The 56,558-nt window shown below is 64.0% G+C and carries 53 protein-coding genes (1 of these 53 running past the window's edge); 27 read left to right on the top strand and 26 right to left on the bottom strand.

Going from position 1 to position 56,558, the window contains the following annotated elements:
- On the bottom strand, window positions 1–158 hold the 5' portion of the coding sequence (locus ACH2DW_RS05930) for an ABC transporter ATP-binding protein (RefSeq protein ID WP_394928799.1). The gene continues 592 nt to the left of window position 1, outside the view; only the first 158 of its 750 coding nucleotides appear in the window; its start codon is at window positions 156–158; its stop codon lies beyond the left edge, outside the window.
- Window positions 155–916: an ABC transporter ATP-binding protein gene (locus ACH2DW_RS05925; RefSeq protein WP_394928798.1), complete on the bottom strand. Its 762-nt coding sequence runs from the start codon at window positions 914–916 to the stop codon at window positions 155–157. The genes ACH2DW_RS05930 and ACH2DW_RS05925 overlap by 4 nt, the downstream gene beginning before the upstream one ends.
- 240 nt (window positions 917–1,156) lie before the next feature.
- On the opposite strand from ACH2DW_RS05925, the gene ACH2DW_RS05920 reads away from it, so the two are divergent.
- Window positions 1,157–2,701 carry a neutral zinc metallopeptidase gene (locus tag ACH2DW_RS05920; RefSeq protein ID WP_394928797.1) on the top strand — a complete coding sequence of 515 codons (1,545 nt, stop codon included), beginning with the start codon at window positions 1,157–1,159 and terminating at the stop codon, window positions 2,699–2,701.
- A 21-nt stretch (window positions 2,702–2,722) separates the two neighbouring features.
- Here the strand turns inward: ACH2DW_RS05920 and ACH2DW_RS05915 are convergent, their stop codons facing one another.
- The 3 genes from ACH2DW_RS05915 to ACH2DW_RS05905 form a co-directional block, all read right to left on the bottom strand.
- Window positions 2,723–3,679, bottom strand: a complete 957-nt coding sequence (locus ACH2DW_RS05915) for an alpha/beta fold hydrolase (RefSeq protein WP_394928796.1) — start codon at window positions 3,677–3,679, stop codon at window positions 2,723–2,725.
- A gap of 56 nt (window positions 3,680–3,735) precedes the next feature.
- Window positions 3,736–4,977 (bottom strand): peptidoglycan-binding protein, encoded by a 1,242-nt coding sequence (locus ACH2DW_RS05910; RefSeq protein WP_394928795.1) that lies wholly within the window; start codon window positions 4,975–4,977, stop codon window positions 3,736–3,738.
- A gap of 142 nt (window positions 4,978–5,119) precedes the next feature.
- Window positions 5,120–5,878 carry a glycosyltransferase family 2 protein gene (locus ACH2DW_RS05905; RefSeq protein WP_394928794.1) on the bottom strand — a complete coding sequence of 253 codons (759 nt, stop codon included), beginning with the start codon at window positions 5,876–5,878 and terminating at the stop codon, window positions 5,120–5,122.
- A 57-nt stretch (window positions 5,879–5,935) separates the two neighbouring features.
- Between ACH2DW_RS05905 and ACH2DW_RS05900 the strand changes: the two genes are divergently transcribed.
- Window positions 5,936–6,490: a hypothetical protein gene (locus ACH2DW_RS05900; protein WP_394928793.1), complete on the top strand. Its 555-nt coding sequence runs from the start codon at window positions 5,936–5,938 to the stop codon at window positions 6,488–6,490.
- 77 nt (window positions 6,491–6,567) lie between these two features.
- Window positions 6,568–7,929 carry an argininosuccinate synthase gene (gene argG, locus ACH2DW_RS05895; RefSeq protein ID WP_394928792.1) on the top strand — a complete coding sequence of 454 codons (1,362 nt, stop codon included), beginning with the start codon at window positions 6,568–6,570 and terminating at the stop codon, window positions 7,927–7,929.
- 46 nt (window positions 7,930–7,975) lie between these two features.
- On the opposite strand, the gene ACH2DW_RS05890 is transcribed toward argG, so the two are convergent.
- On the bottom strand, window positions 7,976–9,073 hold the full coding sequence (locus ACH2DW_RS05890) for a M20 family metallopeptidase (protein ID WP_394928791.1): 1,098 nt from the start codon (window positions 9,071–9,073) through the stop codon (window positions 7,976–7,978).
- A gap of 47 nt (window positions 9,074–9,120) precedes the next feature.
- Window positions 9,121–10,548, bottom strand: coding sequence for an NAD-dependent succinate-semialdehyde dehydrogenase (locus ACH2DW_RS05885; RefSeq protein WP_394928790.1), 1,428 nt, complete (start codon window positions 10,546–10,548; stop codon window positions 9,121–9,123).
- A 106-nt stretch (window positions 10,549–10,654) separates the two neighbouring features.
- On the opposite strand from ACH2DW_RS05885, the gene ACH2DW_RS05880 reads away from it, so the two are divergent.
- Together ACH2DW_RS05880 and ACH2DW_RS05875 are read left to right on the top strand one after the other, a co-directional pair.
- Window positions 10,655–12,982, top strand: coding sequence for a CocE/NonD family hydrolase (locus ACH2DW_RS05880; RefSeq protein WP_394928789.1), 2,328 nt, complete (start codon window positions 10,655–10,657; stop codon window positions 12,980–12,982).
- 57 nt (window positions 12,983–13,039) lie between these two features.
- Complete coding sequence (locus ACH2DW_RS05875) at window positions 13,040–13,867, top strand: helix-turn-helix domain-containing protein (RefSeq protein ID WP_394928788.1); 828 nt, start codon at window positions 13,040–13,042, stop codon at window positions 13,865–13,867.
- A 44-nt stretch (window positions 13,868–13,911) separates the two neighbouring features.
- Here ACH2DW_RS05875 and ACH2DW_RS05870 read toward each other — a convergent pair whose 3' ends face one another.
- Entirely contained in the window at window positions 13,912–14,847 is a 936-nt protein-coding gene (locus tag ACH2DW_RS05870; protein ID WP_394928787.1) for a PfkB family carbohydrate kinase, read from the bottom strand.
- A 138-nt stretch (window positions 14,848–14,985) separates the two neighbouring features.
- On the opposite strand from ACH2DW_RS05870, the gene ACH2DW_RS05865 reads away from it, so the two are divergent.
- The 3 genes from ACH2DW_RS05865 to ACH2DW_RS05855 are packed head-to-tail and all read left to right on the top strand — an operon-like array spanning window position 14,986 to window position 20,550.
- On the top strand, window positions 14,986–18,432 hold the full coding sequence (locus tag ACH2DW_RS05865; RefSeq protein ID WP_394928786.1) for an indolepyruvate ferredoxin oxidoreductase family protein: 3,447 nt from the start codon (window positions 14,986–14,988) through the stop codon (window positions 18,430–18,432).
- Window positions 18,420–19,406: a YihY/virulence factor BrkB family protein gene (locus ACH2DW_RS05860; protein WP_394928785.1), complete on the top strand. Its 987-nt coding sequence runs from the start codon at window positions 18,420–18,422 to the stop codon at window positions 19,404–19,406. The genes ACH2DW_RS05865 and ACH2DW_RS05860 overlap by 13 nt, the downstream gene beginning before the upstream one ends.
- 28 nt (window positions 19,407–19,434) lie before the next feature.
- Window positions 19,435–20,550 carry a calcium/sodium antiporter gene (locus tag ACH2DW_RS05855; protein ID WP_394928784.1) on the top strand — a complete coding sequence of 372 codons (1,116 nt, stop codon included), beginning with the start codon at window positions 19,435–19,437 and terminating at the stop codon, window positions 20,548–20,550.
- 2 nt (window positions 20,551–20,552) lie between these two features.
- Here the strand turns inward: ACH2DW_RS05855 and ppgK are convergent, their stop codons facing one another.
- The 3 genes from ppgK to ACH2DW_RS05840 form a co-directional block, all read right to left on the bottom strand.
- A complete protein-coding gene (gene ppgK, locus ACH2DW_RS05850; protein ID WP_394928783.1) occupies window positions 20,553–21,347 on the bottom strand; it encodes a polyphosphate--glucose phosphotransferase in 795 nt (264 codons plus the stop codon).
- A gap of 73 nt (window positions 21,348–21,420) precedes the next feature.
- Entirely contained in the window at window positions 21,421–22,653 is a 1,233-nt protein-coding gene (locus ACH2DW_RS05845) for an acyl-CoA dehydrogenase family protein (protein ID WP_394928782.1), read from the bottom strand.
- 46 nt (window positions 22,654–22,699) lie between these two features.
- Window positions 22,700–23,944, bottom strand: coding sequence for an FAD-binding domain-containing protein (locus tag ACH2DW_RS05840; RefSeq protein ID WP_394928781.1), 1,245 nt, complete (start codon window positions 23,942–23,944; stop codon window positions 22,700–22,702).
- 65 nt (window positions 23,945–24,009) lie between these two features.
- Here ACH2DW_RS05840 and ACH2DW_RS05835 point away from each other — a divergent pair, with 65 nt between their 5' ends.
- Window positions 24,010–25,233: a DUF4032 domain-containing protein gene (locus ACH2DW_RS05835; RefSeq protein WP_394928780.1), complete on the top strand. Its 1,224-nt coding sequence runs from the start codon at window positions 24,010–24,012 to the stop codon at window positions 25,231–25,233.
- Between the two features lie 22 nt (window positions 25,234–25,255).
- On the opposite strand, the gene ACH2DW_RS05830 is transcribed toward ACH2DW_RS05835, so the two are convergent.
- Genes ACH2DW_RS05830 through ACH2DW_RS05820 form a run of 3 tightly spaced genes read right to left on the bottom strand, consistent with a single transcriptional unit; the run spans window position 25,256 to window position 29,845 of the window.
- Entirely contained in the window at window positions 25,256–26,098 is an 843-nt protein-coding gene (locus tag ACH2DW_RS05830; RefSeq protein ID WP_394928779.1) for a 2Fe-2S iron-sulfur cluster-binding protein, read from the bottom strand.
- Window positions 26,095–27,858 (bottom strand): NAD(P)H-dependent oxidoreductase subunit E, encoded by a 1,764-nt coding sequence (locus ACH2DW_RS05825; RefSeq protein WP_394928778.1) that lies wholly within the window; start codon window positions 27,856–27,858, stop codon window positions 26,095–26,097. Before ACH2DW_RS05825 ends, ACH2DW_RS05830 begins: the two co-directional genes overlap by 4 nt.
- A 13-nt stretch (window positions 27,859–27,871) precedes the next feature.
- Complete coding sequence (locus tag ACH2DW_RS05820; protein ID WP_394928817.1) at window positions 27,872–29,845, bottom strand: molybdopterin oxidoreductase family protein; 1,974 nt, start codon at window positions 29,843–29,845, stop codon at window positions 27,872–27,874.
- A gap of 240 nt (window positions 29,846–30,085) precedes the next feature.
- On the opposite strand from ACH2DW_RS05820, the gene ACH2DW_RS05815 reads away from it, so the two are divergent.
- A complete protein-coding gene (locus ACH2DW_RS05815; protein WP_394928777.1) occupies window positions 30,086–31,111 on the top strand; it encodes a L,D-transpeptidase family protein in 1,026 nt (341 codons plus the stop codon).
- Between the two features lie 45 nt (window positions 31,112–31,156).
- On the opposite strand, the gene ACH2DW_RS05810 is transcribed toward ACH2DW_RS05815, so the two are convergent.
- On the bottom strand, window positions 31,157–31,672 hold the full coding sequence (locus ACH2DW_RS05810; protein ID WP_394928776.1) for a DUF2231 domain-containing protein: 516 nt from the start codon (window positions 31,670–31,672) through the stop codon (window positions 31,157–31,159).
- A 117-nt stretch (window positions 31,673–31,789) separates the two neighbouring features.
- A complete protein-coding gene (locus ACH2DW_RS05805) occupies window positions 31,790–32,581 on the bottom strand; it encodes an LLM class flavin-dependent oxidoreductase (RefSeq protein WP_394928775.1) in 792 nt (263 codons plus the stop codon).
- 25 nt (window positions 32,582–32,606) lie between these two features.
- Here ACH2DW_RS05805 and ACH2DW_RS05800 point away from each other — a divergent pair, with 25 nt between their 5' ends.
- Both ACH2DW_RS05800 and ACH2DW_RS05795 read left to right on the top strand, forming a co-directional pair.
- A complete protein-coding gene (locus tag ACH2DW_RS05800; RefSeq protein WP_394928774.1) occupies window positions 32,607–33,437 on the top strand; it encodes an arylamine N-acetyltransferase in 831 nt (276 codons plus the stop codon).
- A 100-nt stretch (window positions 33,438–33,537) separates the two neighbouring features.
- A complete protein-coding gene (locus ACH2DW_RS05795) occupies window positions 33,538–33,993 on the top strand; it encodes a DUF4234 domain-containing protein (protein WP_394928773.1) in 456 nt (151 codons plus the stop codon).
- A 129-nt stretch (window positions 33,994–34,122) separates the two neighbouring features.
- Here ACH2DW_RS05795 and ACH2DW_RS05790 read toward each other — a convergent pair whose 3' ends face one another.
- Together ACH2DW_RS05790 and ACH2DW_RS05785 are read right to left on the bottom strand one after the other, a co-directional pair.
- Entirely contained in the window at window positions 34,123–36,969 is a 2,847-nt protein-coding gene (locus ACH2DW_RS05790; RefSeq protein WP_394928772.1) for a molybdopterin-dependent oxidoreductase, read from the bottom strand.
- Between the two features lie 47 nt (window positions 36,970–37,016).
- Window positions 37,017–38,558 (bottom strand): 4Fe-4S dicluster domain-containing protein, encoded by a 1,542-nt coding sequence (locus ACH2DW_RS05785; RefSeq protein ID WP_394928771.1) that lies wholly within the window; start codon window positions 38,556–38,558, stop codon window positions 37,017–37,019.
- Window positions 38,559–38,710: 152 nt separating this feature from the next.
- On the opposite strand from ACH2DW_RS05785, the gene ACH2DW_RS05780 reads away from it, so the two are divergent.
- On the top strand, window positions 38,711–39,634 hold the full coding sequence (locus ACH2DW_RS05780; RefSeq protein ID WP_394928770.1) for a LysR family transcriptional regulator: 924 nt from the start codon (window positions 38,711–38,713) through the stop codon (window positions 39,632–39,634).
- Between the two features lie 80 nt (window positions 39,635–39,714).
- Here ACH2DW_RS05780 and ACH2DW_RS05775 read toward each other — a convergent pair whose 3' ends face one another.
- The 4 genes from ACH2DW_RS05775 to ACH2DW_RS05760 are packed head-to-tail and all read right to left on the bottom strand — an operon-like array spanning window position 39,715 to window position 43,897.
- Complete coding sequence (locus ACH2DW_RS05775) at window positions 39,715–41,088, bottom strand: pyridoxal phosphate-dependent decarboxylase family protein (RefSeq protein WP_394928769.1); 1,374 nt, start codon at window positions 41,086–41,088, stop codon at window positions 39,715–39,717.
- Between the two features lie 43 nt (window positions 41,089–41,131).
- Entirely contained in the window at window positions 41,132–41,965 is an 834-nt protein-coding gene (locus tag ACH2DW_RS05770) for a 2-oxo-hepta-3-ene-1,7-dioic acid hydratase (protein WP_394928768.1), read from the bottom strand.
- The gene (gene hpaE / locus ACH2DW_RS05765) at window positions 41,962–43,494 is read right to left on the bottom strand and encodes a 5-carboxymethyl-2-hydroxymuconate semialdehyde dehydrogenase (protein WP_394928767.1); all 1,533 of its coding nucleotides are present in this window, start codon (window positions 43,492–43,494) and stop codon (window positions 41,962–41,964) included. The genes ACH2DW_RS05770 and hpaE overlap by 4 nt, the downstream gene beginning before the upstream one ends.
- Window positions 43,484–43,897: a 5-carboxymethyl-2-hydroxymuconate isomerase gene (locus ACH2DW_RS05760; RefSeq protein ID WP_394928766.1), complete on the bottom strand. Its 414-nt coding sequence runs from the start codon at window positions 43,895–43,897 to the stop codon at window positions 43,484–43,486. The genes hpaE and ACH2DW_RS05760 overlap by 11 nt, the downstream gene beginning before the upstream one ends.
- A 68-nt stretch (window positions 43,898–43,965) precedes the next feature.
- Between ACH2DW_RS05760 and ACH2DW_RS05755 the strand changes: the two genes are divergently transcribed.
- The 7 genes from ACH2DW_RS05755 (at window position 43,966) to ACH2DW_RS05725 (ending at window position 48,886) form a co-directional block, all read left to right on the top strand.
- Window positions 43,966–44,838: a fumarylacetoacetate hydrolase family protein gene (locus ACH2DW_RS05755; protein WP_394928816.1), complete on the top strand. Its 873-nt coding sequence runs from the start codon at window positions 43,966–43,968 to the stop codon at window positions 44,836–44,838.
- Window positions 44,835–45,308, top strand: a complete 474-nt coding sequence (hpaR, locus tag ACH2DW_RS05750; RefSeq protein ID WP_394928765.1) for a homoprotocatechuate degradation operon regulator HpaR — start codon at window positions 44,835–44,837, stop codon at window positions 45,306–45,308. The genes ACH2DW_RS05755 and hpaR overlap by 4 nt, the downstream gene beginning before the upstream one ends.
- 85 nt (window positions 45,309–45,393) lie before the next feature.
- A complete protein-coding gene (locus ACH2DW_RS05745) occupies window positions 45,394–46,707 on the top strand; it encodes a cytochrome P450 (protein WP_394928764.1) in 1,314 nt (437 codons plus the stop codon).
- Window positions 46,704–47,060 carry an aromatic ring-opening dioxygenase subunit LigA gene (locus tag ACH2DW_RS05740; RefSeq protein WP_394928763.1) on the top strand — a complete coding sequence of 119 codons (357 nt, stop codon included), beginning with the start codon at window positions 46,704–46,706 and terminating at the stop codon, window positions 47,058–47,060. The genes ACH2DW_RS05745 and ACH2DW_RS05740 overlap by 4 nt, the downstream gene beginning before the upstream one ends.
- Before the next feature lies 1 nt (window position 47,061).
- Window positions 47,062–47,895, top strand: coding sequence for an extradiol ring-cleavage dioxygenase (locus ACH2DW_RS05735; protein WP_394928762.1), 834 nt, complete (start codon window positions 47,062–47,064; stop codon window positions 47,893–47,895).
- Between the two features lie 37 nt (window positions 47,896–47,932).
- Window positions 47,933–48,541, top strand: a complete 609-nt coding sequence (locus ACH2DW_RS05730; protein ID WP_394928761.1) for a hypothetical protein — start codon at window positions 47,933–47,935, stop codon at window positions 48,539–48,541.
- 18 nt (window positions 48,542–48,559) lie between these two features.
- Window positions 48,560–48,886: a hypothetical protein gene (locus ACH2DW_RS05725; protein WP_394928760.1), complete on the top strand. Its 327-nt coding sequence runs from the start codon at window positions 48,560–48,562 to the stop codon at window positions 48,884–48,886.
- 1 nt (window position 48,887) lies between these two features.
- On the opposite strand, the gene ACH2DW_RS05720 is transcribed toward ACH2DW_RS05725, so the two are convergent.
- Window positions 48,888–49,424 carry a 1-acyl-sn-glycerol-3-phosphate acyltransferase gene (locus ACH2DW_RS05720; RefSeq protein ID WP_394928759.1) on the bottom strand — a complete coding sequence of 179 codons (537 nt, stop codon included), beginning with the start codon at window positions 49,422–49,424 and terminating at the stop codon, window positions 48,888–48,890.
- Between the two features lie 139 nt (window positions 49,425–49,563).
- Here ACH2DW_RS05720 and ACH2DW_RS05715 point away from each other — a divergent pair, with 139 nt between their 5' ends.
- The 4 genes from ACH2DW_RS05715 (at window position 49,564) to ACH2DW_RS05700 (ending at window position 51,670) form a co-directional block, all read left to right on the top strand.
- Window positions 49,564–50,076: a hypothetical protein gene (locus tag ACH2DW_RS05715; RefSeq protein WP_394928758.1), complete on the top strand. Its 513-nt coding sequence runs from the start codon at window positions 49,564–49,566 to the stop codon at window positions 50,074–50,076.
- Between the two features lie 63 nt (window positions 50,077–50,139).
- Window positions 50,140–50,439, top strand: coding sequence for a hypothetical protein (locus ACH2DW_RS05710; protein WP_394928757.1), 300 nt, complete (start codon window positions 50,140–50,142; stop codon window positions 50,437–50,439).
- The gene (locus ACH2DW_RS05705; protein ID WP_394928756.1) at window positions 50,436–51,173 is read left to right on the top strand and encodes a glucose 1-dehydrogenase; all 738 of its coding nucleotides are present in this window, start codon (window positions 50,436–50,438) and stop codon (window positions 51,171–51,173) included. The genes ACH2DW_RS05710 and ACH2DW_RS05705 overlap by 4 nt, the downstream gene beginning before the upstream one ends.
- On the top strand, window positions 51,170–51,670 hold the full coding sequence (locus ACH2DW_RS05700; RefSeq protein ID WP_394928755.1) for a CinA family protein: 501 nt from the start codon (window positions 51,170–51,172) through the stop codon (window positions 51,668–51,670). The genes ACH2DW_RS05705 and ACH2DW_RS05700 overlap by 4 nt, the downstream gene beginning before the upstream one ends.
- Before the next feature lie 3 nt (window positions 51,671–51,673).
- Here ACH2DW_RS05700 and ACH2DW_RS05695 read toward each other — a convergent pair whose 3' ends face one another.
- From ACH2DW_RS05695 to ACH2DW_RS05685, 3 genes are read right to left on the bottom strand one after another with little or no spacing between them, the layout of a single operon-like run.
- Window positions 51,674–52,867 carry a RimK family alpha-L-glutamate ligase gene (locus tag ACH2DW_RS05695; RefSeq protein WP_394928754.1) on the bottom strand — a complete coding sequence of 398 codons (1,194 nt, stop codon included), beginning with the start codon at window positions 52,865–52,867 and terminating at the stop codon, window positions 51,674–51,676.
- A complete protein-coding gene (locus ACH2DW_RS05690) occupies window positions 52,864–53,910 on the bottom strand; it encodes a succinylglutamate desuccinylase/aspartoacylase family protein (RefSeq protein ID WP_394928753.1) in 1,047 nt (348 codons plus the stop codon). Before ACH2DW_RS05690 ends, ACH2DW_RS05695 begins: the two co-directional genes overlap by 4 nt.
- Window positions 53,907–54,380, bottom strand: coding sequence for an ATP-dependent zinc protease (locus tag ACH2DW_RS05685; protein WP_394928752.1), 474 nt, complete (start codon window positions 54,378–54,380; stop codon window positions 53,907–53,909). Before ACH2DW_RS05685 ends, ACH2DW_RS05690 begins: the two co-directional genes overlap by 4 nt.
- Before the next feature lie 56 nt (window positions 54,381–54,436).
- Here ACH2DW_RS05685 and ACH2DW_RS05680 point away from each other — a divergent pair, with 56 nt between their 5' ends.
- Genes ACH2DW_RS05680 through ACH2DW_RS05670 form a run of 3 tightly spaced genes read left to right on the top strand, consistent with a single transcriptional unit; the run spans window position 54,437 to window position 56,341 of the window.
- Entirely contained in the window at window positions 54,437–54,853 is a 417-nt protein-coding gene (locus ACH2DW_RS05680; RefSeq protein ID WP_394928751.1) for a rhodanese-like domain-containing protein, read from the top strand.
- Entirely contained in the window at window positions 54,835–55,923 is a 1,089-nt protein-coding gene (locus tag ACH2DW_RS05675; protein ID WP_394928750.1) for an acyl-CoA dehydrogenase family protein, read from the top strand. Before ACH2DW_RS05680 ends, ACH2DW_RS05675 begins: the two co-directional genes overlap by 19 nt.
- A gap of 49 nt (window positions 55,924–55,972) precedes the next feature.
- Window positions 55,973–56,341 (top strand): hypothetical protein, encoded by a 369-nt coding sequence (locus ACH2DW_RS05670; RefSeq protein ID WP_394928749.1) that lies wholly within the window; start codon window positions 55,973–55,975, stop codon window positions 56,339–56,341.
- Window positions 56,342–56,558 lie beyond the last annotated feature (217 nt).

The following is a 56,558-nucleotide window of genomic DNA, read 5'->3' as shown; positions in this document are numbered from 1 at the left end:
CCGTTCGCACCGAGGATGACCACGATCTCGCCGTCAGCGACGTGAAAGTCCAGGCCGTGCAGCACCTGGATCTGGCCGTAGCCGCCTTCCAGACCCTTGACGTCGAGAACGAGGTCAGTTGGCGTATTGGTGTCGCTCGGTGTATTGGTGTCGCTCATGCGGGTGCCCCCAGGTAGGCCTCGATCACCGCGGGGTCTTCTTGCACTGCGGCAGGAAGCCCTTCAGCGATCTTGCGGCCAAAGTCGAGAACGACAACGTTCTCGGAGATGCTCATCACGAGTCCCATGTGGTGCTCGACGAGGAGGATGGTCAGGTTGTAGTCGGTGCGTATCTTCTGGATCACGATGGACAGTTCGTCGACTTCGCTGTGCGTGAGACCGGTTGCCGGCTCGTCGAGCATGAGCAGTTTGGGGTGGCCGATCAGGCAGCGGGCGAGTTCGATGCGCTTGAGCGTGCCATAGGGCAGGCCAGCACATTGCTGGAATGCCACATTCGCAAGTCCGAGGTCAGTCAGAATCGTGAAGGCCTCGGAGGCCAACTGTTTCTCTTCCTTCTTCCGGCCAATGTTGAGCATCGCCGACCCGAAGGTCTGCTTGCTGCGCACATGAGCACCGGCCATCACGTTCTCGATCACGCTCATGCGCGGCCAGAGCGCAAGGTTCTGAAACGTCCGGAAGATGCCGGTCTCGGCAATCAGGTGCGGCGGCGTATTCAGCAGGTCGACGTCGTTGAAACGCAACGTCCCCGCAGTCGGGTCATAGATGCGACTGATGACGTTGAACATCGTCGTCTTCCCCGCACCGTTGGGCCCAATCAGCCCACAGATCTGACCTTCTTCAATGTCGAAGGTCATGCCGCTGAGGGCGACAATGCCCCCAAACCTGACTTCGACGTCGTTCACTTCTAGCAATGCCATCGACGTAAACCCCCTGTAGTTCGTCGGTGTGATTTGGCAACGTAGCACCTCGCCTCGCACTGGTTCGCAGTCGAAGCGAATTGATTGCGTCGAGCCCCGATCTGCTAGGGCAACGCCACTGACGCATGGCGTCGCGTTGGGCCGCGAATCTGACAAGGACGCACACGGAACAGGTGAGAAACGTCGAAAACAACGGTGCCTGATGTGAGTCGCCGAGCGGCCGTGCCTAGAGTCGTTGACGTGGCTCATCGTCCGCTGTTTGCACTGCTGCTCGCCGGCTCGATCACCGCGGCCGCGTGCGGCGCCGACGTCGCGGTCACCGCAACGCGTTCTGAACAATCCGGCACGGCGACGACGTCTCCGCCGTTCGAGCCGGTCCCCGATGACAGCGATCCCTCGCCATCCACTGTCCCGTCGTCGAACGAAGAACCTGACATCCCGATCACCGCACCCATCGTCGTCGACGCAGAAGCCATCAACTTCGGACCGAACAAGCCGACACGCGAGTACGACGACTTCCTGCTGGCGACGCTCAGCGACCTCAACACATGGTGGGAGCAGACGTACCCCGCGGTCTACGGCGAAGCATGGCAGCCGCTCGAAGGCGACGTGTACGCCGCGTATCCCGAACGCCCTGACGACTTGCCGGGCTGCGGCGAGCCACGCACCTCATACGACGACGTCCAAGAGTTCGTTGCGTTCTACTGCGGTCTCGGTGACTTCATTGTGTACGACGACGGCGAGGACGGACTGCTCGCCGAACTCGCCGACAAATTTGGCGCCGGCACGATCGGCATCGTGCTCGCACACGAATACGGCCACGCCATTCAGCAACGCAGCGGCGTGCTCGACCTGAACCTGCCCACTGTCACCTCCGAACAGCAAGCTGACTGCTTCGCCGGCGCATGGGCCGGCCGCGCCGCCCGTGACGAAGGGGCAATCTCGTTCACAGACGCCGATGTGCGCGCCGGTCTCATTGCCATGCTCGAAGTCCGCGACCCAGTCGGGCTCGACCAGTTCAGTCCCGGCGGTCATGGGTCGGGCTTCGATCGAGTCGGAGCGTTCCAGGCCGGCTTCGTCGAAGGCCCAGTCCGCTGCGGCAGTTTGATCGACGACCCGTTGCCGCTCGTCCCCAATCAGTTCAACGACTTCGAGGATCAGCAGAACGAGGGCAACGCACCGTTCGGATATGACGTTGGCGAGCCCGGCGTGCGCAGCGCCGAACTCTTCGGATTCCTTGTGCCGGATCTCAATCTGTACTGGGGTAGCGATGCCGCGATTCCGGGTTGGACCGACCTGACGCTGGTCCCGGTCCAGCGAATTGACGATGCGACCTGTGCCGACCTGCTGCCAGGATTCGACAACGGTGCAGCCCTGTGCCCGTCCGCCAACGTCGTCTACCTCAACGAGCCCGTCGCACTGGACCTGTACCGGCAGCAGACATTCGGCGACTTCTCACTCGGCTATCTCATCGGATTGACCTGGGCCGAAGCAGCGCAGATCGCGCTCGGCTCAACACGTTCTGGCGAGGATCGCCAACTGGTCAACGACTGCCTCGCCGGCGCCTGGGTCCAGTCCGTGATCCCCGTCAACCGCGTGCTCCCGCAGCCACGCGACGAGCGCCGAACCTCAGTCGTGTCCCCCGGCGACCTCGACGAGGCGATCCGCACTGCCATCATCATCGGAGACAGTGCTGCCGATGACAATGTCCTCGGCAGCCCGTTCGAGAAGATCGACGCCTTCAGCGACGGCGTCATCGACGGCCTCAACGCCTGCGGAACCTGACGCTGGAGAAGCTGCAGCGGCTCAGTCGAGCAGACCGGTGAGCAGCGCAGCGAGCTCGGCTGGGCGGTCGCCTTGCACACTGTGGCCTGCTCCGTCGACCAGGTGAACGACGATGGCGGGTTGCAGCCGACGTGCCTCGGCGACGTCATCGTCGTCGACGACCGGTGACAGCGATCCCCGAATCAACGTGAGTGGGCAGGCGATGGCTGCGAAGTCATCCCACAGCGGATTGCGGTCTCCTGCGGCCGGGACCACGTCCGCCTCCGGCATGGAACCGTTGCCCTGTGCCGATTGGTCTCCGTGCCGGTTGGTGCGGTCGTAGTTCCACTGCCACGACCCGTCGGCGAGCTGATGTGCGTTGTGCAGGATCCCACGCCGCAGGGAGGACTCCGATCGAGTCGGATTGAACTCGATGGTGCGAGTCAGCAGATCGTCGAAACTGGTGAACGACTGCGGTCCGTTGACGAAGTCGATGATTGCCTTCGCCTTCTCACCGTTCACGCCTGGCGTGATGTCGACCATCGCCAACTGGCGAACGATTTGAGGGTGGCGCGTCGCGAGCATCATGGAAGTGAGCCCACCCAGCGACATGCCGACGACAACTTGCGCGCCCGGCGCGTGCGCCTCAACGGCGCGGGCCACGTCGTCAGCCAAGTTGGACGGCGAGTACGCACCATCGTCGCGCCAGGACGAGTGGCCGTGCCCGGGAAGGTCGACAGCGATCGCGGGCCGGCCCAACGCAAGCGCCACCGTGTCCCACGTGTGCGCGTTCTGCGCCCCACCGTGGACGAAGACGATCTCGGCGGGCTGATCCCCCCACACCAGCAGGCTGAGCGACCGTCCGTCGTCGAGATCAACCGAGCGGCGTTCTACCGTCGGCAGCTCAGGTACGTCGAGATCGAATTCAGCGATGTTCTCTGCGAACAGTCCGAACTCGTCGTACGGAACCACAGCGGCAGTGTCTGGGGAGTCGCTCACGACGTCGAAGGTACTGGTCAACCGTGTTGGGAGGCGCAGCGGACGCGCCCGATCGATCAGCCGCCCGAAGCAGCGTCGGCCCCACCGTCGTCCGTTGCCTCGCCTTCACTTCCGCCTGCAGCGACCGTCGTGATGGTGGTGGTGGTACTGGTGGTATCCGGAACGGCCGTGGTGGTCGTTGTCGCAGCGACAGTGGTTGCGGGCGAGGTACTGGCCACGGTGGTGTCGACTGCGGGTTCAGTCGTGGTGGTCGTCTCGGCGACGGTGGTGGTGGTGGTGGTCGTCGACGTCGATTCGTAGTCAGGATCGAGCCAGTTGAATGTTGGAGGCGGCGATCCGACTGCCTCGGGCTCGTTCTCGCCGTCCCACACGAAGACCTGATCGCCGTTGCCCATCAGTTCCTGCATGGTCTCGGAGATGTTCAACGGGATGCGGATACAGCCGTGCGAGGCTCCCTGCAGCGGCACGTTGAGCGCACCGTGGATCGCGATGCCGTAGTTGAAGTAGACCGGATTCCACATTCCGCCGAGCGCGCTCTCGCGGATGCCTTCAACTTCGCGGTAGACGGTGAAGACACCGCCCGGAGTGTTTGAGATCCCACATTCACCACGCACCAATGGCTCGGTGCCCTCACGGTTGCCGTACTCGCCAGGGCTGATCGTGACTTCCTCGCACCACTGCTCGTTGCTCCCGCTTGACATGTGCGTGATCATCGCTGGCTTGTCGTCGTGGAAAATCGCCAGCACCTGCTCGGGCAAGTAGACCTCGGTGTGATTCGGTGTGGCGTTGGGTCGTCGAGGTTGGATGACGAACGGTTCCTGCATCGCGTCCCACATCTCGGGCGTGACTCGTCCAGTCGGATCGTTGCTCGGACGCTTCAGCACCAACTTCTCGTAGGCCCACACGGCCTTGACCGTTTGATCGCCGTAGATGCCGTCGGCAGGGCCAGGCACGAAGCCGAGATCGGTCAAACGCAGTTGCACCTGCTTGACGTCGTCGCCGGCGAGACCTTTGCTCAGGTTTCGCTGCAGCACGGTCTTGTCGACAGGGAGTGATGTCTCGACTGTCCCAATCACGTCGGGAACCGAATCGGGCACCGTGAGCGCAGTGACGCCCGTGTCGACGACGAACGCCGAATCGGCGAGGTCGGTCTGCTGCACGCTGCTGTCACCGCCTCCGCCAAGAGCAACGCCTGCGACAATGACGGTGCCAAGTAGCCCGGCTGCGGCGACAGCTGGAAGCCATTTCGCGACGTGATTCGGAGGGCGCCAGGAAGGCGTGGAGGAAGTTTCGTTCATGGCGACGGGATGACAGATCAGAGAGCGAGTTGCCAGTCAGCGGCACCAGCTGTCGGAAGCGAATGTACCAACCAACACGGTTCCCGGATCGTCGCCCCCGCCATGTTCGCCGGGAGTTTCTTTCTTCACGTCCGCGTCGGGTTCAGCTGCGATCGACGATCGGCGTAATGCCATCGAGATCACCACGCAGCTGGCGCATCTCCCTGAGGATCGTGAGGATGATCCCCGGAGAACTGAGCGTTGATTCGCCGCGCGTGCGCGGGAAGTAGTCGACGCCAAACTGCAGCATCTCGTACCCCAGCCGAGTGGCCCGGATAACGAGCTCGGCGTCAATGAACGAACCCTCGCTCTTGAGCTCGACGTGCTCGAACACGCGGGCTCGACACAACTTGAACGCGAAGTTGATGTCGCGGGCCTTGACGCCAAACAGACGACGAATCAGAAGGTTGTACCAGAAGGTGTAGATGGTGCGGAGATATCCCTCGCCGGTGCGATCAAATCGATACGCGCTAATGATGTCGGCGTCGTAATCGATCATGAGGCGCACCGCTCGCGGCAACTCCGCCATGTCAAACGGGAGGTCTGCATCGGTGTACAGAATGAGATCACCGGTTGCGGCGGCAAATCCGGTCTTGATCGCTCCTCCGAGCTTGCGGTTCTTGGCGTGGTGCACGACCCGGACGTGTGGATCTTCCGCTGCGATGCGATCAGCGATTTCGGCAGTGCCGTCGGTTGAAGCGTCGTCGACGATGATCAGTTCGTAGTCAGCGATGTCACCCGCCTCGATGAGGATCGCACAGGCGCGGCGTCCCGCCCGGAGCGCCCGCTCCACGTACTCCTCTTCGTTCCACATCGGGTAGAAGATCGAGAGCTTGTCGAATGGTGCACTCGTGTTCGTCATCGGTGCCGCAGGGTAGCTGCCTGGGAAGTCGGCCCCGCAGCGCCTACCCTTCTGCACGTGTCGGACGCCTCCCACGAGCCGAATCCCGGAGGCATGTTGCCGCCTCCCGACTCCGCACCACCGTTTCCTGCGCCACCGCTGCCGGAGCCCTCTGTCGCCCCAGCTGTGGACGCGCCGCCACCGCGACCGACTGCGGCGTTGACACAATCGCTGCAGCCCGGTCAACTCACCGTCGCCTGGCAGATCATGTTGGCGCTGTGCTGGGGAGCAGCGTTCTTCGCGTTCGCTGCGGTGTGGAAGACCAGCGAAGAGATTGGCATCGGCACCTGGTGGCTCGGACCCCGCGCCCAGCCCCAACCCATGCTGGTCCGCGTCCTGCCGTTTGCCATCACCGTGTTGTTGGGGCTCCTCGCCATTTCCAACACACGCCGTGTCGCGCTGGCAAGCATCGCCGGGTCGTTCGCCATCGCCGGTATTGCCGTCTTCGACATGTCGCGGTCGGGCGGCCTCGCAGCCATCGAGTTCGCCATCGCCGGCTCGATGCTCCTTGTCTCGATTGGCGCACTCGCTGCATCGGCACGACAGGCACCGGCTCCCGCAACGCTGGACTGATCGACGCACGCCACCACGGGCGATTCACGATGGCGTTCGCTGAGAGCGCTGCCGCAGAACGGTATCGTCGTGCAACTATGGCCGACGCTCACACTCCCCCGCTCGACGGCGCATCCAACGCCAAAGTCTTGATGTCACTGCCCCAGGGCGAGCGAGTCGGCATTGCCTTCTCCGGTGGCCTGGACACCTCGGCTGCCGTGGCGTGGATGCGCGAACGCGGCGCCATTCCGTACACGTACACCGCCGACCTCGGCCAGCCTGATGAGCCTGACCTCGAGGGTGTCCCGGTCCGCGCCAAGCAGTACGGCGCCGAGGAGGCACGCATTGTCGACTGCCGCGATGAGCTGGTGCGCGAAGGACTCATTGCGATTCAATGCGGCGCCTTTCACATCAGCTCCGGCGGCAAGACCTACTTCAACACGACTCCTCTCGGGCGCGCCGTGACCGGCACATTGCTCGTACGAGCGATGGCCGACGACGGCGTCGACATCTGGGGCGACGGCTCCACGTACAAGGGCAATGACATCGAACGCTTCTATCGCTATGGCCTCCTGGTCAACGAGAAGCTGCGGATCTACAAGCCCTGGCTCGACCCCACCTTTGTCGACGAACTGGGCGGCCGTCAGGGCATGAGCGAGTTTTTGCAAGCGCGCGACCTGCCGTACCGCGACTCCGTCGAGAAGGCGTACTCGACCGACGCCAATATCTGGGGCGCCACTCACGAAGCAAAAGCGCTTGAAGAACTCGACACGTCGATGGAAATCGTCACGCCGATCATGGGCGTGCCCTTCTGGGACGAGAGCGTTGTCATCGAGACCGAGGATGTGACGGTGCGCTTCGAGGAAGGCTGGCCCGTGTCCATCAACGGCGAGCGCTTCGCGTCGCAGGTCGATCTGGTCGACGAGGCAAATCGTATTGGCGGTCGCCACGGACTCGGGATGAGCGACCAGATCGAGAACCGCATCATCGAGGCGAAGTCGCGAGGCATCTACGAAGCCCCCGCTTTGGCGCTCCTCCACGCCTGCTACGAGCGGTTGGTCAACGGCATCCACAACGAGAACACGATCGAGAACTACCGAACGATGGGCCGCCGCCTCGGCCGCCTGTTGTACGAGGGACGCTGGTTCGACCCGCAGAGCTTGATGTTGCGCGAGCCCCTCATGCGCTGGATCGGCTCGGCGGTCACAGGCGAAGTCACCCTGCGCCTGCGCCGAGGGGATGACTACTCGATTCTCGACACGGTCTCGGACAACCTGACCTACGAGCCAGACCGCCTCTCCATGGAGCGAGTCGAGGATCAGCCATTTGGTCCACTGGACCGCATTGGCCAGTTGACGATGCGCAACCTCGACATCACCGACACTCGCAACAAGCTCGACCTGTACCAAGGCATCGGCACTCTGGAGTCCGGCGACATCACCAAAGCGCTGGATTCGTAGCTCATCCGGACACCGCTGAGTTACGGCGGGGTCGGCCAAACGTCACTCAGTTGGGACCAAGGGCTGCGACGATGCCGGCGACGAGGCGGGCTCGTTCGGGCATGGTGGCCACAATGACGTGCTCGGTGTCAGCGTGGGCACCGCCGCCGACGGCGCCGAGACCGTCGAGCGTGGGGACACCGATTGCCGCCGTGAAGTTGCCGTCGCTGCCGCCACCGACGGAGTACCCCTCGATGCCGGGCGACACCTGCTGCGCGATGGGGAACAGCGTTGCCGAGGCCGACTCAGGCATCGGCGGACGACCGATCTGACCATTCACGTCAACCGCCGCCCCGTCGACGTGCGCCGTGAGCGCAGCCATCGCCGCTTCGACTCTGGCCTTCTCGTCTGCGGACTCGACGCGAGCGTCGACCTTGATGCGGCCCTCGGCGGGCACCACGTTGTCGGTCGTCCCGACGTTGGCGACCGTCGGGGTCACCGTGGTACCCAGTGCGGCATCGCCGATCTGATCGATGGCCAGCACTTGGTGTGATGCCTCAACGAGCGCGTTGATACCGGCTTCGGGCTCGAGTCCGGCGTGGCTGGCTCGACCGGTGATGACCACTTCGAACGTTCCGCATCCTTTGCGGCCGGTCTTGAGTGCACCCTCGGCCGCGGATGGTTCGAGCACCAGGACGTTGCCGCATGCTTGCGCGCGTTCTTCGATCAGTGCACGCGATTGGTGCGACCCGACTTCTTCGTCCGCGCTGAACAGCAACTCAACGTGGGAGATGTCGTTGAGCGTGGCAAGTCCATGCAAGGCCTGCACGATGCCGGCCAACATGTCGAAGCAGCCCGGCCCCGTCATCACACCGTCCGTCACGGCAAACGGAAGACGGTCGAGTGTGCCCATCGGGAACACCGTGTCGTGGTGACCGAGGAGTAGCACCCGTTTCCCGTCGGGTACCGCCTCACTGCCCTTCCAATGCACATGGGGCCCGGCCGACGACTCGACGAGGTCACACCGTCCGCCCAGGTGGCGCTCGATCATCGCGGCGAGGATCTCTGCTGACTTTTGCAATTGCGGCAGGTCGTACGACGGTGATTCGATCTCGATCAAGGTCTTGACGTCAGCGATCATTGCGTCCAGGTCGTACTCAGCCATGTCCGGATCGTATGCGATCACCTGTGGGGTCTGACCCCTCGTTGTGATCAGATCGCGAAACCGCCGAGCTTGACCTCCAGGTACTCAGCGATGCCTTCGTGGCCACCTTCACGGCCAAGGCCCGAGTCACCCATGCCACCGAATGGCGCCGCCGCGGAGGTCGGATTGACGTCATTGATGCCGATGATGCCGAATCGCAGGCCCTCGAACGTGCGCATCGCTGTCGACAGGTTCTGGGTGTAGACGTAGGCGGCAAGGCCATAGTTCGTGTCGTTCGCCATGGCGACCACTTGGTCGACATCGCTGTAGGTGATCACCGGGGCGACGGGTCCAAAGGTCTCCTCGCGCCGGATGAGCATCTCGTCGGTCACCCCGGTGACGAGCGTCGGCGCGTAGAAGTGCCCGCCATCGAAGCCTTCTCCGGTCAACCGCTCGCCGCCGACCGGCACATCGGCACCCTTCGATCGTGCGTCGTCGACCTGATTCGCAACCTTGGCAACGGCTGCTTCGTTGACGAGCGGGCCAACGCCGATGCCGTCGTTCATCCCGTTGCCGGCCTTCACCCGACCGATCCGTTGCACGAGCGTGTCGACGAAAGCTTCGGCACCCGACTCATGCACATACAGACGATTTGGGCTGATGCACGCCTGCCCCGAGTTGAGGAATTTCAAGGCCGCAGCGCCTTTGGCCGCATGCACCGGGTCAGCGTCGGGGTACACGATGAACGGAGCGTGGCCGCCGAGTTCGACAGACACCCTTTTCAGATTGCCTGCGGCTTTGCCGGCAAGCATCTTGCCCACAGCGGTCGACCCGGTGAAGGTCACCTTGCGAACTCGTTCGTCAGTGCAGAAGACCTCACCGATCGGCTTCGGATCGAGTGCCGTGACGAGGTTGACGACACCGGCGGGAGCGCCTGCATCGGCAAAGATCTGGAAGATCGCGCGGGCGCAGAGTGGTGTTGCTTCAGCTGCCTTGAGCACGAGGGTGCAACCGGCAGCGAGCGCTGGGCCCATCTTTCTCGTCAGCATCGAGATCGGGTAGTTCCACGGCGTGATGGCGGCGACCACACCAACGGGCTGCTTGAGCACCAGGAATCGTTGATCGGCACGGGCTGATGGCAGCCACTCCCCTGCGACCCGCTTGGCTTCTTCGGCGTACCACCGAAGGAAATCCGCGCCGTACTTCACCTCGGCCGAACTCGCCTTGAGCGGCTTGCCCTGCTCGCGCGTCATCAACTCAGCGAGCTGGGTGCTGCGCTCGGTCATCAGCTCCCAGGCGCGGTAGAGCAGGTCGGCGCGTTCGTACGCGGTGGTCTGCGACCACGGCCCGAACGCTTCGTCGGCAGCGGCGACAGCGGCTGTCGCGTCATCGGCGCCACCATCAGGCACCGACCCGATCACTTCGCCGGTCGCCGGATTGGTCACGTCGAACGTCGCGCCGGATGCGGCGTCCGCCCATTCCCCATTGATGAACATACGCGCAGCGTAGATCCATCGCCCGCGTTCCCAAATTCGTGCCGAAGCAACCACTTTTGTCCACCTCGCCAACGCATCTCGGAGAAGGCGATGCGATGATCCCAGGATGCAACGACGAGCCGGTTTGGCAGTGCTTCTCACCCTGGGGCTGCTGGCGACTGCCTGCTCGGCCGACGACGACGACAGCTCGGACGCACCGCCAGTCGCGCCAACGACAGTGAGCCCGGCAGGGGCGGCACCCCCGACGACCGATCTCGCAACCCCGGCGACCGTCGCACCGACCGAGACCGGCGAACCCGGGTTCGAGACCGCTGGAGTCGTGACCCCGGGAGTCGAACAACTGACGATCGTCAATCACACCCCCGGCACCGAACTCACGCTGTTTCGTGCAGGAGCGCCGACTGCGGTTGGCATCGTCGACGCGTACGGGTCACTGCTGTTCCGCAACGTCGAGCCGGGACCTGGGTACTCCGTCGCGGCGGCCGACGAGAACGTCAGCATCACCCACACCGTGCTCGACCGCACCACGCACCCAACCCAAGCCTTCTACGCCGAGCAGCGGCTGGTGCCTGGCCTGAACTACATCGAGATGCGCGATGGCACCACCCTGTCCGCGAACGTCGTGCTGCCCGGCGCGATCGAGGACGGTCCATACCCCACGGTGGTCGAGTATTCCGGCTACACCCCCGCCGACCCGGAGAGTGTCGGATTCAAAGACCTGTTCACTCAACTGGGGTACGCCTACGTCGGTGTCAACATGCGCGGTACAGGCTGCTCCGGGGGCTCGTTCCGCTACTTCGAATACGCACAGAGTCTCGACGGCTATGACGTCATCGAGGCCATCGCCGCCCAACCGTGGGTGTTCGAGAACCGTCCCGGCATGGTCGGCGTCAGCTACCCCGGCATTAGCCAACTCTTCGTTGCGCAAACCCAACCGCCATCGTTGGCAGCCATCACACCGTTCTCTGTGATCGACGACAGTTACAACTCGACCCTGTATCCGGGCGGACTCCTCAACACTGGTTTTGCCGTCGACTGGACCCAGGATCGGGTCGACAACGGCAGGCCGGCAATCGATCCCGAAGGCAACATCGTCGACGAAGGCGGCCAGGCGTGGGCGAAGGATCAGATCCGCGCCGGCGACACGGCCTGTGCCGAGAACCAGTCACTGCGAAACCAGAACCCCGACCTGATCACGGAGATCTTCGAATCACCCTTTTACGATTCAGCGCAGAGCAACGAACTGTCGCCCCGACTTTTCGTCGACAAGATCACCGTGCCGACGTTCGTGGCAGGCGCATGGCAGGACGAGCAGACGGGTGGGCGGTTCCCCACCATGCTTGACCGGTTCACCGGCACAGACCATCTCTACGCATCGTTGATGAACGGACTCCACACGGACTCAATCGGACCGGCCAACTTCCCGCGCTGGATCGAATTCCTCGACCTCTTTGTCGCCGAACGCGTGCCAACACTCGACACGGCCCGCTTGCTCGCGCCCTTGCTCGCCGGCGGCATCTTCGGAACCACCGACTTCGAAATACCCGACGACCGGTTCGCCGACATGACGTACGACGAGGCACTTGCAGCGTTTGAGGCGGAGCCTCCAATCCGCGTGCTGTTCGAACAAGGCGCTGGCAACGACACCGCTCGCGCCCCGGTTCCACGGTTTGTCGAAGCGTTCGACGCCTGGCCGATTCCGACAACGGAACCCACCGACTGGTGGCTGGGACAAGACGGGCGCCTCGTCGATGCACCCGAGAGCGACAATGGCCAGGCCGCATACCTCGCCCTTCCAGATGGCGTGCCTGCCACGTTCTACGAGGGGAACAGCAGCGACATTTGGAGGACCGATGTGACCTGGGACTGGCAGGAGCCGGCGCCAGGCACCGCAGCAACGTTCCTGTCTGACCCACTGAATGACACGGTGACGATGATCGGGTCGGGCTCGGCTGACCTGTGGGTCAACTCCAACCTCGGCGACACCGACCTTGAGGTGACGATCTCCGAGGTCCGCCCGGACGGCCAGGAGATGTACATCCAGTCCGGCTGGCTTCGCGCCAGCCACCGGGCACTTGACGACGAACTTTCCACGGCGCTGCGTCCAGCACACACGCACCTCGAATCTGATGCCGAGGCGCTCACCGGCGGTGAGGGCGAGCAGGATTTTGACCTCGCCCGTGTCGAGATCTTCCCATTTGCCCACGTCTTTCGCGCCGGATCACAGGTCCGGATCTCGATCGACGCGCCTGGCGGCAACCGTCCGGTCTGGGTGTTCGAAACCATCAGCAATGGCGAGCAGGTCACCATTGGATTCGGCGGCGACTACCCCTCCAAGATCGTGCTCCCTGTTGTGCCCGATATCGAGGCACCCGTCGACTTCCCCGAGTGCGGCGCACTGCGCGGCCAACCCTGCCGCCCGTACACCGGATAGCTCAGCTCGGTTGTGCCGGGCCAACGTGACCGGCGGCGAACCTGATTGACTCTGGGTGTGGGGGAAGCTGACCATCGACGCGAGCTCGCCGACTTCTTGCGCGCCCGCCGCGAAGCGACCCGCCCTGAACAGGTCGGCCTACCTGCAGGACGAGGCCGACGAACTCCGGGCTTACGCCGTGAAGAGGTCGCGTTGCTCGCTGGCGTGTCGTTCACCTGGTACACCTGGCTCGAGCAGGGCCGGCGGATCAATGCCTCGCATGACGTGCTGCTCGCGATCGGTCGGGCGCTTCAACTCGACGAGGCCGGACAAGAACACTTGATCGCACTCACCGACCCGGGCACCGCCTCGGTCGAGGCACCGGCCGAAGCACCCAGCGCACTGATACGGCTCCTCGACTCACTGATGCCTGCTCCCGCGTACGTGTTGGGACCACACTGGGAATTCGTCGCTTGGAATACAGCTCAGGCGCGGCTGTATCCGCGGATCGAAGAACTCGACCCACCGCGCCGCAACCTGCTCTGGGTACTTTTTGCCGATCTGTCGACGCGCGACCTGATCGTCGACTGGGATATTCACGCACGCCAGGCACTGGCCGAGTTCCGATCGGCAACGTCCGCTGTTCGCCACGACCCGGCGATGACCGAACTCGTTGCACTGCTGACTTCGGAAAGCGCCGAGTTTGCTGCCTGGTGGCCTGAGCACGACGTGTCGGGGTTCGAGACCCGCCTCCGCCGATTCTCACACTCAGCAGCGGGTGTCTTGACGTTCGAGTATCAGCAGCTGACGCCTGCCGAGTGGCCGGCACTACGCGTTGTTGCCCAGTTGCCTGTTCCAGGTGACGACTCGGCCGAACGACTTGCCATCCGCCGTTACCTCGTCTGAGTGCCAGCGCGCCAATGACACCGCTGTCGCTGGTCGGTCGTCGATCACACCCAGTCGTCGGGCAACTCGGCGCGGCGCGGCGGGTCCGCGCCTCGCCGGGTCACGACCACCGCCGCTGCCTCATGAGCCGCAAGCACGGCCTGCTGCAAGCCCTTAGCGTCGACGTCGGGGCGGCCTCGACCCGAGGCCATCCACCACGCCACCAGTGCGCCGCCAAAAGTGTCGCCGGCGCCAATCGAGTCGACCACGGGCGAATCGAGCGGCGCGACCGGCACCTCGGTCACCCTGCCTCCCGTGACAATGGAGGTCGTCGACGCTCCGGCGGTGACAAGCACGGCAGCGCCGCCGACAGCTCGCAGTTGGTGAGCGGCATCAAGCACGCCCATTCCAGGCGACAGGTAGGCAAGGTCATCGTCGCTCACCTTCACGATGTCGGCCCGCTTCAGCAACTGATTGACCCGGTCCAGGTAGGTGGCTCGATCACCAACAACCTTCGGGCGACAATTGATGTCGAAGACCACGGTGGTCGAATCGTCGACCGCCTTGGCCATCGCCAGCACCGTGTCGGCCATCGGCTGCAAGACCAGCCCGAGCCCGCCGGTAAAGAAGATGCCGGAACCTATCGATGCGGTATCACCTGGTTCGAGCGCAGGTGCCGAGGTGCCGTCGATGTAGAACCGGTACGACGCCGCGCCGGCGTCATCGAGTTCAGCGGCAGCCAGCGTGGTCGGAAGATCGGTGCGAGCCGACGCGATGTGCACGCCGTCCGCTTCGAGCTGTGCGGCAAGCAGTGATCCGAAACGATCAGTTGACAACGCGCCGACGAACGTGACCGGCGCGCCGAGGCGGGCCGCTGCCCGCGCCGTGTTGAATGGCGCTCCACCGAGTGTTGCCGTGACGTCACCGTCCGGTTGGATCACCAGGTCGACCAGAGCCTCGCCGGCCACCGCGATGCGGGACTCAGTTGGTGTCGCTGCCATGGCCTTCATGCTGGCACGCCTGCGCCGCTGTGCACACCCAGCGTGCGCTGCACTCTCTCGAAATGAGCTCGCCCACTCGACCGGTGCACCAACTCGCGATACAACAGGAGGATGGCGAATGATCGAGATTCCAGCGCGATGACGCAGCAGATGGCCGACTACCAGCTCGCCGACAAGTTCCGACTCGAGACAGGCCGCGTCTTCTTGTCCGGCGTGCAAGCAATTGCACGCCTTCCCATCGACCAGCTCCGCATCGACCGGCGGCTCGGTTTGACCACCGCGGCCTTCGCATCCGGTTATCAAGGTTCGCCAGTCGGCACGTTCACCGAAGAACTGCGCCGCGCCCACGCCACGGTGCCTGACCTTCCGATCGTCGTCCAGCCTGGGGTCAACGAAGAACTCGCAGCCACCTCCGTGATGGGCAGCCAACTCGCCATGACGCTCGACGACGCGAAGTACGACGGCGTCGTCGGGATCTGGTACGGCAAGGGGCCCGGTTTCGATCGAAGCAGCGATGCCATTCGCCACGCCGTGTTCGCTGGAACGTCACAGCACGGCGGCGTCGTGGCAGTGGTGGGCGACGATCCCGCTGCCAAGTCGTCGACCGTGCCGTCGTCGAGCGACGCCACGATGGTCGATCTGCACATGCCAATCCTCTTTCCCGGCGACGTTCAGGAGGCTCTCGACTTGAGCCGTCACGCCGTTACACTGTCACGTTCATGCGGCCTGTGGGCCGGGCTCAAACTGGTGACGGCAGTTGCCGACGGCACGGGCACCATCGACGTGGCCCCCGACCGGGTACGCCCGACCGCTCCGGTGGTCAACGTCAACGGCGTGCCATTTGTCCCGACTCCGAACGGCCGGCTGCTCACGCCGTACACCCTCGACATGGAGATCGAGTTCCAGCAGGTGCGAACACAACTTGCACGCCAGTACGGCGTGGACAACCACCTCAACACGGTCAGCGTGCGCAGCAGTGATGACTGGGTTGGTATCGCTGCCTGTGGGAGCACGTACCACGAGGTTCGCGAGGCGCTGGCCGTCCTTGGATTCGGCACCGACGAGGCACTACGCGCCGCTGGTGTCCGGCTGTTCCAACTCCTCATGCCGGTTCCCCTCGATCCGGACCAGGTCCGTGACTTTGCTGATGGTCTCGAGGAAGTGCTCGTCGTCGAGGAAAAGAACCCGACTCTGGAGGGATTGATCAAGAGCTCGCTGTACGACGGTTCACTGCGCTCCGGCCGCGTCGGTCCACGCGTCATCGGCCGCCACGATGAGCACGGCGCCGTGTTGTTCAACGGCTTCGGCACACTCGACGTCGACAAGCTGCTCGCGCCGCTGCATCAGCGTCTGTCCGCCCGCCTCGGGGACCGAATGCGTCCGCTCGACGAGATCATTCCACCGAAGCGGGAACTGATTCCACTCGCCGTTAATCGCACACCGTTCTACTGCTCGGGTTGTCCCCACAACGCGAGCACACGGGCTGAGCCGGGCACGCTGGTCGGGGGCGGAATCGGTTGCCACGCGATGGTTGCCTTTATGGACCCCGAGCGCGTGGGCGACATCGTTGGCTTGACACAGATGGGCGGCGAGGGCGCGCAGTGGATCGGCATCTCGCCATTCATCGAACGCGACCATCTCATCCAGAACCTCGGCGACGGCACCTTCTTCCACTCGGGCTCACTCGCTGTCCGCGCGGCAATCGCGGCTGACGTCGACATCACCTACAAGCTCCTCTACAACGGCACGGTCGCCATGACCGGCGGGCAGGACCCTGAGGGTCAGATGTCGGTTCCTGACGTCGCTCAGCTGCTGGCGGTAGAAGGCGTGAAGCAGATCATCGTCACCAGCGACGACCCGGATCGCCATCACCAGTCGGACTTCCCAGCGGGAGTCAAACTGTGGGACCGCAGCCGGCTCGGCGAGGCCCAGGAAGTACTCGCAGCCGTCAGCGGTGTCACCGTGCTCATCCATGATCAAGCATGCGCCGCAGAGCAGCGTCGAGGCCGGTCACGTGGCACCGTGACAAAGCCGGGATTCCGCGTGGTGATCAACGAGCGCGTGTGTGAAGGCTGCGGCGATTGTGGCGACGTGAGCAACTGCCTGTCCGTCCAACCAGCGGACACGCCATACGGCCGCAAGACCCGGATTCACCAGACCAGCTGCAACTTCGATCTGTCCTGCATGCAAGGTGACTGCCCGTCGTTTGCGACGGTGACGGTGGACGACGCCGGATCGAAGACCGGAGCCCGAGCTCTGCCGGCACCGCCCGCTGACCTCGCTGAACCAGCGCCGCCTCTCGTCGATCCCGATCACTTCACCGTCCGCCTCACCGGCATCGGCGGGACCGGCGTCATTACCGTCAGCCAGATACTTGGAACTGCGGCGATGCTCGCCGACCGCAACGTGCGCGGTCTCGATCAAACCGGCCTCTCACAGAAGGCCGGACCCGTGGTGAGCGACGTCTGCATCACCACCGATGGCGCCACACCCTCGAACCACGCCAACGCCTCGGGGGTCGATACGATTCTGGCGTTCGATCTGCTCGTCGGGGCCCGCGATGCAAACCTCAACGGGGCGCGAGCTGATCGAACGGTGATGATCGCGTCGACCGATGCCGTGCCGACCGGTTCGATGGTCACCGATCCGACATTGCAGTTGCCCACGGGGGCTGAACTCACCGATCGGGTCGGCGCCGTGACACGGGGCAAAGAGAATCGATTCCTCGACGCCGCCGCATTGGCCGACGGGTTGCTCGGCTCGACGACCACTGCAAACATTTTGGTGCTCGGCGCCGCGGTGCAATCAGGTGCCGTGCCAATCCCCGTGGCCGCCATGGAGCAGGCGATCGGCCTGAACGGCGTCGCTGTCGAGACCAACCTCGCAGCGTTCCGATGGGGCCGTGCGTGGATTGCCGATCCCACAGGCGTCGAGCGGGCCGCGGATCTGCCCATTCGAGTGGCTCCGGAGACGACCGACGAGTTAGTCGAACGACTCGCGAGCGACCTGATCGACTTCGATTCGGCTGCTCTTGCTGACCACTACCGCAACATCGTGGGTGCAGCCGCCGATGCAGAGCGTGCCATCGACGGTGACCAGTTCACCCGGGCGGTGGCGATCCACCTCCACAAGCTGATGGCCTACAAGGACGAATACGAAGTCGCCCGACTTTTGCTCGCCGACGAAGCCAACGCCAACTACCGGGCGGTGGGCGGTCCGAAGACCACGGTCACCTATCACCTTCATCCGCCGATGCTCCGTGCGCTTGGCATGGACCGCAAGCTCAAGCTGCAGCGCAGTGCAGCGCCCGCCCTCCGGGCACTGCGTGCCGGCAAACGACTCCGCGGCACCGTGGCAGATCCGTTCAGGTGGGCCGAGGTCCGCAAGGTCGAGCGCGCGATGATTCCCGAGTACATCGCAGCCGTCACACGGCTCGCCCAGCAGCTCGATGCCACCAACGTGGAGGCCGCAACAGAAATTGCAGCACTTCCCGACCAGGTGCGCGGCTACGAAGACCTCAAGCTGCGACGCGCTGCCGCCTATCGCTCCAACCTCGCCGACCGCATGCAACAGTGGCCGACCTGAGTACCGATTCGCCATCCCCCACCGAGACTGACGGGAACCACATCGGCGCGCCGCCGCAACCCGGCGCCGCGCCGACATCGCGTCGAGCCGAGTTGCTGGGCGTCGTCAAACGGATGTGGCAAGAACTTCACGACGACGACTTGTTCGACGCTGCGGCGGGTGTGGCTTTCTGGCTCATCCTCAGCGTGCCTGCGGCCCTGCTCGCCGTGTTGTCATCGGTCTCCCTGCTCGGTGACGGCCTCACCGCCGACCTCCAGGCCTCGATCAATGAATTCATCGACCGCACCTTCACCACCGAGTCAGAAACCATCCGGGCGGCTGTCGACGGACTGTTCGATCAGACCCGACCGGCCGTCTTGAGCCTCTCTGTCGCCATCGCCGTCTTCACGTTGTCGCGCGGGTTCGCTGGCCTGATCCGAGCCCTTGACATTGCGTACGACATCGAGGAGGGGCGTCGCTTCATCCGGCTGCGGGCCACGGCGATTGCGATGGCAATCGGCACCATTGCCACGATTGCGCTCACGACATTGTTGTGGGTCTCGCTCCGCGATGCTGGCGTGCCTGGCGTGGTTCGAGCAGGCATCGCGCTCGTCATTTTGATCGCGTGGGCGGCAACACTGTTCCATGTCGGGCCACATCACCACACGCCGTGGCGGTACGACCTGCCCGGCGCTGTCCTCACGGCGGTCGGATGGCTGGTCGTCTCGCTCGGCTTCGGCTTCTACGTGCGCGTCGCCGGGTCCGGCAACGAAATCGTCGGCGCCGCCGGCACGGCCCTGCTCGCTCTGACCTGGTTGTGGATCGCCTGCCTGGTCTTCCTGGTCGGCGCTGAACTGAATGAGATTGTTGCCGAACGCGCCGGTGTCGTGAACGCTCCGAAGGACTTCGGCATCGACGTGCGGGGCCGAGTGCAAGACCAAGTTCGTACGTGGCGCCGGCAATCGGGAGGCGACCCGCCGGGACCCGCCAATTGACGATTCCGGCTCCTATCCTCAAAACGCCATGACCGTCACGTCCCTCGTCTTCCTCGTCGTCGGTATCGCCGGCCTGGTCGTCGGAGCCGAAGGGCTCGTCCGTGGTGCGGCTCGGCTCGCCGCCCGTACCGGCATGTCGAGCGTGGTCATCGGCCTCACCGTTGTCGCGTTCGGCACGAGCGCACCTGAGCTTGCGGTCAGCGTTGGCGATGTGGCTCGCGGTAGTGAAGATGCGGGCGCCCTTGCGCTGGGCAATGTCGTCGGGTCGAACATCGCCAACATTCTCTTGGCGCTTGGTGTCTCTGCCGCAATTGGCGGCTCGCTCGTCGTCGCTGCGCGCATTGTTCGCATCGACGTGCCGATCATGATCGGCGGTTCAATACTCGTGTTGCTGATGGGGCTCGACGAGCAAATCGGTCGAACCGAAGGATTTGTCCTCGTCGGAGCGCTGGTCGTGTACTTGACGTGGACCGTGATTGCCGCTCGACGCCAACCGGAATCAATCTCGAGCGAGATCGATGACGTCGTCAACCCCGAGGCACTGCAACAAGCCTCGCCGTGGATCGACGTCGGGTTCCTCCTTGGGGGCCTTGTACTGCTCGTCGCCGGGTCGCAGGCGCTCGTCGGCGGCGCCACGGATATCGCGACTGATCTGGGCGTGAGTGATCTCGTCATCGGCCTCACCGTCGTGGCGATCGGAACGTCGCTGCCAGAGGTCGCAACGTCGGTTCTCGCAGCACTGCGTGGCGAGCGCGACCTGGCCGTCGGCAACGCCATCGGCTCGAACCTGTTCAACTTGCTCGCCGTACTCGGCATCACGGCCTCGATTGCACCGAACCCGATCCCTGTTGCGTTGAGCGCTCTCCAAGTCGACATTCCCGTCATGATCGTTGTCGCGGTCGCCTGTCTGCCGATCTTTGTCAACGGCCACGTGCTCAGGCGGTGGGAAGGCGCAATGTTCTTTGCGTTTTACGTCGGGTACATCACCTGGCTGATCCTCGATGCGAGCGAGCACGCCATCCGCGACGACTACAGCAATGTGATGCTGTTCTTCGTTGTGCCGTTGACGGCCATCACGCTGACAGTCATCGGCTTGCAAGGCCGCAACGCCTCGAAGTCGCCGGATTCAGTCACGACGAAGTGAGCTCAGGGGCGATCATGCGCTGCCAGCGCGGCGCCCACGATGCCACTGTTGTTGGCCATTTCGGCTGGTAGCACCGGCGTCGCGATGTCGATGTACGGCAGCCATTTGTCGGGCTTCTTGCTTGCGCCACCGCCGACGATGAACAGGTCGGGAGAGAAGAGCGCTTCGACATGGCTGAGGTAGTGCTCCACGCGAGACGCCCAGTCTTTCCAGCTGAGTTCCTCACGTTCACGAGCCTTTGCTGACGCCTTCGATTCGGCGTCATAGCCATCGAGTTCGAGGTGGCCGAGTTCGGTGTTCGGCACAAGAACGCCGTCGACGAACAGACCTGATCCAATACCGGTGCCGAACGTCAGCATCATCACGACGCCGGGACGCGGCGAGCCGTCAGCGAGTGCTCCGACCCCGAACTGCATCTCGGCAATTCCTGCAGCATCGGCATCGTTGAGCATGTGCACATCGCACCCGCTCGCTGCGCTGAACAGCGCGTCAGCGTCGACGTCGATCCAGCTCTTGTCGATGTTGGCAGCCGAGCCGACGACTCCCTGACGGACAACGGCGGGGAACGCAACCCCGAGCGGGCCGCTCCACTCATGGTGCGCAATCAACTCACAGAGCACCTCTGCCATTGCATCAGGTGTTGCGGGCTGCGGCGTGTCGATCCGGAACCGGTCGGAGACGAGTTCGCCAGTCGTGAGGTCGACAATCGCGGCTTTCATGCCACTGCCGCCGATGTCGATACCGAATCCGAGTTGTGTGTCGTTCACGTTCGCCGAACCTAGCGACGTCCGCGCCATCGCGCCCGCGTTTTCCTGTCGGTATCGACGATTCCTGCCTGGGCGGCGGGCTACAACACGCCTGGGCGGCGGGCTACAACACGCCTGGGCGGCGGGCCTCGGACCACGTCAGGCCTTGCTCGGCGTTGATCTCACGTGGCAGACCGAGAACGTGCTCGGCAACGATGTTCCGCTGCACTGCGAACGTGCCGCCGCCGAGGGTCAGCGCCGGGTGGAACAAGTAGCCGTAGTGCCAGATCGGATCGACACCGTCGAAACCGTTCAAACCACCGAGGTTGTTCTCGGTCGGGCCCCCACTCATCGAGGTCGGCAATCGACCGGCCGGGCCGGACCCGGCGAGCATGCCATCGGTTCCCGCCAAGGCTTTCGCCAAAGACATCACCTTCTGGCCGTGCTCGTCGGCCATGATCTTCAGAATCGATGCTTCAGGGCCCGGTGTCTTGCCGTTGAGTGTGGCACTGAGGCTGCGCAGGCGATTGAGGCGAAGGAGCTCGGCATCGATGTGCAACTTGGCTGCCTCGTCGCGGAGACTCGGATCATCGATGCCGCCGTTCTCACGGACTTGATCGAGGAGCTGTTCTGCCGACGGACCGACACCCCACAGCGATCCTGACGACGACAACGACACTCGTTCGTTCGACAGCGTGACCTTCGCGAGCCGCCAACCGTCGCCTTCCTCACCGACGCGCAGCGACACCGGCAAACGCATATCGTCGAAGAACACCTGATTGAACGAGTGAGCCGTGGTCATGTCGACGATCGGGCTCATCGAAAGACCCGGCGTGTCCATTGGGCAGATGAAATACGAGATGCCCTTGTGTTTCGGCTGGTCAGGATCCGTGCGAGCAATGAGGATGCCGAACTGAGAGTGATGTGCCCCGCTCGACCAGATCTTCGAGCCGTTGATCACGTACTCATCGCCGTCGCGTACAGCCGTCGTCGCGAGGTTTGCCAGGTCGCTCCCTGCCTCGGTCTCGGAGAACAGCTGGCTCCAGAACTCCTCGCCACTGAAGATCTTTGGCAAATACCGGTCCTGCTGTTCCTGGGTGCCGGCAAGCAAGATCGTTGGCGCTGCCCAGCCGATCCCGATGGCGTTGCCCGGTCGGCGGATGCCCGCCCGGTCAAGCTCGTCGTCGATGACAATCTGCTCAATCGGGCTCGCCTCAAGACCGTAGGGCGCTGGCCAGTGCGGCACCACATAGCCGGCCTCAGCCATCTCTTTGCCGGTTGGGTTGGGGTTGGCCGCAATCCATGCCCGGACGGCGAGACGTGCCGGATGATCGTCGGCGGGAAGATCAAAATCCATCGCAGCAGTCTGGCCGATGCGGCCCGCCGAGCCGAAGGCGCGTGCGTCAGCGGTGCAGTCTGACGGATTTTCGCCAGGCGCTGAAGCTGCTGATCGGGCCGTTGCGCGGCGCGGCCAACCAGGGCCACGGATGCGTCTCGGCCGGCACGATCGCCTCGGCGCGCGACCTGAATCCCGGGACCGGTGCAAAGGTCACTGCCACCGCACGATCCTGCAGAACAGCGACCGGATCGCCAAGGTGGAGTTCCACCGTGGTGGTGCTGGACAGCTCTGCGAGCGTCTCGACAAGGAAGATGAGTCGCTTCGAGCTCAGCCGCAAGCCGGCAAGCAGTCGTTCGTCGAAGACGAACACCGCGGGGAGACCTGGCCGAGCAGCCAGTGCCGGATCGCCGACGCCCAACGATTCCGCAGTCAGCCAGACCGTGTCAGCGAGTCGCGACTCGACGACATGCTTGGGTCCAGATGTTCGAATGCCATGGGGGTCGCGACGCAGCTCAACCGGTTCCGAGATCGGTTCAAGGGCTGGGTTCGGCGGCCAGTCTTCGATCGGACACCACCGATTCAGCTCGCAGAGATTGCACAGCGCGCCGGCACGCTTTTCGACCTGATAGCGACTGAAGCCATAGTGCTTCGACGCACCGACACCGGTCGTCCATTGCCAACCGAGCCGGTTCGCGGCCCTCGAACCGTCAAGGAGGTGCCGGAAGAAATGATCCTCACCTTCCTGCCAGGACAATCCCTCCCGGACGGCCCAGTGGCTCGCCAACCACATCCGTGCCTGGTTCACCATCCACCCGTCGTTCAACAACTCCCCGACGGTGTTGTCCATGCACGCCATCCGACGATCCCAGCCCGTGTCGAAATCAGCGGTCGCCGTCGGCGGGAGTGCGTTGCAGACGCCCCGACGAGTCTTCGTTCCGAGACGCGAGTACCAATGCCGCGCAAACTCCTGCCAGAACAGTTCGTCGCGGAATTTCGAGACATCGCGCTCGGGCCCGCCCGCCACGTGATCCCAGAGCTGACGCAGGGTGAGCAGACCATGTCGGACGTACGGCGAGAGCCCTGACGCCCCGCGACGCGACACCGGGAGGACCTCGTTGCGGTGCCGGGCGTATCCCTCGACGTCGAATGCCGCAAGCGCCCTGTCTGCCGCGCGCTGCCCACCCGAAAACTCGTCTGACCCGCGCACGTCGTCACAGATCAGGTGCGCCAAATGCTCGGTCACGAAGGCAGCGGCTGCATCGCGGCCCAGCTCGGGCGTGGGTAACCCGGTGGTCAACTCCGACGTCATAGTGATGGTCTACCCCTCGACAGCGGGTACCGCCAGAGCGGACGGCTGTGTCATAGGTTGCAGACGTGAGGATTCGGCTCTTCGACCCCGCCGCTCACCCGCGATTTGACGATCTGCCCTGGGCCACGCCACTCGAGCAGTGGGTCCATCCGCGGATCACCGACCTGCCCGTCGGGCTGCATCGCCACGTCGTCCGCTTCGTTCAATATGACCACCAGTTCTATGCACTCAAGGAACTGCCAAACCGGCTGGCAGAGCGCGAGTACCGCCTACTGCGGACCATGAATGACCGGGGCCTCCCGGTCGTCGCTGCGGTTGCCCTCGTCAACGAGCGTGGCGGTCCTGACCCCGTGCTGATTACTCGCTACCTGCATTACGCACTGCCGTTTCGGCTGTTGTTCCGTGAACGGCCCGACATCGACGTCGCTGCCACGCTGGTCGAATCGATCGCCACCCTGCTGGCACGGCTCCACACCGCCGGCTTCTACTGGGGCGACTGCTCATTGTCGAACGCCCTGTTCCGGCGTGATGAGCTCCATCTCTCGGCGTACGCCCTCGACACAGAGACCGGCGAACTCCACGATCAGATGACCGCCGGCCAACGCCAGACTGATATCGACGTGGCGATCGTGAATGTTGCCGGCGGACTGGCCGATCTCGCTGCTGCTGGGGAACTCCCCGACTCGGTCGACCCATTCGAGGTTGCACCACAGATCGGCACGGCATACGCCGACATTTGGGAAGAGCTGCACGGTTCGTCCACCTACGACCCGGTCGACCCCGCGGCGCTCGAGAATCGCCTTGACCGACTCCACGATCTCGGAGTCGGCGTGAGTGAAGCCGTGATTACGGACGCAAGCGGATCCGGCGCGTTCGTCTTTCGACCGTCGGCCATCGTCGGCGGGTATCACCGCCGCGAGCTCGTCGAGCTCACCGGGATCGTGGCTCGCGAACACCAGGCGCATCGGCTGCTCGACGACATCAGCCGCTTCCGAGCAGAACTCGAAGCCGACGCCGATGGTCGGCTCCCGCTTCGCGAGGTGGGGCATCGTTGGCTCACCGAGTGGTATGACCCGGTGCTCACTGCGCTGCCCGCCGATGTCGCGGGCAAACTCGAACGGCCTCAGTTGTACATCGAGGTGCTTGACCACCAGGCGCTCCACTCCGGCAACGGCGACAATCGACAGTTGAGCCTCATCGAAGCAGCGCAGCAATACGGCAAGGACGTGTTGACGCGACGACCGCACGAGCGCGTCTCGGGGACATCGACCACTGCTGAGCCTCGCTGAACCCTCGGAGGCAACGACGTGGTCAGACGTACTTCCAGCCGAATCGACCCTTGATACACAGGTGGCCGTGGGTCACTTCGTGGTCTGCAGGGCTGGTGACCTTGACGATCTCGTTGTCCTGCACGTGCAATTCGAGGTTGCAGCCGACGCCGCAGTACGAACACACCGTGCGCGTCACCGACTGATCGTCTTCGCGCCAGTTGTCCGCTGCGCGGAGGTCGAACTCGGTCTTGAACTGGAGGGCGTTGGTGGGACACACGCCGATGCAGTTACCGCAGTAGACGCACGCGGAGTCGGGCAGCGTGACATCGAATTCGGTCGAGATGCGATTGTCGAAACCGCGACCCGACATCGCAATGGCGAAGGTGAATTGTGCTTCCTCGCCGCATGCGTCAACGCACTTGTAGCAGAGGACGCACTTGTCGTAGTCGCGGATGTAGAGGTTGTCTTGGATCTTGACCGGCTGGTCGAATCGCTCGGCGCCCTCGGCATATCGGGTCGTGTCGACGCCGTACTGTGACGACCATTCGTTGATCTCCGGAGCCTCGCTGAGGTCGTTTGCCGTGCCGAGAAACTCGAGCACCATTCTGCGGCTGTGTCGAACACGGTCCGAGTCAGTCTGGATTTCCATGCCGTCTTCTGCCGGGCGAGAGCACGACGGGACGAGCGTGCGATTGCCTTCGACTTCGACAACACAGACGCGGCATGCGTTGACCGGCGTGAGGTTCTCGGCGTAACAGATCGTCGGCGTGTCGATGCCGTGTTGCGTACACGCGTCGAGAATCGTCGCGCCCTCGTCGACCGCGACGACGGCGCCGTCGATCCGAACCCTGACCTGGGTGACCGTCTCAACGGTTGGGTTCATGACGAGGCTCCGATCAAGCCGAGGCGGATGGCTGACTGCACAGCACCGGCAGCGGTATGGCCGAGGCCGCAGATCGACGCATCGGCCATTGCCAACGCCATGTCGTCGATCAGTGTGGCGCGCGCCACGGGCAGCGTCCCGGTTCGACCCAGTTCCACGATCACCTCGTGCTGGCGAGTCGTGCCGACGCGACACGGGACGCATTGGCCGCACGACTCGCCCTTGAAGAACTCGGTGATTCGCGTCAGGAGCGCCTGGAAGCCGACCGAGTCATCGAACAGCGTGATGACGCCAGAGCCGAGCGTGGTGCCGGCCTCGCGCGTGTCCTCTTGCGTCAGCGGCAGATCGAGTTGGTCAGCGGCGATGAAACTGCCGGCAGCTCCGCCCATCAGGATCGCCCGCGTGGTGCCCGTGGCGCCACCGGCAAGGTCGATGACGTCCCCAAGCGTGGTCCCCATCGCGACTTCGTAGACGCCTGGAATCGCGACGTGACCGGACACGCAGAAGAGTCGAGTTCCCGGCGACTTCTCGGTGCCGACCGATCGGTAGGCAACTGCACCGTGCAGCACGATGTACGCCGCGTTCAGCAGCGTCTCGGGATTGTTGACCGCGGTCGGTTCACCGAAAAGGCCGTGTGTCGTGGGAAACGGCGGCTTGTTGCGAGGCTCACCGCGGAACCCTTCGATGGACTCCATCAGCGCGGTCTCTTCACCGCAGATGTAGGCACCTGCGCCGCGGCGCAACTCGATATCGAACCGTTTGCCTGATCCCATGACGTCATCACCCAGCAGCCCGGCGGTTCGAGCCTGGTCGATCGCGTTGCTGAGGCGGTTGGTGGACAACGGGTACTCACCGCGGATGTAGATCCAGCCGTGCTCCGCGTCGACGGCGAGACCGGCGATGGTCAACCCCTCGATGAGCGCGAACGGATCGTGCTCCATCAGATGCCGATCCTTGAACGTGCCCGGCTCGGACTCGTCAGCATTGGCGATGACGTGCTTCGGGCGACCCGACTCATCAGCCACCCCTTGCCACTTGATGGCGGTGGGGAAGGCTGCGCCGCCACGTCCGGTCAAGCCAGCAGCGCGCACTTCGTCGATGACCGCTTGGCCACCGAGTTCAATGGCCTTGGCCAGCGCCTCGTATCCCCCGTGCTCTCGGTAGGCGGCCAGCGATGTCGGGTCGACGACGCCGACACGTGCGAGTAAGCGGAGTCCTTCGGTGCCGAACTGTGGTGGAAGAAACGACCCGGGCGCAGCGATCTGGTCGGCATCTGCCGGCACGGAATCGGGAACTCCGCGGCCCTGGACGAACTGCGCTGGCGCTCGCTCGCACTGCCCGAGGCACGGGCCGCGGTGCACGCGTTTCCCCTCGGCTTCGAGACGTTGCGCGAAACCCTCGGCATCAGCGATGTGGCACGACGTATCCATGCACACGTGCACGGTCGACTCGGCGTGTCCCGGGTCGTCAGTGCGGAAGAGCTCGTAGAAGGTGGCGACGCCGTAGGCCTCAGCCGGCGGGACCTGCAGCACATCGCACAGATAATTCAACCCACCTGGACTGATCCACCCGATCTCCGCCTGGAGCGCATGGAGTCCTGGCAGCAGCAGGTGACGCCGATTGTTTTTACGCGCCATGCCACCGCGCACGAGGCGTTCGGTTTCATGAATGACGGCCCGTGCGTCCGTGCCGAGCGCCGCGTCGACGGCCGCCCGTTCGGCGTCGGTCGAGGTATCGACCGTGAGATGCAGATCGGCCATGTGCGTGTCGCCCCTAGCCCGGCAACTCGGCAGGCGAGACGACCTGCGAGTCCAAACGGAGCTTGTCGATGCGAATCGATGCGGCTTTGAACTCTGACGTGCCGGACCGCTTGTCCCAGGCGTCGTTGGTCAGCTTGTTGATGTCGACCAGCGCAGGGAAGTGGTACGTGGTGAAGGTCAACCCCTCCGGGATGTCTGGCTGGAACCGCACGGACATCTCGACGGTGCCACGCGGCGAACTGACCTGCACCCGTTCGCCATCGACGATGCCGAGCGATCGGCCGTCGGACGGATTGATGTCGAGCTCATCGCCATAGCGAATGGGCGAATCGAAGCCGTTGCTCTGCACACCGGTGTTGTACGAGTCCAGTGACCGACCTGTGGTGAGTCGAAGCGGGAACTCGGTGGTGAGCTGCTCGTTGGGACCCTCGTGCTCGACGATCGAGAACGGCGCGGGACCACGACCACCGAGATCGGCCTCCCAGAGCCAGCCGTGCAGGAATGGACTACCCGGATGATCGAGGCTCGGGCACGGCCACTGCAGGCCACCTTCATCCTCGAGGCGCTCATACGACATGCCGGTGTGCATCGGCGACAGCGAGCGCAACTCGTCCCACAGTGCCTCGGGCTCGAGAGCACAGCCGTGCTCGGTCAGGTCGACACCCATCCGCTCGGCGAGTGCGCCCAGGATGTCGATGTCATGGCGGGCCTCGCCGGGCGGAGTGACGGCCGGTCGGGTCCGCTGCACCCGACGTTCACTGGACGTGACGGTGCCGTCCGACTCTGCCCAGGCCACCGACGCGGGAAACACGACATCGGCCAGCTCGGCAGTGCGCGTCATGAAAATGTCCTGAACGACAAGACAATCAAGACCAGCCAGCAGCCTGCGGGCGTGGTCGACGTCTGCCTCAGAATCAGCCGGGTTCTCACCGATGACGAATGCCGCGGTGAGGTCACCGCGGCCCATTGCTTCGAACATGAGGGTGAGGTGGATGCCGTCCTCGGGGTTCAACTCGGCGTCATAGACGGCCTCGAACTTCGCCCGGTGTTCGTCGTTCGTGATGTCCTGGAACCCGGGAAACTTGTTGGGCAACGAGCCCATATCGCCGCCGCCCTGCACGTTGTTCTGGCCGCGCAGCGGAACGAGCCCGCTCCCCCAGGTCCCGACGTGGCCGGTCAGCAGCGCAAGGTTGCAGAGCGAGAGCACATTGTCAACCGCATTGTGATGCTCGGTGATCCCGAGGGTCCACAGGATCTGCGCCTTGTCGGCCGTGGCGTAGGCGTGCGCCATCTCCTTGATTGCCTCGGCGGGGACACCGGTGATCTCGGCAGCGACCTCAAGCGTGTACGGCTCGACAGCGTCGCGATAGGCCTCAAAGCCCTCAGTCGAATGGTCGATGAAAGCTTGATTGACGAGCCCGGCGTGGATGATCTCCCGGGCCACCGCATTGGCCATGGCGATGTCGGTACCGACGTCGAGTCCAAGCCAGACATCGGCAAATTTCGACGACGAGGTGCGTCGCGGATCAACGGCGTACATCGCTGCGCCGTTGCGGAGCCCCTGCATCAGGTGATGGAAGAAGATTGGGTGCGCTTCTCGGGCGTTGCTCCCCCAGAGCAGTACGACGTCGACTTCTTCAATCTCCTTGTACGAGACGGTGCCGCCTCCGGCCCCGAATACTGTCGCCAGACCGACGACCGAGGGAGCGTGTCAAGTCCGGTTGCAGGAGTCAATGTTGTTCGACCCCATCACCACCCGCGTCCACTTCTGGGCGAGATAGTTGACTTCGTTGGTGGCCTTTGAGCACGAAAACATGCCGAATGCGTTGAGATTGCCATGCTCGATCGCATCGCGTGCCCGGCCGAAACCAGCAGCTGCTCGATCGAGTGCTTCGTCCCAGCTTGCTGGCCGCAGTTCACCACCGTCACGCACGTACGGCGTGGTCAAACGAGGGAGCCCGAGGCCGTCCTTGGGGTCTGCTGTCATCTGCTGCTGTCCCCGACGAAGCTTCACGCGCCGCATGTTAGGTCGCCGCGATGGGTTCATTCCACCGTTCCAGCCCGATTTTGTCCTGCATCGTGAAACCGGTCCACATCGCAGAACGCCGACACGACGAGGAACCGGCAGAAGACCACGCTCCAAGTACCGCTGCGACGGGAGGAAATGTACGAAACATCCGGTGAAGACGCCGATCGCGCGCCGCGTCGTTCGCTATCATCTGCAGTCGTGGAGGAGACCGGATTCGATATGCCATTGCGGCCCGACGAGCCCGCGTGGAAGTCCAAGCCCGTCGCCCAGCGCCGACGTGAATTCGCACTCGGTGTCGCGAGCGTCGCCGTGCTCGGCGCAGCCACCGTTGGAGCACTGGTCGCAGGCAGCGGCCCAAGCACCACTGCACTCGCCACCAATGCCATCGAGTCGGCCCCAGCGCCAAGCACCACCGCAGCAGTCGAGGTTGAGTCGACCGGTACCGTCGAAGAGAGCATCGACGTCAACGGAGAACCCGAACGAGCCGACGGCGGCTGCACCATCGGGGCACTGTCGTTGCGTCTCGGCGCGGCCGGTGAAGGCGTCGAGTGCCTCCAGGATGCCTTGCGCGTCGAAGGCCACTTCAACGGAACGATCGATGGCAACTTCGAAGACGCAACCTTGCGCGCCGCGATGGATTTTCAGACGACACAGGATCTCTTCGTTGACGGCGTCGTCGGTCGTGAGACCGCCCTCGCACTCGCAATCTGGCCCGACGAAGAATCGCTCGTCACCCGGACTCCCCCGCCTGCCTCGGGTGCCAAAGACCTCTGGGGCGTTGAGCTCTCACCTGTTGCATCGGCCGGCGACGACGCTCCGCCACTGCCCGATAACTCAGGGTCAGGTCGACGCGTGGTCTACGACCGTGCTGGCCAACGCGTCTGGGCAGTCCGCGATGACGGTGTGATCATTCGGTCATGGTTGGTTTCGGGTTCGACCTATAGCAACGAGCTCCCTGGCAGCCACGAGGTCTACAGCCGTTCAGACATGTCGACTGCCTGGAACGGCAAAGCCTGGCTTCCGCAGATGATTCGCTGGCTCAAGACCGAGCGCGGCGCGATCGGCTTTCATGCGATCCCGCTCCACGTCGAAGACAACTCGCCCTATCAGGGCAGCGACGAACTCGGCACACGGCTGTCCGGCGGTTGCCAGCGACAGCACAATCTCGACGCAGCATTCATGTGGGAGTTCGCCACACTCGGCACTCCCGTCATCGTGACCTGAGCACCGAATCGGCGACCTGCGCTCTGCCTGTCGGAGTCTGCAGGCTCAGCCCTCGGGGAAGAGGATGTCGACTCGCGGCCCCCAGACCGACTTGGCGCCCTCGTGGCCGGTTCGAATCATCCAGACCGTTGCGAGCACGCCCATCACCGCGACCAGCCCCCCGAGCACCTGCCGGGCCCGTGTGTTCGTGGCAATGGATGCCACAGCTCCGGTGCGCAGACCTTCCACACGCTCGACCGCGGTGAGCCCCGCAAGGAGGAAAAACCAGACCAAGGTCATCACGAAGGTCGTCTCGGCAAGGCTCTCATGCAGCTCGATGTCGACTGCACCCTCACCGTTGGCTCGGTCGTACGCCTCGATGAGTGCTTCACCCGACTCCTTGGCGCCGAACAGCAACACGACCGTGACGCCGACGAGGGCGAGTGGCCACCAGCCTGCTGCCGAACGCCACGTCGGCTTCGCCACGAGTGCGACCATCAGAATCGCCGCGATCGGGAGCAGCACGATCGGCGCATGAACGAGCAGCGGGTGCGCGGGGAGGTCGAAGAGCGTGTCGAACATTCGTGCATCGTAGAACAGCCCTCCCTGCCGAGCGATGAGCCAGACGGAGTGCTGAAATCAGACACCGCTCCAACCCTGACGAGACGCCCACACCGAGTGAGCTGTGCTCTTGGAGTGTCAGCGGCGTGCCATCGCCACGACGGCTTCGAGATCGTCGGCCGGCGACACGGTGACGATGTATCGGTCGACACCGGCATCCACGAGGTCGTCGGGCACGACCCCCAGCGGAGCGCCGGGCGCGCGCATGTCGAGCACACTGACCTCGAATCCGGCCGGCAACTCCGCTGCATGCAACCGCTCGAGTTGTTCGTGCAGCCTGCTGGTCCGCCTGATGTTGACGCCGTCGGCCAGGTCGATCGCCACCTCGATCGTGGACCAGGCTGATGCACCCACGGTGAGCCGCGGCATGACCGACCCGTCCACGACAGCCGACAGGCCAGTGAAACCCACCGATGTCGACGGGTTGGAGGGCACGTTTGCCCAGATGTCGTTGAGGGAGCCGATGGACTCGCGCAGCAGCCGCACTCGCTCGTCGGTTGATTGCAGTGGTTTTTCGAGCATGTCGTGTTCGGAGGCGAACCTCGATCCCGGTGCTGCACCCGATCCGATGCCGAGCCGAACTCGGCCGGGCGCCAGCGACTGCACGGAGTTGATGGCGCTCGCGAGTTGCGCCGGATGCCGATTGGTGACGTTGGCGACAAGGACGCCGATGTCGACACGCTCGGTCACCACACCAATGGCACCGAGACATACGAAGGGGTCGCGCGACCACGGGGCCCCGACCATCTCGCCACTGAAGTGATCATTGACCCACACCGCGCCGACACCCGTTGCGTCCGCGGCTCGCGCGATCGCGACGAGATCGCTGAGCTCGGCCCCGAAGGGGTTGAGGACGAAATCTGTGTCCATCGCCCCGACAGTAGGTTGCACGGTGATGACGATCACACTCGACTCACCGATCGACGTCCCTGGCTATCTGGAATGGCTCGGCTACGGAGGCGTGCCGAGGCTCGACCTGGCGACGTTGACTGAGTTGCAGCAGCTGCACATGACTGCTGTGCCGTTCGAGAACCTCGACATTGCCCTCGGTGATGGTGTCGCCCTCGACGCCACCACATCTGTCGACAAGATCGTCGAAGGCGGACGGGGCGGGTGGTGCTTCGAAGTGAACGGCGCATTCGCTGCGCTGCTCGAAGCGCTGGGGTTTCGGGTCACGCTCTTGGGCGCCGCAGTCCTCCTCAGCGGACCAAGTCGTGTGATCGATCACGTGGCGCTCGAGGTACAGGTTGACCAGCCCTATCTCGTCGACGTCGGGTTTGGTGAGTCATTCACTCGCCCCTTGGCACTGAACCGCAGCGGACGCCAGGACGGCGGGAACGCCGCATACGAGTTCATCGCCAGCCCGGAGGGCACCACGCTGGCGCGGCTGGACGAAAGCGGCGCCGATGCCGTGCCGGTGGCGCACTATCGGTTCAAACGCGTCGCGCACTCCCTCAAGGATTTTGCCGCCGTGTCGGCATCGATGCAGATCGACCCCGACAAGAACTGGCACAAGCGGCCGTTCGCCACTCGGCTCCTCGACCGCGGTCCGGATCGTGTGACGCTCACCTCCGATCGGCTCAAGATCATCCGAGACGGGAAGACCACCGAGCAGCCGATCACCATCGACGAGTGGTCCACCACGCTGTACGACTGGTTCGGCATTCGCCTCGACGCCTCAGCCGAAGCAGCCCTCAGCCGGCAAGCCAGATCAGCACAGCCTTGACGCGGCGGCGGACATCGTTCTCCTCGTCAAGATCTGAACTGGTTCTGGCGCACCTTTCGTGTTCCCCAGCGCATCCCAGCTCGGCAGCTACGGTGACGCCATGGCCGATCTTCCGCCCCCTCCGTCCGGCACCACCCCGCCTCCACCCGACAGGGCTGCATCAATGCAGCCTGCGGGCGGGATGGCCAATGGGCCGCTCGGCAAGCCTCGGTCGTCAGGCCTGGTCATCTTGCTCACGATCGTCACGTTTGGCATTTGGACGATCGTGTGGTCGTACCAGAACGGCGAAGAACTGAAGCAGCGCACCGGGCAGGGACTCGGCGGCGTCGCCTACCTGTTCATCACGCTGTTGATTTCGCCGGTCACCATGTTCCTCATGGCCGGAGAAGTTGAGCAGCTCTATCGGACTGCGGGCAAGGAGCCGCCGATCACCACCATCTGGGGCCTGTGGTTCATGCTTCCAATTATCGGCAACTTCATTTGGTACTTCCGCATCCAGGGGGCGCTCAACGCCTACTGGACCAGCAACGGGTCCATCCAAAAAGCGGGCCTGTAAACAGCCCGAACTGATCTGGCGGAGGCCGCCGCAGTCACCGGTGCAGGGCCCCGCAACGCCGTCCGACCGGGCGCATCGTCGCCGTGGCCACGCCCACTGACGTCACCGACCAGGGGTCGGTCATGCTGCTCAGCTCCGCGGCAGGCGGTAAGCGTCGAGTGTTGGCTTGAGTGGACGGGCGTACCAGAGCGGACGACGTAGGCCACTGTCGTTGGTCGTCCCAGCTGGACGGGTCTTGGTCATCCAGTCGAGGTAAGCCTCACGCGACTTCGCGGTGTCGACCACGACGTCGCCGTACTCGTCGCCGGCTTCTGCCGGGGTGACGTGCACCCGCTGGTGCCAGCACTGCATTCCTGAGATCGGGTCGGGCTGCACACAGAACGTTGCGTTCTGATGCACACCCGTGTCGTGCCACCAGATGCGTCCGGTGTCGGGGTCGGAGGACTCGTAACTCGTCATATTCTTCTTGTCGGCGCCCTCCCGCTTGAGCGTCCAGGTCGTGCCCTGCTGGTCGATCGTCGCTTTGCCGGCTGCCCAGTTGCGACCCTCGGTCTCGTCGAGGCGCCAACGGCCCATGTGGTGCGAGGCCGCAACGACACCGGGGCGGATGCCCTCGGTCCGCCACGCCTGAATTACGAAGTGCCCAATGCGGGTGGAGATGCGGACCAGGCCGCTCTCTTCGATGTGCAGCTTCTCGGCATCTTCGGGGTGAATCCACAGCGGGTGGCGGTGACTGATCTCGTTCAGCCACTTCGAGTTCGCGGAACGAGTGTGAATGAGTGTCGGAATGCGGAACGTCGGCAGCAAGATGCGCTCGGTTCCCGCCAAGTCCAGGTTCTCCCAATGCACATGGCTCGGAATCCACTTCGGCGTCGAATATTCGGGCCAGCCCCACTCTTTCAACGTCGTCGAGAACAGCTCGAGCTTCTTCGACGGCGTCGGGAAGCCCTCCTTGATCTCGCCGTCGACTTCGACAGCGGGTGAACCGTCGCCGAGCTTCGCGAGTTCGGTGATGGCGAAGCTCTCTTCGGAGCCATCAAAGGTGCCGATCGTGCCCGGCTTGCGGAACACACCGTGCTCGTCCTTCGTGCAGTCGGCAACGGCCTCGGCACTGACCAGTTTCTCGTACGGGACGTACGGATCCGTCGGCACCGCAAAGCTGCCGCGATCACGCATGTACTCGAGCGGAACCTGTCCAGCGGCCTCGGCAGCTTCGGCGAGGCCGGGGACTTCTTCGGCGAAGATGTAGCCGTAGTACTCGTCGACGCTGATCGGGTTGCCCGGTCGTTCGTCGGACTCGAACCATTGGCGGATACCCATCGAGCCATCGGGGTCGATCTTCCAGCTCAGGTCGATCCAGAACTCGTTCTCTTCCCAGACTTCGCCCGGGTTGAACTCGTGACTCCGCGCGTCCGGGCTGACCGGCTTGCCGGTCTTGATCTCTTCGTACCGTCGGAACACCGACTGGCGGAAACCGATCCAGCGCCCGGCGTGAGTCTCGTACGACGACACGTCGTGACGCTCCGCTCCGACGCCCATCGGGAGCACGTAGTCAGCGAACCAAGATGTCTCGGACCATGTCGGCGTGAGCGCGACGTGGCAGTTGACCTTTTCGGGGTCCTTCAGCGCCTCGAGCCAGGTGAAGCCGTCGGGGTTGGTCCAGATCGGGTTGTAGACACGAGAGAAGTAGGTGTCGAGCTTGCCGCGGCCTTCGTTGAGGAAGTGCGGGAGCAGGATCGACATCTCGTGATAGCTCAGCGGGAATTCCTGCGGCCAGCTCAGCTCGTTCCAGCGCGGCAGGGGTGGCGCGCCCTTGGGCTGGTGCGCTGCAAACTTGTTCCAGCCGTTGCCGGATGTGCCGCCCTCGGTGCCGACGGAACCGGTCAGCACGTTGAGGAAAAAGAGGCAGCGAGCGACTTGCCAGCCGCCCTCGTTGCCGGCGCCGGCGGCACGCCAGTTGTGGCTGGCGAACTTGGTCGGGTGCTTGCCGATGATCGCGGCGATCTCGCGGATCTGGTCGGCGGACACCCCGGTGATGTACTCGGCCCGTTCGGGCGTGTACTCGCTGTAGTGATCCTTCAACGCTGCTTCGACCGAGTCGAAGGTCTGGGGCATGTCGGGGTACAGCTCGGCGAGGAAGGTCTCCCAGTTCACCCAGCGACGCACGAAGTCGCGTTGCCAGTTCCCACTCTCGAGCAGCAGGTGCGCGATCGACAGACAGAGGAACGCCTCGGTGCCCGGCCACGTGGGCAGCCAGTGATCGGCCTTTGATCCGGTGTTACTGAGCCGCGGGTCGACACAGATGACGGTCGCGCCGTTGCCCTGAGCTTCGATGATTCGCTGCGCGTGCGGGTTGAAGTAGTGGCCTGCTTCGAGATGCGACGAGATGAGGAAGATGACCTCGGCGTTGGCGAAGTCGCTCGACGGGCGATCGTGACCCATCCAGCTCTGGTATCCAATGCGTGCGTTCGACGAGCAGATATTGGTGTGGCTGTTGTGTCCGTCGGTGCCCCACGCCTTCAGCACGCGGTCGGCATAGCCGTCTTCGCCCGGCCGGCCGACGTGGTACATCACCTCGTTGTGGCGGTCTTCTTCGAAGGCAGTACGGATGCGTCCACCGATCTCAGTCAGCGCCTGATCCCAGCTGATGCGCTCCCACTCTCCGCTGCCGCGTTCACCGGTCTGCTTGAGCGGGAACATGATCCGCTCGTTGTCATAGATCTGGTTGATCGTGGCCGGGCCCTTGGCACAGTTGCGGCCGCGGCTCGCCGGGTGCTCGGGGTTGCCTTCGATCTTGGCAATCTCGCCGGTCTCGTTGTCGAAGTACGCGAGCAGCCCACATGCCGCTTCGCAGTTGAAGCAGGTCGTCGGGACGAGGGTGTAGTTACGTTCGACCTTGTCCGGCCACGCCTTCGCGTCAAGCTCGGTCCAATCGTGCCACTTGTCGTGCGGCGGGTACTTCTGCAGATCAGTCATGTGGGTTCTCCAAAGTCACAATTGGGGCCAGACACCGTTGGTGACTTTCAGCTGAGTGGGACGGATTGGCCAGCGCGAACGAAGGCTGTTTCGGACAGGAACATGCCGATGAGAGCGAGCACGCCGGCGAACGCGGCGATGCCGGTGTTGGTCGAGCTCGCGTCACCGTTGGTGAGCACGATGATCATCGCAGTGGCGGGCAGCAGCACACCGAGGATGATGCCGAGTTGGAACCATTCCTTTTGAGCGCCCTTGGTCATGTCGTGGATGGCCATCTCGACGTGGCGACTCCCGTGGCTCTGCAACTCGACCCAGCTGAGGAACGCAATCGCGAGGACGCCTCCGAGGAGGGCCCACCAGACCGCACGGTGCGAAGGTATGTCCATGAAGACGTCGAGAATTGCGTAGGCCGAGGCACCCGCGATGACGGCTCGGGCCAGCAGCATCGGGAGGAGCAGCGGAGTCTGCCAAAGGTCGCGGCCCTCGCACTGCCCGAACAGGAAGGCGGTGTACCCGGCGGTGGCGGCGCCGAGGATGGCCGTCGGGATCGCGACGATCTTGAGCGCGTCGCCGGCGTCGGCAGCTCCGAGGAGGAACCACACGGCAGATAGTGCAGCGAACGCGCTGAGCACGTAGGCGCCCTTGACGAGCCATGAGTCGAAGTTGGACTTGGTCAGCAGGTAGTAGAAGCGCTTCGGCTGCTTGAGATCGCCAACGAGCAACCCGCCGGTGAGCGCGAGCATGATGCCCGCAACGATGGGCGGTACGACGCCGACGGCGGCTTGCTCGTCAGCATGACCGAGCACGATCATCAGCGCGGCCATCATCATGATGCCGCCGGCAATGGCCTTGGTGACCAGGTAGCCGGACACCATTCTGTCCCACGTGGTCTTGTGGGCTGTGGTGTACGCCGTGCGGGCGACGATTCCGGGGTCGCCGTGACCGTGGCTGTCGAGTTCAGGTGTGAGCCGGTGGTTGGCGGTGGTATCGGCCCAGATCATGCCGTCGGGTTTGATCTTGGTGCGGGTCGGGTCGAGCGATGCTTGATCAGCGCCCTTGTAATAGACCTTCGGCTCGGTGTTCTGCTCGGGTGAGCGGACTGCGACGTCAAGGCGGCCAATCAGCTTGGTGTTCGCATTGTCCGGGTCGTCGAAGTCGACAACCTTGATCGCCTCGGTCGGGCAGACCACGACACACGACGGCTCGAGGTTCATCTCGACGCGGTGGTTGCAGAAGTTGCACTTCTGCGCGGTGTTCGTTTCCGGGTTGATGAACAGCGCGTCGTAGGGGCAGGCGTTCATGCACGACTTGCAGCCGATGCAGTTGTCGTCTTGGAAGTCGACAACGCCATTGTCGGCACGGAACAGTGCGTTCGTCGGGCAGATCGTCATGCACGGCGCGTCTTCGCACTGATTGCACCGCATCACCGAGAAGTGTCGACTCGCGTCGGGAAATTTGCCGGTCTCGATGTACTTCACCCAGGTCCGGTTGACGCCGAGCGGCACATCGTGTTCGCTCTTGCACGCAATCGTGCAGGCGTGGCAGCCGATACAGGAATCACTGTCGAGCAAGAACCCCAGTCGGGTCATCGCTCCCCCATTCGTTGTGGTGAGTTGATCATCGAGTTGTGCCGTCAAGCGACGGCCTCACTCCATTGTGCCGCGTCAGCACCAACCGCCGATAGACCGACTCAGCCTGTGGGGTCAAAGGTCTGATCTATGACTGCTCATAGACTGAACATGTGCCATTGCCACTTGATTTTCCGGACCTTGCCGCGCTTGACCTGTTTCGTTCCGTGGTCGACCTGGGGAGCGTCTCCAGGGCGGCCGAGGCGCACGGGGTGGCACAACCGTCCGCGTCGAGCCGGATCCGCACGCTCGAACGCCAGCTCGGGTTGCGTCTACTCGAACGGTCGCCGACCGGCTCGCGTCCCACGCCCGACGGACAACTCGTCGCGGACTGGACTGTCGACCTCCTGCGCCGGGCCGACGATCTCGCGGCGAGCGTCGCTTCGTTGAAAGCCGAGCAGAGCGGCCTCCTGCGCATTGCAGCGAGCTACACGATCGCCGAGTACCTCCTTCCGCCATGGCTCGAAACGTTTCTCGCTGACCGCCCGACCGACTCCGTGACGCTCGAGGTGACCAACAGCCGAGCCGTGCTGGACCGACTCGCGTCGGGTGCCGTCGACCTCGGGTTCGTCGAGTCGCAGAACGTGCCAGCAACCCTCGATCAGCAAGCCGTTGCGCACGACGAGTTGGTCCCGGTCGTGTCAGCCCGCCATCCGTGGGCCACCCGCGCATCGGTCGACTTGGCCGAACTCGCTACGACTCCGCTGGTTCTGCGCGAACGCGGTTCAGGTACCCGAGCGGCACTCGAAGCACTGCTTGCCGCGCACGGCCATGACCCGCCTCCGTCGGCACTCGATCTCGGCTCGATCTCGGCGGTCCGTATTGCGGTCGTCAACGGTTCGTCGCCAACGGTGATCAGTCGCCTCGCCGTCGCCGATGACCTCACCAACGGACGGCTGGCTGAACTCAACGTGCCCGGCTTCAGCATCGAGCGCACGCTCCGCGCTGTCTGGCCCCGACGGACCGAACTGTCACGCCTCGCGTCCGCGCTCCTGGCCACGCTGCCGATGGACGATGTGACCGCGCCATCGACCTGACACACCGCGCCTCACCCTGACCCCGGCCAACTGTGCATCGCCCGAGAGCGAACCAGCGCATGCAGCGCCGCCGGAGTCCGTCACTCGTGTGGCGTGAGTCGGCGAGCGCATTCGACAATGACGTCCGCCGCCCGCGCGGCATCATCGAGGGTGGTCTTCCATGACGAGACGCTCACTCGCATTGCTGTCTCGCCACGCCACTGAGTCGCCCCACACCAAATGCGACCGTCGCGTTGAATCTCAGCAATCAGCGCTTCGGTGGTCGCTGCCGAGCCATACCGCAACAGCACCTGGTTGATCACCACGTCGTTGAGTACGTCAAAGTCGGCGCCCCTCAGCTGTTCGGCGATCAGCTGCGCCCCGTCGGACGCGCGCTGGACCAGTTCAGCGACGCCGCTGCGGCCCAGGGTGCGCAGCACCGCCCACACCTCGACTTGACGCGCCCGCTGCGACGACTGCGGCGTGTGGTGCATCGCCTCGAATCCACGCTCGGGCGGCAGATAGCCGGCAACGGACGAGAACGTCCGCCTGAGCGCACCTTCGCGGGCGACGATCGCGATGCCACAGTCGTACGTGACGTTGAGCCATTTGTGTCCGTCTGTCGCCCATGAATCGGCGCGATGGAGACCGGCCACCAGATGTGTTCGACTCGGATCGGCGAGTGCCCACAGACCGAACGCGCCGTCGACGTGGAGCCAGCCATTGTCGGTGGTCGCCGCGAGCCAGTCGGCGATCTCGTCAAACGGATCGAAGGCCCCGGTGTTGACCTCTCCTGCTTGGGCGCAGACGAGAACCGGCCCAGACAGATGCGTCGGCAACTCGGTGTGGTCGATCCGACCCTGGTCGTCGGTGAGCACCTTCACCACTCGATCGCTTCCGAGACCGATGAGACCGAGCGACTTGCGCACCGTGCTGTGAGTGTTCTCTCCGACCACCACGGTGATTGGTGGAGCACCAAACAGACCATCGCTCTTCGCGTCCCACCCTGCCCGTTCGAGCAGTTCGTCGCGTGCTGCCGCCATGCACGACGCGTTGGCAACCGTGGCGCCGGTGACGAATCCGACGTCTGCGTGGCCAGGCAACCGGAGGACATCGAGCAACCAGCCTCGAGCGACGTCGTGCAGCTTCGCCGCTGCCGGGGACATCACGGGCAGCGCGGCGTTCTGATCCCATGCATTGACCAGGAATGCGGCGCCCAGAGCGACGGGGAACGTGGCGCCGTTGACAAAGCCGTAGTAGTTCGGTCCGGTCGACACCATCGTCGCTGGGTCGGCCACTTCGCTCAGCAGTCGAAGTGCGTCGGATGGATCCGTCGGCCCGTCGGGGAGCGGCTCGTCGAACGCATCGAGTCCGGCCAGCGCTGCAGCGTCGGGCGTCGCCGGCCGACCGTCTGTACCCGCCACGTACTCAACCGCCAGACGGGCGGCCTCGTGCAGCAACTCGATGTCGTTCATCGCGCCATTCTCACTCGACGGCATGGGGTCGCGCTGTATTGACTTACGTGACGTTCAGTTCCAGTGTTCCCAGGTAGCCAAAATCCACCCGGAATTCGTCACCAGATCGGCAATCGATCGGCCGGGTGAAGGACCCCGCCAGAATCGTCTCGCCCGCGACCAGTGGAATACCGATGTGCTGGAGGCGATTGGCCAGCCACACGATGCCCATTGCCGGGTCATCGAGCACACCTGCGCCGAGGCCCGTTTCCTCCACCGCACCATTGCGGTAGGCAATTGCGCCAGCCCATCGCAAGTCGCCATTGCGCGCTTCGTCCACCGACACATGCTCGTCGCCGACGACGATGCCTGAGTTCGCCGCGTTGTCGGAGATCGTGTCGAGAACGGTCCGAGTGCGGCCGTCGTCAGGGTGCACCCGGTGCGACCGCGCATCGATCAACTCGAGCGCCGGTACGACATGACTGGTTGCCGCGTAGACGTCGTCGACGGTGAGCTCGCGACCGAACTCGTGCGGTACGAGGTCGCGAGCGAGGACGAAGGCAAACTCGACTTCAATCTTGGGGTCGAGGTGATCGGCAGCGGCGATCGAGCCGCCACTCGGAATGAACATGTCGTCGAGCAACGCACCGAAGTCGGGCTCGTCGATCTTCATGGCCATCTGCATCGCGCGGCTCGTGAGGCCGATCTTGTGCCCTTTGATCGTTGCCCCGTTGGCAACCTGCAAGTCGATCCAGGCTGCTTGGATCGCATAGGCGTCCTCCAACGTGATGTCTGGGAAGCGACGCGTCACCGGGTCGCACGCCACCGCACTGATCCGCGCCTGCTCGTGCTCAGCGGCGAGCAGGGCGATGTGTTCCACCGAGAGGGTCAGGCTCATGAGATGTGTCCCAGCTTCGGAATGGCATGTGAGTCATAGGCAATGGAGATGTTCTTTGTCTCCATGTAGAACTCGAAGCTGTATTCGGGACCACCGTCGCGCCCGATACCACTGGCCTTGGACCCTCCGAACGGCGTTGGTAAGTGCCGGACATTTTGGCTGTTCACCCAAATCATTCCGGCCTCCAGATCGCGCGCGACACGCTGGGCCCGCCCGGTGTCGCCGGTCCAGAGATAGCCGGCAAGGCCGTACTCGATGTCGTTCGCCAGCCGCACAGCTTCGGTCTCGTCGCTGAACGGAATGACCGTCAGCACCGGGCCAAAGATCTCCTCCTGCGCTATGTCCATGTCATTGCGCGCCCCGGTGAACAGCATGGGATCGACGTAGTACGAGTCCGGATCCGACGATGCGCCACCGCCGACGATCACCGAGGCACCCGCTGCCTCCGCCTTCGCTCGGTAGCTCCGGACCTTCGCGCAGTGGCGCGGGTGAATCAGCGGACCGATCTCCGTCGATGGGTCGAGGGGGTGTCCGACCTTGAGCGCCTTGACTCGCTCGGTCAGCCCCGCGACGAACTCGTCGTGAACCGATGACTGGATCAGCAGCCGACTCGATGACGTGCATCGCTCGCCGTTCAAGCTGTAGATCATGAAGATCACGGCGTCGAGGGCTCGATCGAGATCGGCGTCGTCGAACACGATGACCGGGTTCTTCCCACCGAGTTCGAAGTGCACTCGCTTGAGCGTCGGCGCACCCTGGGCCTGGATCATCGAGCCCGTCGACGACTCACCGACGAAAGCGATCGCCTTGATCAGCGGGTGCTCGGTCAGGGCCTTGCCTGCCGACTCGCCGAAGCCGTGCACCGTGTTCAAGACGCCGGGCGGCAGTCCGGCTTCGAGGGCGATCTCCGACAGCATCGCCGCCGTGTAGGGGCTCCATTCGGCGGGCTTGTGGACGACGGTGCAGCCAGCTGCGAGAGCGGGAGCGATCTTCCAGGTCGACAACATGAAGGGTGTGTTCCACGGCGTGATCACGCCAACGGGTCCGAGCGCACGGCGGCTGGAGAAGTTGACATGGTGCTCGTCTGGCATGGAGCGTCCGTTGTTGGCGTCCGGCGCATGGTCAGCGAAGAATCGGAAATTCTCTGCGCCTCGAATCGCGGCGGCGCTCATGAACCGAATCGTCTGCCCCGTGTCGACACACTCGGCCGCGGCGATGTCGTCGGCGCGCGACTCGATCAGATCGGCAACCCTGTGCAGGATCTTCTTCCGTTCCTTGCCAGAGCGACCGGACCAATCGGCGAACGCCTCGTGGGCTGCGTTGGCGGCCGCGTCGATGTCGGCCGCATCGCCTGACGCGACCGAGCCGAGCAGGGTTGCGTCGACGGGTGAGTTGTTCTCGAACGTCTCCCCGCTGGCGCTTGCGGCCGGCCGACCGTCAATGAAGTGCAGCAACGGGGCATCGGCAAACGGCCTGATGCTTGCCGCGGCCAGTGCCCGGTAGTCGTCAAACGTCTTGTCAGCCGCCATGTTCTTCTCCTTCGTGTCCGGTGTTGCGCTCGGCGATGACCGAGCGCAGATTGTTCTTGTTGATCCGGAAGGTCGGGTCGATCTCCTGGTATTCGACGCTGAGCATCAACGTGTCTTGTGCCTCGCCGAGCGCGTCGCTCAGTGCCGCCATCAGTGCTGCGATGAGGCGCTGCTTGTCGGCTTCGACGCGGCCGGCGCCCAGCCGCGCCGTCACGGCGATGAACCCGTTCTTCGGGTGCTGATCGCCGACCGCATAGATGTCGCGCTGGGCGGCTCGAGTGCGCAGCGCATCGAGGGGGGCAATACCGGTGGCCAGCGCCGCCTGGTGCAGCACTGCGACCAATCCGGCGATGTCAGCCACGTCGCTGACGTTGGCCGAGTGCTCAAGAATTAAATGAGGCATTGCAAAGTATTATGTAACATGTTAAGTATTAATGCAACATGAAGTTGCTGAGCTACTCCCACCCATCGATGCGCAACGGAAGCCCGAGCTTCGGAGCCGTCAATGACACCGCTTCGCCGACCGCGTCGATCGTTGATCTGTCGACGCGTATGCCCGGCGTGCGCAATCTGTCGGACTTGATCGCACAGCAACGGATCGGCGAAGCACGCTCGATCGTCGAGACCGCCAGCCCCGACCCGACGGTCGACGTCGCACTCTCCGCTGTCACGTACGAGCGCACGCTTCCGTCCCCTGGCAAGATCTTCTGCATCGGCGTCAACTACGGCGGACGCAACGCCGAATACAAGGACGGCCAGGACGCACCGACCAAGCCGAGCGTGTTCGTCCGGTTTCCCAGTTCATTCACCGGTCACGAGCAGTCGCTCATCCGCCCGCCCGAAAGCCCGCAGCTCGACTACGAGGGTGAAATCGTCGCCGTCATCGGCACCGGCGGCCGCCGCATCGCGCGTGCAGATGCCCGCCACCACATCGCTGGGCTCACCCTCGGCAACGAAGGCACGATTCGTGACTGGGTCCGCCACGCCAAGTTCAACGTCACCCAGGGCAAGAACTGGGACTCGTCTGGCTCGATCGGTCCGTGGATGACGACGCTCGACGAGATCGGCGAGTTCGAGAACCTGCACCTGACCACGCACGTGAACGGCGAACTCCGCCAAGACGACACGCCGGCGACGATGGCGTATCCGATCGAGTTCCAGATCGAGTATCTGTCTACCTTTTGCACGCTCGAGCCCGGCGACATCATCTTCACCGGCACCCCGACCGGCGCGGGTGCCCGATTTGATCCGCCCCGCTTTCTCGAACCAGGCGATGTGGTCGAAGTCTCCGTGCCAGAACTCGGCACCCTGCGCAACGGCATTGCTGACGAGGTGATCTCGTGAGCACCGGCACCGCCACTGCCCGCCGGGCACACGGCGCTGCGCCGATCCGTGAATTCGAGCAGTCATTGCCGATGGCCCTGATGCGCGCCCGCGAAGCAGTGATGCGCCATTTCCGCCCGATCCTCGCCGACCACGACGTCACCGAACAGCAGTGGCGAGTGCTGCGTGCCCTGAACGACGCGACCGAGCCCATCTCGGTGGGTGAGCTGGCCGAACGCACCTTTCTCCTCGGCCCCAGCCTGTCGCGCATGCTCGCCTCACTCGACGAGCGAGGACTCATCGAACGCGCAGCGGGAAACGATGCCCGACGCGCTGAGATCAGCATCAGCACCGACGGGTTGGCGCTCGTTGCCCGGATCGCTCCCTTGAGCGAGGCGGCGTACGAGCAAATCGAACACCAGCTCAAACCGGGTGAAGTCGATCAGCTGGCCGACTTACTCGCTCGACTCTCCACCCCAACCACGCCCTAACGCGGCACCAACCCACACCGACATCCCTTTCCGACATCCCTTTCCGACATCCCTTTCCTGCACCACTGATTGAAAGCGCCACGAGATGAGCGAACACAGCAGTTACCACGAGGCCCCCGACACCCTGGCGACTCCGCCGCCCGGTTGCCCGATGCACGCGAACTGGTCACCCCTCGACGATGACTACCTCGTCGACCCGTACCCCATCGCCAATGCGCTGCGCGACGAGCACCCCGTGTTCTACGCCCCCGACCTCGGCCACGTCGTCGTGACGCGCATGGAAGACATCGACGAGGTGTTCATGAACCCCGATGTCTACGCGTCCACCAACGTCCAGGACCCGATCTACCCCTTGGCCGACGAAGCTGCCGCGGTGCTGGCGACTCCTGACTTCAATCCGGTTGCCGTGATGTCGAACAAGCCCGAACCTGATCACGGCCGGATACGGGTGTACACGCGGCAGGGCTTCTCGAATCGTCGCCTCAAGTCGCTCGAGGGATACATGCGTGACCGCGCCACCGTGCTGCTCGACCAAATGGTTGCCAACGGCTCGCCAGCGGAGTTTGTCAAAGCCCTGGCATTCCCGCTGCCAGCTGAGATCGTGTTCCGCTTCCTCGGATTCCCACCCGAAGACGATGTGATGGTCAAGTCGTGGTGCGCAAACCGACGAGCGTTCTCCTGGGGGATGCCGACCGCTGAAGAGCAGGTCGAGATCGCTGAGGGCATGGTCAGCTACTGGCGTTACTGCCGCGACTTCGTTGCCCAGCGACGCGACGAACGTACCGACGATTTCACCTCCGAACTCCTCGACGCGCACGACGCCGACCCTGACCCGACGAACGGCACCGGCCTGAGCTATCAGGAGGTCGAATCAATCGTCTACGGCTTCTCGTTCGCCGGTCACGACCCCGTCACCGCGCTGCTCTGCAACACCCTGCTCTGCCTGCTCCCCCGCCGCGACCAGTGGGACGCGCTCTGTGCGGATCCATCGCTCGCAGCGGCAGCCGTGGAAGAGACGCTGCGCTACGAGTCGAGCCAGATCTCATGGCGCCGGGTCACGACACAGGACACCACGCTCGGCGGCATCGACCTGCCCGCCGGAACACGGTTGTATCTCAACTTTGCATCGGCGAACCACCAACCCGATCTGTTCGAAAACCCCGAGACGTTCGACATCCATCGCCATCGCCCCAACCGACACATCTCATTCGGCAAAGGGATTCACTTCTGCGTCGGCAATGGCCTCGCACGAATGGAAGCACGCATCGCGCTCGAGTTGCTCTCGCAGCGCCTGCCTTCGCTCCGTCTCGTCGAAGACCAGCAGCTCACCTACTTCCCGAACATCACCTTCCGCGGCCCTGACGCTCTGCATTTGGAGTGGGAAGGTGACCCGGCATGAGTCTCTACGCGGTTCAGAAGTTCCTGTTTGAGATCAACCGGTCCCAGGAGATGCAGGACCGATACAGCGCCGACCGACGGGCCGAAGTCGCAGGGTTCGACCTCACCGATGAGGAAACCGAGGCACTGGTGGCACCCGACATCGGCAAGCTGTTCCACCTCGGCGTCAACGGTCAGATCCTCATGCACTTCGCCGCGTTCCATCAGATCGATTGGCAGGACTATCTCCAGCGCATGCGGGACGGCATTGCCGAGCACGGCCCCGTCCGAGAGGGCGTCTATGCGATGACCACGAGCCTCGACGAGGTGGTCGCACCGGTCCACACCCCTGCTACTCCAGAAGGCAGCCACTGACATGCCCCTCGTCTTTGCCGGCGTGTGCTCACACGCGCCTGGAATCACCGGTCGATCCGACCAGGCCGATCCCGACGTCCGCGATCGCTTCTACGCCGCGTTCGATCAGATGCGCGTCGACCTCGAAGCGTCGAAACCCGACGCCATCGTCGTGATCGCCGCCGAGCACTTCGCCAACTTCTTCATGAACAACATGCCGTCGTTCGCACTGGGCATGGCCGACAGCTACGACGGCCCGATCGAAGATCCAGGTTGGCTCGGCATCGACAAGCACCAGGTACCGGGCAACCGCGACCTGTCGCACCGGTTCATCGAGCAGGTGATGCACACCTCTGACGTCAGCTACGCGGAGGAGTGGAAGTTCGACCACGGGATCATGGTGCCACTGCACTTTCTGACCCCCCGTTACGACACCCCGGTCATCCCGGTCAACATCAACTGCCAGGGCCCGCCGCTGTCGCCGCTGCATCGCTCGTGGACGTTTGGCGAGTCGCTCCGTGCAGCGTGCGACGCGCTGCCCGAACGCATCGCGATTGTCGGCACTGGCGGTATTTCGCACTGGCCGGCCACGCCCGATTCGGGCAAGATCAACGTCGAGTGGGACCTCGACTTCATGGATCGCTGGTGCCGCAACGACCGCGCGGCGCTCCTCGATTATGACGACCTGACGGTCTACGCGGACGCCGGGCAAGGCGGGTTCGAGATCCGCACCTTCATTTCTGTGGCGGCAGCCGCTGCCGGTGCGACCGGCACCGTGCACTTCTGTGAGCCGATCCCGATCTTCGCCGTGAGCTGCACGATCGCCTCCTACAACATCTCCGCGTCGGGCATCTAGTGCACATCAAGGCGCAGCTCGGGCCGAGGGTCGGGCGATGAGCGCGATCGACATCCCGACCGACTTCACCGCGCTGCACGATCGCGAGTGGGACCGACTGAGTCATCCCGGCACCTGGCTCACCGGCCGTGAACGAGTCGCGGTCGCCGCGGCGGCGCGCGGAGAGGCTGCATCCTCGCCCGCCGAAGAGGCAGCGGCGGTCATCTCCACCGCCCCAGCAACGATCACACGCGACTGGTTTGATGCGGTGCTCGCCAGGGATTTGAGCACCGAGCAGTATGTCGAGGTGCTTGGCATCGTGGCTCGGCTTCGGGCGCTCGACACCACCCGATTCGGTCTCGGCCACAATCCCCGACCACTTCCTGAGCCGCATGACGGCGAGCCCTCGCCGATCACCACGCAGGCGGTGATCGACGGGTCGTGGGTGCCCACCATCGGTGTCGCGTTCCCACCAACGATCCTCAGTGCAGTGCCACCGGAGAACGAGGCCATGTTCGACGTGCACACCACCCTGTATCTCGCGCCGGACGGCAATCCCGACGGGAACTCGATGGGCAACATGAATGCGGTTCGCGAAGGACTGAGCCGATCACAAATGGAGTTCGTCGCTGCACGAACCTCGCTGCTGAACGATTGCTTCTTTTGACTGTATGGCCACGCTGGGATGCTCCGTGCGAGCGCCCGCCATCACAACGAAGACATCAACTTGCTCGGCGTCGGCAGGCCACACGTCGATGTGGGCCTTCCAGGCGGTCGTGTGCTCAGCGCGCTGGTCGAGGCCGCTGTACTCCGTGACGGCGACGAGATGGAACGCGCTCGGACACAGGCCATCGAGGTGCTCGGTTCGGGTGCCACTGCGCGTGCGGTGCAGGTCACCGGCAACTTCGAGATGATGAACCGACTCCTCGATGCCGTCGGCGTGGGTCCGCCCGACGGCATGCTGGCGATTGGCGATGCCATCGGTGTTCCGTTGCCCGATCGGCACAGGTGAGTCAGGTGTCGCTGAAGCGAATTTCGCTCTCTTGGTCCGGGTACTTGCCCCGCTTGTCGGCGTAGAACGCTCGGAACATGTCGAGGTCTGCCTCGATATCGCCGGTCGGGACCATCGTTGGGCCGAAGCCGACGGTACGTGTCGAGTAGTCGACGAACGCGAGACCGATCGGCACCTTCGCGGCCAGCGCGATTCGGTAGAAACCCGACTTCCAATGATCGGTGTGCGACCGAGTTCCCGCCGCCGGAATCGCCAGCGCCATATGTTCGGCAGCATCGAACTCGTCGGCAAGCGACTCCACCATTCCGCGTCGCTCGTCGCGCCGCACCGGCACACCGCCCAGCATTCGCATGATGCGATTCATCGGTCCACGGAACAGTTGGTGTTTTCCGAGCCAGTTGAGGTTCTCACCGGAACTCCACGATGCCATCAAGAGACTCAGCAGATCCCAGTTCGTGGTGTGCGGCGCGCAGAGCAGAACGTAGGTGTCGTGTTGCGGCGGTTCGCCGACCGCCGTGAATCGAGTGATCTTGAGCATGAGCCGCGCCAATTTTCGTTTCACTTCGATCGCTGTCCGTTCCGAGTGCGGACCCGCCTGCTCGAGTCGTTGTCAGTCTCTCATGGATTCCGGCTGTGCACCTCGTCGTCTGATCAGACCGAGAACTACCGTTGAAACCATGGCAGAGCGAGCCGATCGGCAAGTCACCCATCGCAGTCACGTCAGCTACATCGACAAGTCTCGCGAGTACTACGAAGCGTCTGGATATGACCAGCCCTACCGTTGGGCTGCGTTCAACGAAGCGCCTTTCACGCCCCTGACGAAGCCGCTGGCCGAGTGCAACGTCGCCGTGATCACGACGACGTATCTCCATCATCATGATTCAGCGCACGGAGCGCCCGCCACCGACAAGGTGGTGTATCACCATCCTGTTGCGGACCGACCGGAGCGGATGTTCACCAGCGATCTGTCGTGGGACAAGCAAGCAACGCATACCGATGACCCCGAGAGCTTCCTGCCGCTCGGAGCATTGACCGCACTCGTCGAGGACGGCAAGATCGGCCAGCTCAATCATCGGTTCTTCGGCGTCCCCACCGAATACAGCCAACGCCGTACCGGTCTTGATGCCGCAACGATTGGCGAGTGGTGTGCCGAAGATCAGGTTGATATCGCCCTCCTGGTCCCGCTTTGACCGGTGTGTCACCAGACCGTGAGTCTGGTTTCGCGTCACCTTGAAGCAGCTGGAATCCCCACCGTGGTGATCGGGAGCGCCCGCGACATCGTCGAAGAGTGTGGTGTCGCTCGCATGCTGTTCGTCGACTTCCCGCTCGGCAATCCGTGTGGCAAGCCAGGTGACCGGGCGATGCAGCAATCGATCATCTCATTGGCTCTCGACGTGGTCGACACCGCAATCGCGCCCCGCACGACGGTGCAAGCGCCCGTGCATTGGGGATCAGACAACTGGAGGAGCGCGTTTATGGAAGTCGGCGACCACAACATCGAGGCACTCCGTGCCGCAGGCGCCAAGCGCCGGGAAGCGCAGGTCACATCGTGAGCAACGGACGCATCGCCGGCAAGATCGCACTCATCACGGGCGGCGCCCGCGGCCAGGGCCGCCAAGAGGCTGAACGGTTCGCCGCAGAGGGCGCGACGGTGTACATCACTGACGTGCTCGACGACGTCGGCGCGGCAGCAGCCGATGAGTTGGGCGACGCGGTCACATTCCTGCACCACGACGTCACCAGTGAGGATGACTGGGCCGCCGTGATCGCTGGGATCGTCGAACAACACGGCCGCATCGACATCCTCGTCAACAACGCAGGGATCTTCTCGATGACCGCCGCGCTCGATACGTCAATCGAAGCGTGGAATCAGATGGTGGCCATCAACCAGACCGGTGTCTTCCTCGGCATCCGAGACGTCGGCCGGGTGATGTGCGAGCAAGGCTCGGGCAGCATCATCAACATCTCATCGATCGCAGGGCTGGCCGGCGTCGGGCGGGCGCACGCCTATGCGGCAACAAAGTGGGCCGTACGCGGGATGAGTAAGTCGGCCGCGATCGAGTTTGCCGCGCATGGCGTCCGCGTCAACTCGGTGCATCCAGGCATCATCGACACCGACATGCTGCGCGAGTTCGGTGGCAACCTCGAACGCATCACCGAGTCGATCCCTATGGGTCGCACCGCTTCTGCCGACGAGGTCGCGAATGTCGTGCTGTTCCTCGCCTCTGAAGAGGCGTCGTACTGCAGTGGGCACGAGTTCGTCGTCGACGGTGCCATGAACGCATGACCGCGGTGCTTCCCGAAGGACTCCTCGCTGCCGGCGCTGTGTGCGGTGAACTTCTTCGCGCGCGTGGCGAGACCGTGGCGACCGGCGAGGGCAGTTGCGGTGGACTGATTTCCACCGCGCTACTCGCCGTACCTGGTGCATCGGCGTACTTCCTCGGAGGCAGTGTGATCTACACCAAGCACGCCCTCGACGGTCTCCTCACGGGCCAGGTCGAACGGCCACCAAAACTGCGCGGCGCATCTGAACCCTGGGTGATGCATCTCGCTGAAGCTGCGCGCACGCACATCGGCGCAACATGGGGCATTGGCGAAGGCGGCGCGACTGGCCCCTCAGGCAACCCGTACGGCGACCCGGCCGGGCACGCTTGGGTCGGCGTCTCGGGCCCCGTCGACGCGTCACGACACGTCCTCACCGGCGACGATGATCGCGCCGCAAACATGGTGGCGTTCGCCATCGCCGGCCTCGATCTTTTCGCCGACACCCTGCGATCCGCCTGAGCCTTAGTCGGCGTCGGGCAGCGCTTCGTCGGGCAACTTGCGAACCTTGGCGCGTCGTTTGCGACGTGTGGGAATCATGCTCCGCATCTCTTCGAGCTTGCCGAAGCAGAGCAGCCGGTCCTCGCCTTCGAGAGTTCGACTCTCCTTCGGGTTCGGGATGACGGCGTTGCCGCGGTGCAAGGTCAGCACGGTGATGTCCCGCTCGCGGAGACCCGATTCTGCGAGCGTCTGCCCGACAAACTCCGAACCTTCGGGCACGTGGACTTCGGCGACGCCGTACCCAGTGCTGACGGTGAGTCGTTGCCGGACGTCGAGTTCCGGAAACGCCACCTGGTTGGCAATGTGGTCGATGATTGCGCCCGCGATATCGAGTTCGGTGGCCCGTTCGATGCCTTCGAGCCCAGGCGATGAGTTGACCTCCATCACGAGTGGACCCTCATTGCCTTCGAGCATGTCCACGCCCGCAACTCGGAGGCCCATGATCTGAGCCGCCCGCACCGCGGTGCGTTCGTACTCCTCGGTCAGTTCGACTGCCTCAACCGAGCCGCCGCGATGGACGTTCGACCGAAACTCATCGCCCTGTGCGGTTCGACGCATCGCACCGACCACGCGGTCGCCCACAACCAGCGCACGAATGTCACGGCCCTTGCTCTCAGCGATGAACTGTTGGATCAACACGTTCTGCTTGGTGCTCTGCAGCGTTTCGATGATTGCCTCGGCCACTTTGATGTCCGGCGCCAGAATGACGCCGATTCCCTGGGTTCCTTCGAGCAGCTTGATGACGACGGGCGCGCCCCCGACCAACTCAATGGCTGGGAGGACATCTGCCTTGTCGCGAACGAACGACGTGGCCGGCATCCCGATGTCGTGTCGGCTGAGAATTTGTGTCGCCCGGAGCTTGTCGCGCGAGTTCGCGATGCCGTTCGAGGTGTTCGGTGTGTAGACGTCCATCTGTTCGAATTGACGGACCACCGCAGTGCCGAAATAGGTGACCGAGGCACCGATCCGGGGCAACACCGCGTCGTAGTCACTGAGCTGTTTGCCCCGGAACTGCAGGTCCGGCTCGTCGCCTGCAAGATCAATGGCGAACCGCATCGTGTTGAGCACCTTGCAGTCGTGCCCACGCTCCAACGCTGCGATCTTCAACCGCTGTGTGCTGTATGCCTGCGGTGACCGGGACAAGATGCCGAGTTTCATGAGAAGTCCTGACTGGAGCGTCGTCGACGGGCCGACGCGGCCGCCGTCTCGATGGCGTCGACGTCGGAACCGACATCGGCGATGTGGACGATGGCGTCGCCCTGGTTGACGAGCGGTTGCCGCGAGTGGCCGATCACCAACCCCGTGCGATTGGCCTTCATCGAACTGACTCGAACGCCGACCGAGTCGTGAATGGTCGCGAGCGTGTCACCTCTGGCGACGGCATCGCCGAGACCGACGTGCATCGACGCAATGCCGCTGCGCCGCGCCCGCACCCAGCCACTTGAACGGCTCTCGACCGGCACCGGGAGCACCTGCACGTCATCGTCGTCGATCATGTCGAGTTGATGCAGTACTCGTCGAATGCCGCGACTCCCGACAACAGCGGCCTCTTCGTCGATCCGCCAGGCTTCGCCGCCTTCAAAGAGCAGCACCGTCGCCCCCGCCGCAGTGGCCGCAGCCCGCATCGATCCGTCACGCAACTTTGCATGCAGCATGAACGGCGCACCGAACGCCTCGGCCAGCGTGCGCGTGGCCGGGTCATCGAGATCGGCACGGATCTGCGGGAGGTTCGTCCGATGATCGGAGCCAGTGTGCAAGTCGATCCCAACGTCACAGCGCTGCACGATCTGCTTCATGAACAGGTTGGCGATCCGTCCGGCAAGCGAGCCGTGTTCCGATCCGGGGAACGATCGGTTGAGGTCGCGACGGTCTGGCAGATATCGATCTCCGCTGAGGAAGCCATGGACGTTGACGATGGGAACGGCGAGCACGGTGCCACGCAGCTTGCGGGGATCGAGGTTGGCGAGCACCCGACGGATGATTTCGACACCAGCAACCTCGTCTCCGTGCACCGCCGCACTCAGCCAGACCGTCGGTCCGTCGACCGGTCCGTGCAAGACCCGCAGCGGGAGGGAGATATGCGTCCCGGTGACGAGACGTGAGACAGGTAGCTCACCCGTTCCCGACCGTCCGCCAGCCACTTCCAGATCGCCGATCCGGAAGGGTTCGCGGCGTGGGGGCCGTCGAGTCGCAGCGTTCATGTCTTTCCTTGATTACGTCGACGTACCGCTTTCGACGGTTTGCCGCCGAGGTACGACGCTGCAGGATCGACCAGAAAGCCCTGTTCGAGTGCTTCGCGGCCGACCAGCATGCGGAACCCCATCTCATCGCGTCGCGTGAGCGTGACTTCGGCATCAACCCGGCGGCCGGCAAGCACGAGACACGCCCGCACGACGGGCCGGTCGGACCGCGTTCCCGACGAGCTGGTGATGGTCCGATGATCGATTCTGATCGCTTCGACGACGGCGACATCATCGTCGGAACGCTGCCAGGGTTGCACCGCGAACCGGACCCATTCGACCTCGTCGCGCTCGAACAATTCGAGATCGAACGCATGGAGCGCCGAGGTACGAGCACCCGTGTCGATCTTGGCCTTGATCGCGTCGACGCCCCAGTCGGGAAGCCCAGCCCACTCTCTCCACCCGACTGTGGTCGAGCCTGGACGTGTCATGGCTGAAGTGTGCCACGATCCATCGCAACGCAGACCCGTTTCGTAGTGTTCTGACCATGACGCGTCGAACCGTTCACGACCTGGTTGCCGAAGCAAAGGCTGACATCGAGGAATTGACTGCCGAGCAGGTCAAGGCGGAACTCGACGCCGGGACGGCGATGCTCATCGACATCCGCGATATTCGCGAACGTGTCGAGAAGGGCGTGATTCCCGGCGCTGTCTCCGCGCCGCGTGGGATGTTGGAGTTCTGGTTCGATCCAGAGAGCCCGTATCACCAAGACCGCTATACGCCCGAGGGTCGATACATCTTCCACTGCGCGAGCGGGTGGAGATCTGCCTTGGCGGCGCAGGTCATCGGCGAGATCGGCTTCACCAACGTTGCTCATCTCGAGACCGGTTTCACCGGCTGGGTGGAAGCTGGTTACGACATCGATGACATCACGGACACTTCCAAGTGGATCAAGCGTCCCTGACGCCGGTCGATCGCGCCCGCACGCTGGCTGACAAGGTGCTGGCTCGAGCGGCTGAATGTGTCGACCGCGACGCGATCATCCCGACGACGCACTTCGCTGCGCTGGCCGAAGCTGGGTTGTTTGGGATCCTCGGGCCCCTCAACGCCGGCGGATCCGACCTGTCGGCTCATGAGACTCGGCGCGTCATCGCCGCAATCGCTGGTGGCTGCGGCGCAACGTTCTTCGTGTGGGTCCAACACCACGGCGTCGTGCGCGCGTTGCGCGGCTCGCAAAACACACACCTGCGTGACTCGTACTTAGCGCCGCTGTGTGTCGGGCAGATGATCGCCGGGGTTGCGTTCGCTCATGCCCGACGAATCGGGCCGGCTGCAGTGCGCGCAACACGCGTCGCCGGAGGCTGGCGGTTCGATGGGTTCGCTCCGTGGACCACGTCCTGGGGCATTGCCCAACGGTTCGTCGTTGTCGGCGAGAGCGATGCCGGCGAACTCGTCTGGGTGATGATCGATGGGAAGACAACCAGCGGGATCACCCCGCGCCACCTTGAACTCCCAGTCCTCGCCGCCACCGGGACGGTTGCGTTGGAATTCAACGGGTTCGTGGCGGCCGACGCCGACGTGATGACGATCATCGATGCGGGCGAGTGGCGAGTCGCCGATCGTCTCACCAGCTCGATCGGACAGACCGCTGCACTGGGGGTCGCCGAACGCGCCGTGTCGCTGCTCGCTGGCACCACCGAGCGCGGCGATGGAAACGACCTCGATGTTGAGGAGGCCCGCAGTGCATTACTTGAGCTCCTCGATGGCTGCTGGGCCGACGATGACCAGCTGGTTTCGGAGATGTCCGCGCCGATCAACGACCGTGAAACATGGATCCGCGAGGCCAGCCTGCATCGGGCCCGCTGCCTTGAGATGGCGCGCACCGCGACCACCGTGCTCCTCGCGGCTTCTGGCGGCGGCGGTCTGGATCTTTCTCACCCGGCCCAACGGCTTGCCCGCGAAGCGATGTTCTACGTCATCCAGGCCCAGACCGCCGACGGCAGGTCTGCCACGCTGCGTGCTCTCACATCCTGAGTCGGCGACGTCGGCATCTCTGTGACAGCCCGGCGCGACGATCGCGCCGATGGCCACCAACGCAGAGCTCCAGCATCTTGCCGCAAACACGTTGAGCCCCGACCCGCGCACGGCGTTGAGTGCGTGCCGACGGCTCAGCACCGAGGAGCTGCCCTGGCTCACCGAGCGGGCCGTGCACCGCGCTCGACGGCAAGGCTGGTCATGGCGGATCATCGGCCAGTTGCTCGGCGTCTCAGGCCAGGCGGCACGCAAACGCTTCGTCCACCTCGACCGCCCGGCTCCGCCATCGCTGGATCGCCGCCCTGAGCGATGGGCCGAGACCGAGCATCGTTCCTTGGCAGCACACGCCCGACAGCTTCGTCTCGCCGCCGACCTCGCAGCATGGGAACGCAGCGGCGTCGACATCGTGCCGTGGTGACCCGCCTCGCTCTTCCATCAATCAAACGAGCGACAGCTCGTGACGTTGTGGAAGTTGACAACCGCGGTTGTCAACAACGACAACCCCTCTTGCGAATTGCGCCGCGCTTGTCCCCCGCTGGCGGGTCAACTCGTTGTTGACTTCTCCGTCGCCGCCGTCTTCGTCGCTGCCGTCTTCTTGGTTGCTGTCTTCTTCTTGGTTGCTGTCTTCTTCTTGG

The sequence above is a fragment of the uncultured Ilumatobacter sp. genome (genome assembly GCF_963980585.1).
In the GTDB taxonomy this organism is placed as follows: domain Bacteria; phylum Actinomycetota; class Acidimicrobiia; order Acidimicrobiales; family Ilumatobacteraceae; genus Ilumatobacter_A.
The sequence above is the reverse complement of the archived record's forward strand: the minus strand, read 5'-3'. Positions and strand labels throughout refer to the sequence as shown.

Excerpts from the sequence above, each read along its gene's own strand:
- ACH2DW_RS05730 (WP_394928761.1), top strand. The coding sequence starts at position 47,933 with ATGAGCGCGATCGACATCCCGACCGACTTCACCGCGCTGCACGATCGC.
- ACH2DW_RS05760 (WP_394928766.1), bottom strand. The coding sequence starts at position 43,897 with ATGCCTCATTTAATTCTTGAGCACTCGGCCAACGTCAGCGACGTGGCT.
- ACH2DW_RS05785 (WP_394928771.1), bottom strand. The coding sequence starts at position 38,558 with ATGACCCGACTGGGGTTCTTGCTCGACAGTGATTCCTGTATCGGCTGC.
- ACH2DW_RS05795 (WP_394928773.1), top strand. The coding sequence starts at position 33,538 with ATGGCCGATCTTCCGCCCCCTCCGTCCGGCACCACCCCGCCTCCACCC.
- ACH2DW_RS05775 (WP_394928769.1), bottom strand. The coding sequence starts at position 41,088 with ATGAACGACATCGAGTTGCTGCACGAGGCCGCCCGTCTGGCGGTTGAG.
- ACH2DW_RS05925 (WP_394928798.1), bottom strand. The coding sequence starts at position 916 with ATGGCATTGCTAGAAGTGAACGACGTCGAAGTCAGGTTTGGGGGCATT.
- ACH2DW_RS05870 (WP_394928787.1), bottom strand. The coding sequence starts at position 14,847 with ATGGCAGCGACACCAACTGAGTCCCGCATCGCGGTGGCCGGCGAGGCT.
- ACH2DW_RS05890 (WP_394928791.1), bottom strand. The coding sequence starts at position 9,073 with ATGGCTGAGTACGACCTGGACGCAATGATCGCTGACGTCAAGACCTTG.
- ACH2DW_RS05695 (WP_394928754.1), bottom strand. The coding sequence starts at position 52,867 with ATGAAACTCGGCATCTTGTCCCGGTCACCGCAGGCATACAGCACACAG.
- ACH2DW_RS05910 (WP_394928795.1), bottom strand. The coding sequence starts at position 4,977 with ATGAACGAAACTTCCTCCACGCCTTCCTGGCGCCCTCCGAATCACGTC.
- ACH2DW_RS05670 (WP_394928749.1), top strand. The coding sequence starts at position 55,973 with ATGGCCACCAACGCAGAGCTCCAGCATCTTGCCGCAAACACGTTGAGC.
- ACH2DW_RS05885 (WP_394928790.1), bottom strand. The coding sequence starts at position 10,548 with ATGTTCATCAATGGGGAATGGGCGGACGCCGCATCCGGCGCGACGTTC.
- ACH2DW_RS05800 (WP_394928774.1), top strand. The coding sequence starts at position 32,607 with ATGACGATCACACTCGACTCACCGATCGACGTCCCTGGCTATCTGGAA.
- ACH2DW_RS05905 (WP_394928794.1), bottom strand. The coding sequence starts at position 5,878 with ATGACGAACACGAGTGCACCATTCGACAAGCTCTCGATCTTCTACCCG.
- ppgK (WP_394928783.1), bottom strand. The coding sequence starts at position 21,347 with ATGGCGCGGACGTCGCTAGGTTCGGCGAACGTGAACGACACACAACTC.
- ACH2DW_RS05680 (WP_394928751.1), top strand. The coding sequence starts at position 54,437 with ATGACGCGTCGAACCGTTCACGACCTGGTTGCCGAAGCAAAGGCTGAC.
- ACH2DW_RS05700 (WP_394928755.1), top strand. The coding sequence starts at position 51,170 with ATGACCGCGGTGCTTCCCGAAGGACTCCTCGCTGCCGGCGCTGTGTGC.
- ACH2DW_RS05810 (WP_394928776.1), bottom strand. The coding sequence starts at position 31,672 with ATGTTCGACACGCTCTTCGACCTCCCCGCGCACCCGCTGCTCGTTCAT.
- ACH2DW_RS05825 (WP_394928778.1), bottom strand. The coding sequence starts at position 27,858 with ATGGCCGATCTGCATCTCACGGTCGATACCTCGACCGACGCCGAACGG.
- ACH2DW_RS05755 (WP_394928816.1), top strand. The coding sequence starts at position 43,966 with ATGCGCAACGGAAGCCCGAGCTTCGGAGCCGTCAATGACACCGCTTCG.
- ACH2DW_RS05830 (WP_394928779.1), bottom strand. The coding sequence starts at position 26,098 with ATGAACCCAACCGTTGAGACGGTCACCCAGGTCAGGGTTCGGATCGAC.
- ACH2DW_RS05845 (WP_394928782.1), bottom strand. The coding sequence starts at position 22,653 with ATGGATTTTGATCTTCCCGCCGACGATCATCCGGCACGTCTCGCCGTC.
- ACH2DW_RS05840 (WP_394928781.1), bottom strand. The coding sequence starts at position 23,944 with ATGACGTCGGAGTTGACCACCGGGTTACCCACGCCCGAGCTGGGCCGC.
- ACH2DW_RS05715 (WP_394928758.1), top strand. The coding sequence starts at position 49,564 with ATGGCAGAGCGAGCCGATCGGCAAGTCACCCATCGCAGTCACGTCAGC.
- argG (WP_394928792.1), top strand. The coding sequence starts at position 6,568 with ATGGCCGACGCTCACACTCCCCCGCTCGACGGCGCATCCAACGCCAAA.
- ACH2DW_RS05690 (WP_394928753.1), bottom strand. The coding sequence starts at position 53,910 with ATGAACGCTGCGACTCGACGGCCCCCACGCCGCGAACCCTTCCGGATC.
- ACH2DW_RS05745 (WP_394928764.1), top strand. The coding sequence starts at position 45,394 with ATGAGCGAACACAGCAGTTACCACGAGGCCCCCGACACCCTGGCGACT.
- ACH2DW_RS05790 (WP_394928772.1), bottom strand. The coding sequence starts at position 36,969 with ATGACTGATCTGCAGAAGTACCCGCCGCACGACAAGTGGCACGATTGG.
- ACH2DW_RS05770 (WP_394928768.1), bottom strand. The coding sequence starts at position 41,965 with ATGAGCCTGACCCTCTCGGTGGAACACATCGCCCTGCTCGCCGCTGAG.
- ACH2DW_RS05735 (WP_394928762.1), top strand. The coding sequence starts at position 47,062 with ATGCCCCTCGTCTTTGCCGGCGTGTGCTCACACGCGCCTGGAATCACC.
- ACH2DW_RS05740 (WP_394928763.1), top strand. The coding sequence starts at position 46,704 with ATGAGTCTCTACGCGGTTCAGAAGTTCCTGTTTGAGATCAACCGGTCC.
- ACH2DW_RS05725 (WP_394928760.1), top strand. The coding sequence starts at position 48,560 with ATGCTCCGTGCGAGCGCCCGCCATCACAACGAAGACATCAACTTGCTC.
- ACH2DW_RS05720 (WP_394928759.1), bottom strand. The coding sequence starts at position 49,424 with ATGCTCAAGATCACTCGATTCACGGCGGTCGGCGAACCGCCGCAACAC.
- ACH2DW_RS05880 (WP_394928789.1), top strand. The coding sequence starts at position 10,655 with ATGCAACGACGAGCCGGTTTGGCAGTGCTTCTCACCCTGGGGCTGCTG.
- ACH2DW_RS05685 (WP_394928752.1), bottom strand. The coding sequence starts at position 54,380 with ATGACACGTCCAGGCTCGACCACAGTCGGGTGGAGAGAGTGGGCTGGG.
- hpaE (WP_394928767.1), bottom strand. The coding sequence starts at position 43,494 with ATGGCGGCTGACAAGACGTTTGACGACTACCGGGCACTGGCCGCGGCA.
- ACH2DW_RS05805 (WP_394928775.1), bottom strand. The coding sequence starts at position 32,581 with ATGGACACAGATTTCGTCCTCAACCCCTTCGGGGCCGAGCTCAGCGAT.
- ACH2DW_RS05865 (WP_394928786.1), top strand. The coding sequence starts at position 14,986 with ATGACGCAGCAGATGGCCGACTACCAGCTCGCCGACAAGTTCCGACTC.
- ACH2DW_RS05855 (WP_394928784.1), top strand. The coding sequence starts at position 19,435 with ATGACCGTCACGTCCCTCGTCTTCCTCGTCGTCGGTATCGCCGGCCTG.